Origin of the sequence: Paenibacillus sp. sptzw28, from assembly GCF_019550795.1 — a bacterium.
In the GTDB taxonomy this organism is placed as follows: Bacteria; Bacillota; Bacilli; order Paenibacillales; family Paenibacillaceae; genus Paenibacillus_Z.
Genome location: NZ_CP080545.1, coordinates 822,501 through 878,224, shown reverse-complemented (window position 1 = coordinate 878,224; position 55,724 = coordinate 822,501). Strand labels below are relative to the sequence as shown.

The window sequence follows — 55,724 nt, the reverse complement described above, 5'->3', positions numbered from 1 at the left end:
CCGTAAATCTCCATCATCTTATCTCGAGTTTCGTAGGTTTCCTTAAAGTGAAAATCCGTATCCAAATAAAACACGTCCGTTTTCGGGCTGATCTTTTGAAGCATGTCGACAATAACGACATCTTCAGCTCCAAAGCTGCACGCAAACGTAATGTTCGGGAACGTTTCAACCGCATATTGCAAAATTGCTTCCGGCGTTGCATTCTCAAGCTCTTCTGCTTTTTGGGTTACGAGTGCTTCTTTTTCGAATAAATTCATGATAATGTCCTCCGTTCACAAATCCAAGTAAATTCATCTACATTAAATTATAAGGCCATTCAATATATTGTTCAATGACCTAAATGAGCCAAAATGATGAAAAATACCTCCTCTGACACGCAGAGGAGGTACATAACGTCGAATAGATTAGCGTTTCGAGAACTGAGGTGCGCGGCGTGCCGCTTTAAGACCGTATTTCTTACGTTCCTTCATACGAGGGTCACGCGTCAGGAAGCCTGCACGTTTCAACGCTGGGCGGAACTCCGGATCTGCTTTAAGCAGAGCGCGGGAAATACCGTGACGGATTGCGCCGGCTTGGCCGGAAATACCGCCGCCGTGAGCGATAACAAGCACATCGTACTTGCTGGTCGTTTCGGTAAGCGAAAGCGGTTGTTTTACGATCAGTTTGAGTGTTTCGAGACCGAAATATTCGTTCAGGTCGCGTTTATTAATAATGATTCGTCCTTCACCCGGCACAAGGCGTACACGTGCAACGGAGTGTTTCCGACGACCGGTTCCATAGTATTGAACTTGAGCCATGAAACTGTCCTCCCTCTAATTATCCGCGAAGTTCGTAAACTTCCGGGTTTTGTGCTTGATGTGGGTGTTCCGAGCCGGCATACACTTTGAGTTTCATCTTCATTTTGTCGCCAAGACGATTTTTCGGCAGCATACCGTAAATCGCTTGCTCCAATACGCGTATTGGTTTGTTCTTGATCATGTCCTGTGCGGAGGTTACTTTCAGTCCGCCTGGATACATGGAGTGACGGTAGTACATTTTATTTTGAAGCTTCTTACCCGTCAAAACAATTTTCTCAGCGTTGATTACAACAACGAAGTCGCCAGTATCAACGTGCGGGGTAAACTCCGGTTTATGTTTGCCGCGAATGAGGCTTGCCGCTTCGCTCGCAAGACGACCGAGCGTTTTGCCTTCCGCATCAATAACGTACCATTTGCGTTCTACTTCATTTGGCTTGGCCATATAGGTGGTGCGCATGGATGATCCTCCTTCTTCATTAAAACAACCGTTCTCATGTATGAAGAAACGTTGCCGTTTCATCGGTTCATTAGCGTGTTTATATTCATCATTGGATGGCCATCTTAGTCGGGGCTGTGGGAGAGCCACTAAGAAAGCACAAGTTATATTCTACTATAAATAATATATATGTGCAAGCGAAACATTTGGGCTTTTGCCCCCACTAATAGTTGTCATTCGGGGTAATCAACGCGCCATAGAATGAGCCCCCGCGCTACTGCAGTCGGTCCTGCCGCGGAGCGGTCCCGCGCTGCCAGAATGCGGGTAATATCTCCCGGATTCAGCTTGCCTTCTCCTACCCATAATAGTGTTCCGGTAATGACTCGGACCATATTATAGAGAAATCCATTTCCAGTTACATATACATCGAGCTTTCCGTCATACTCATCTATCCGAGCTTCATAAAGTGTACGTACATGACTGGTTTTCGTCGAACGTCTGGAAGCGAAGGAGCTAAAATCGTGTTCACCCACAAGCCTTGCGAGCCCATCCTTCATCTCGGGTACGCGAAGAGGTGTAGGGTGATGAAAACGGAATGAACGATCAAATACATCCGGAAACCGGTTCATATCGATTGAGTAGCGGTAAGTTTTTCGTTTTGCCGAGTAACTGGCGTGAAAGTCCTGTGATACTTCATCCGCTTGAAGAATGACGATGTCATCCGGCAGTCGAGTATTAAGCGCAATTGCCCACCTCTCTACCGGTATAGTGGAGTTCGTATGAAAATTAAAGACTTGTCCGCGCGCATGCACACCGGAATCGGTGCGGCCAGAACCTATGATCAGAACCGTTTCGCCCGTCAATGCTTTAATGGTGGCCTGAATAATATCCTGTATCGTATTTCCGCCCGGCTGTGTCTGAAAGCCGTAGTAACGCGTTCCATCATAGCTGACAATCATCCTGAGGTTCCTCATCCCACACCTCCTCCCACCGACATCGATTCGCCCAATCGCTAGCTTTCGCCTTCACACAACTATCCTCTGTTACAGCTCGTTAATACTTCAAGAGATTAATTGTTTTCATTCAATTCTTATTATCCCTTATCTTTTATCTTTGCTGCCTTCAAAGGCCCGTTAAGAGAGCGAACAGCGCCGCACACCAGACCCTTGTTGCCTTCCCCTCAGACCTTGCCCACACGTTTTTATTGTTATCACGCCAGTGCGGCGCCGGAGCAGGAGGGGAGAGCATGGATTGGCCGGAGAGTTTACGACCTGCTTTCTCCGTGTGTGATTACCTTGTAATCGCAGACCCAGGCAAAGTCCAATGCTCGCATCGAAGGCGAACCACCGCCGCACCGCGTATCCGGGCAACAAAAAAAAGGTGGCCGCAAGGTCCACCCTTTCGTTTGTTTACGCGCGGTCTACCAGTTCCAAGTATACCATAGGTGCCGAGTCACCGCGGCGAGGACCCAGTTTCAAAATACGCGTATATCCGCCTGGACGCTCCGAATAACGGGTAGCCAGTTCGGAGAACAATTTTTGAATCGCATCTTGCTCGCCATCGATTGATTCGCGACGAACGAAAGCTGCAACTTGACGACGAGCGTGAAGATCGTTGCGTTTTGCCAGCGTGATCAGCTTCTCTGCGATCGGGCGAAGTTCTTTCGCTTTCGCTTCAGTCGTTTGAATGCGCTCATACAGGAACAAGTCAGTGACGAGATCGCGGAACAGTGCTTTACGCGAGCTTGCGTCACGGCTCAATTTTGAATATGCCATCGATTTTCCCCTCCTTTATTCTTCCATACGGAGGCCAAGACCGAGTTCTTCAAGCTTTTCTTGCACTTCCTCCAAAGACTTACGTCCAAGGTTGCGGACCTTCATCATGTCTTCTTCGGTTTTAGTGATCAGCTCTTGAACGGTATTGATGCCTGCACGTTTGAGACAATTGTAAGAACGTACGGAGAGATCGAGTTCTTCGATCGTCATCTCGAGTACTTTCTCTTTTTTGTCTTCTTCTTTCTCCACCATGATTTCGGCATCCTTCGCTTCGTCGGTCAAACCAACGAACAAATCGAGATGCTCGGTCAAAATTTTGGCGCCAAGGCTTACAGCCTCTTCCGGTCTGATACTGCCGTCGGTCCATACTTCTAAAGTTAGTTTGTCATAGTTGGTTACTTGACCGACACGGGTGTTTTCAACGCTATAGTTGACGCGGGTAATCGGCGTGTAGATGGAATCAACAGGAATAACGCCGATCGGTTGATCTTCGCGTTTATTACGATCCGCTTGCACGTAACCGCGGCCGCGGTTGGCGAATACCCGCATATGGAGCCGCGCACCGGACGCCAAGGTTGCGACATGAAGATCAGGGTTTAATATCTCGACATCGCTATCCGCGCGAATATCGCCGGCCGTAACGCTGCCATCGCCTTCCGCATCGATTTCCAAAACCTTCTCTTCGTCGGAATGGATTTTCAACGAGAGGCCTTTCAGGTTCAGGATGATTTCGGTAACGTCCTCAATCACACCAGGAACCGTAGAGAACTCGTGAAGCACACCGTCGATTTGAACAGAGGTCACAGCTGCTCCCGGCAGTGACGACAACAGGATTCGGCGCAGCGAGTTCCCCAGTGTCGTGCCATATCCGCGTTCCAACGGTTCGACTACGAATCGTCCGTAAGTGCCTTCCTCGTTAAGCTCTACGGTTTCGATTTTCGGCTTTTCGATCTCAATCACTAATAGTACCCTCCTTCAAAACGTCGCTCCGTTACCATGATCGCAATTGAAGTCAAATCATGTAGTATGGCAAACCTTCACAACCATTATTCACAAGTTGGAGATATTTGATACCACACTGCGGCCTGACTATACGCGACGACGTTTCGGCGGACGGCATCCGTTATGCGGAACTGGCGTTACGTCTTTAATAAGGTTAACTTCAAGACCTGCAGCTTGCAGCGAACGGATTGCCGCTTCACGGCCTGCGCCAGGACCTTTAACCATTACTTCGACAGCCTTCATTCCGTGTTCCATAGCCGCTTTAGCTGCGGATTCTGCAGCCATTTGAGCTGCGAACGGCGTGCTTTTGCGGGAACCTTTGAAACCGAGGTTACCCGAGCTTGCCCAGGAAATCGCATTGCCGTGCGGATCGGTGATCGTGACAATCGTGTTATTGAAAGTCGAGCGAATGTGCGCTACGCCCGATTCGATATTTTTACGGTCACGACGTTTAGTACGAACCACTTTTTTCGGTTTAGCCATTTAGGTTATCCCCCCTTATTATTTCTTCTTGTTCGCTACAGTCCGGCGAGGACCTTTACGCGTACGAGCATTTGTTTTCGTTCTTTGACCGCGAACCGGAAGACCGCGACGGTGACGAACACCGCGATAGCAGCCAATCTCAATCAGACGTTTGATATTAAGCGAAATTTCGCGACGCAGGTCGCCTTCTACTTTTACTGTTTTATCGATCGTCTCGCGAAGGCGGCTAACTTCGTCTTCTGTCAGGTCACGAACGCGCGTATTTTCGTTAATACCGGTCGTGCTCAAGATTTTCTGGGACGTAGTTGTGCCGATACCGAAAATGTAAGTCAAAGCGATAGCCACGCGCTTATCGCGCGGCAAGTCTACACCTGCAATACGTGCCATGTACCGTTATCCCTCCTTTATCCTTGTTTTTGTTTGTGTTTCGGATTTTCACAAATCACCATTACATTGCCTTTGCGACGAATGACTTTGCATTTTTCGCATATTGGCTTGACCGAAGGTCTGACCTTCATTGTGATTACCTCCCGAATTCTTTCGTCCGCGGACCGTTGCCGGCCTACTTCCGATAGGTAATGCGTCCTCTAGATAAATCATAAGGCGATAACTGTACGACCACTTTATCTCCCGTCAGAATGCGGATGAAATGCATTCTGAGCTTGCCCGAAACGTGGGCGAGAATTTGGTGTCCGTTTTCCAGTTCCACCTTGAACATGGCATTGGGCAGCGGCTCTACGACCGTACCTTCGACTTCAATGACGTCTTCTTTGGCCACAGTCAATCTCCTTTCCCTTGCACAGCCTTCTGAATCGCAAATCGCAGCTTGGCGTTTGTTACACGACCGGTTTCCCGCATGCTGTCCGTCACTTCATGACTGACGACCGGTTGCATCAGAAGATGCAGTACGTTCTTCTTCTTCGGTTGATCGAAGCGCCGTTTGTCACCATCCGCGATAAGGACAAACCGTTCATCGACTATGCCGATGATGACGGCATAACTGCCCTCTTCTTTACCTCGCAATATTTGTACAATACGGCCGATTTCAGGCATATATTCCAATGCGCTCAACCTGCCTGCTCCCTAGGTAGGGTTAATATTTCACAGCCATCCGGGGTAACGGCCACAGTATGCTCGAAATGCGCGCACCATGAGCCGTCTTCGGTAACGACCGTCCAATTATCCTCCAACGTACGAACATATCGTTCACCGATGTTAACCATCGGCTCAATCGCCAGTACCATGCCTGGTTTCAGACGCGGTCCGCGATCCGGTACGCCATAGTTCGGAATTTGCGGTTCTTCATGTAGGCTTGCGCCTATGCCATGGCCCACGTACTCACGAACGACGGAAAAGCCTGCTGCTTCGATCACTTGTTGAATCGCATGAGAGATGGTGAACAACCGGACGTCCGGTTTCACGAGCGCGAGCCCGGCATAAAGCGACTGTTCAGTCACTTCAAGCAATCGGTTCGTCTCTTCACTGATCTGGCCCACGCCGTAAGTCCAAGCTGAATCGCCATGGTAGCCCTCATACTGCGCGCCGATATCAATGCTGATGATGTCACCATCATTCAATTTGCGGGATCCCGGAATTCCGTGTACCAGCTCTTCGTTTACAGAAGCGCAAATACTGGCAGGAAATTGATTGTAGCCTTTGAAAGAAGGCGTAGCGCCCTGACTGCGAATGTATGTCTCCGCAATTTCATCCAATTCCTTTGTCGTTATACCGGGACGAATGGATTGTTTCAGCAAACGATGCGTTTCCGCCACGATACGGCCAGCTTCCTTCATATATCGCAATTCCGCTTCGGATTTGCAAATAATCATTCGGCTGAACCTCGCAGACAGGATACGATCTCATCAGTTACTTCATTAATTTCCTTCTCGCCGTCCACTTCACGAAGAATTCCTTGCGCCGAATAGTACTCGAGCAGAGGAGCCGTCTTGGAAATGTACTCATCGAGACGCGTTCCAACTTTCGCTTCCGTATCGTCTGACCGTTGATACAGCTCGCCGCCGCATTTATCGCAAACACCGTCTTGTTTAGGCGGGTTGAACATAACATGGTAGGTCGCGCCACAAGATTTGCAAATGCGACGACCGGTCAGACGCGCAAGCAGCAGACCGCGGTCAACCTTCAAGTTAACGACATGATCGATGCTTCGGCCCATGTCTGCCAGCATTCCGTCGAGTGCCTCTGCTTGCTGCAGCGTACGCGGAAAACCGTCGAGCAAAAAGCCTTTATTGCAATCCTCAAGCTGCAGACGTTCACGAACGATACCGTTCGTAATTTCATCGGGAACAAGTAGACCTTGATCAACGTATTCCTTTGCCTTCTGCCCCAAAGGCGTGCCTTGTTTCATTGCAAGCCGAAACGCATCCCCTGTCGAAATGTGCGGCACTGCAAAAGTTTCGACAATTCGTTCGGCCTGCGTGCCTTTACCGGCACCTGGAGGGCCCATGAATAAAATGTTCATTAGCGTGTTCCTCGCTTTAAGCACAATAGGCTCTAAGCGGGTTCCGTCACATGATAGATGCGCGGAAGCCCGGTTTTGAACCTATCGTTATTTATTGATAAACCCTTTGTAGTGGCGCTTGATCAATTGGGTCTCGATTTGTTTCATCGTATCAAGAGCAACACCGATAACGATAAGCAGCGAGGTACCACCCAGTTGCACATCACGAGGCAAATTCGCGAGTGAGCCCAATAGTACCGGCAATATCGAAATTACCGATAAGAATATCGCTCCGCTCAGCGTGATCCGTGACATGACGCGTGTGATGTAAGACGACGTCGGCTTGCCCGGACGAATGCCCGGAATATATCCGCCGTTTTTCTTCATCTGATCGGCCATCTGCACCGGATTGATTTGCACAAACGTGTAGAAAAACGTGAAAGCGATGATCAGCAATACGTACAAGACCATGCCTAGCGGCTTGTCATAGTACATATGATTCTGAATCCACGTCGCCCAGCTATGGGTCGACCAAAATTGCGCTATCGTAATAGGGAACATTAGTAGCGATACCGCGAAAATTACCGGGATAACGCCTGCTCCGTTTACTTTTAACGGAATGTGGGTCGATTGTCCGCCGTACATTTTCCGGCCGACAACGCGCTTGGCGTATTGTACCGGGATTTTCCGGATGCCCTGCTGAACAAAAATAACGCCTACGATGATCGCTACAACAACAATTACGAGAACGACCACCTTGACAATGCTAAGGAACAATGCATCCCCGGCATCTACAAATTGCTGCGTATAAAGGGAACGGATGTGGCGCGGCATCGCAGCCACGATACCGGCAAAGATCAGTATCGAAATCCCGTTGCCGATGCCTTTCTCGGTAATTTGCTCACCGAGCCACATGAGGAAGGCTGTACCAGCCGTTAGGACAATCGCAATCATAAGATAGTCCGTAAACGTTGCACCGGGAATCATTTCGTACTGATATTGGCGGTTAAAGCCGATAGCTGTACCAAAGCCTTGGATTAAACCGAGAACGATGGTGCCGTAACGCGTTATTTGTGCGAGCTTGCGTTTACCATTCTCGCCTTCCTTCGCCCATTCTGCAAGTTTAGGAATGACGTCCATCGACAGTAATTGTACGATGATTGATGAGGTGATGTACGGCATAATCCCAATTGCGAATATAGAGAACTGGAACAATGCGCCCCCGGAAAACGTATTAAGCAAGCCGAACAAATCAGCACCGGATTGATCGACACTCTTGAAAACATCCTTATTGACGCCTGGCACCGGAATAAAGGAACCGATCCGATAAACGAGCAAGATGAACAGTGTGAACAAAATCCGCTTGCGAAGATCTTCCACTTTCCAAATGTTGGACACGGTCTTGAACAATTAGATCACCTCGGTTTTACCGCCGGCAGCCTGGATTTTCTCTACCGCAGATTGAGAGAACTTGTTTGCTTTTACCGTAAGCTGTACTGTGATTTCGCCGTTACCCAGAACTTTAATGCCGCTCTGTGGGTTTTTGACAATCCCTTGCTCCATCAGCAACTCAGGCGTAACTTCTGTGCCAGCTGCGAAGCTGTTCAGCTCATCGATGTTCACAATCGCATACTCTTTACGGAACGGGTTGTTGAAGCCGCGTTTTGGCAAACGACGGTACAATGGGTTTTGTCCGCCTTCAAAGCCTGGACGAACACCGCCGCCGGAACGGGCGTTCTGACCTTTGTGACCGCGACCGGACGTTTTACCATTGCCGCTACCGATACCACGGCCAACGCGGAATCCTTCTTTACGAGAACCCGGTGCTGGTTTGAGCTCGTGCAATTTCATCGTTGGTTGCACCTCCTTAAAGTTTTTGCGAAACTTCCTTCGGGTCTGCTATGAAAGCAAAAACTCACTTCGGAAGCATACGCTTAGTTTTTGCGCCGCTTCCTCCGGATTTGCTACGAAAGCAAAAGCCGGATCCTGAAGCATAGGCTGTAATTTCAGACGCCTCTACAGGCGATTTATCCTTGTACTTCTTCAACTTTAACCAAATGGCTAACATGGTTTACCATGCCGCGGATGGCCGGGTTGTCATTATGGACAACCGACTGATGAAGTTTGCGCAGACCGAGCGTATTGACCGTCGCGCGCTGCTTCTCGTTACGACCGATCAGACTGCGAACGAGGGTGATTTGCAATTTCGCCATCGTATTCCCCTCCTTAACCTAAAAGCTCTTGTACGGTTTTTCCGCGCAATTTGGCAACGTCCTCAGCGCGTTTCAGGCGGGACAGCCCTTCCAGCGTAGCGTTGACCATGTTCATGGAATTGGAAGAACCAAGCGATTTGGTCAGAATATCGCCTACTCCAGCAAGCTCAAGAACCGCACGAACAGGACCGCCAGCAATCACTCCGGTACCTTCCGATGCCGGTTTGAGAAGCACGCGTCCTGCGCCGAAATGTCCAAGCACTTGATGCGGAATCGTTGTTTTCACGAGTGGAACGTGGATCAGGTTTTTCTTGGCATCTTCGATGCCTTTACGGATGGCATCCGGCACTTCGCCGGCTTTACCGATCCCTGCGCCGACGTATCCTTTGCCGTCACCGACAACTACAAGCGCGCTAAAGCTGAAACGGCGTCCGCCTTTTACAACTTTTGCAACGCGGTTGATTTGGACTACTTTTTCAGTCAGTTCTAACGTATTCGGATCTATACGCAAGTCGTCTTACCTCCTTAATAAGTAATGTCGATTTAAAATTGGAGACCAGCTTCGCGAGCTGCGTCCGCAAGTGCTTGAATTCTGCCATGGTACAAGTAGCCGCCGCGGTCGAACACGACGTGCTCAACGCCTTTTGCTTTTGCGCGGGAAGCGATGAGCTCACCGATTTTGCGAGCAGCTTCAACGTTTCCGCCGTTGCCAACTTGCTCAACGACTTCTTTGTCCAGCGTAGAAGCGGAAGCGATCGTTACGCCTTGAACATCATCGATCAGTTGTGCATAGATGTGTTTGGAGGAACGGAATACAGCAAGACGCGGACGCTGCACAGTTCCGTTGATTTTCTTACGCACACGCAGGTGGCGTTTCAAACGCGCTTTGTTTTTATCGCCTTTTGTAATCATTCGTGTTACACTCCTTTCCTTCGTCCTTTATGAAGCTATCCGTTTAAGCGGGCCTCGGGCCTGCTTATTTCTTCTTACCAGCTTTACCTTCTTTACGAAGAATGCGCTCACCTTCGTACTTGATACCTTTGCCTTTATACGGCTCCGGTTCACGTACGGAACGGATTTTTGCAGCGGTTGCGCCAACGAGTTCTTTGTCGATTCCTCTTACGATAATTTTCGTGTTAGAAGGAACCTCGAACTCAATGCCATTGTCCGGCGTAATTTCAACCGGGTGTGAGTAACCGACGTTCAGTACGATTTTCTCACCGGTTTTATTTGCACGGTAACCAACGCCTACGAGCTCCAAAGATTTTGCAAAGCCTTCGGTTACTCCGCTCACCATGTTTGCGATAACGCTGCGCGTTGTGCCATGCAGGGAACGGTGCAGTTTATTGTCGGAAGGACGCTCTACCGTGATTACGCTATCCTCAACGACTACTTTCATGTCCTTGTGGAGCTCGCGGCTCAGCGAACCTTTTGGTCCTTTTACAGTAATCATGCTGTTGTCCAAGTCGATGTTTACGCCACCTGGTACTTGGATCGGTTTACGGCCAATACGAGACATTGTTACACCTCCAATCGTTGTGACAGTTTCTTACCAAATGTAGCAGACGACTTCGCCGCCGGATTTCACTTGGCGCGCTTCTTTATCGGTCATAATCCCTTGGGACGTTGAAATGATTGCCATTCCAAGGCCGCCCAATACGCGAGGGACTTCAGTGCTTTTCGTGTATACGCGCAGTCCCGGTTTGCTGATTCGTTTCAGCCCGGTGATGACACGCTCTTGGTTAGGGCCGTATTTGAGGAAAATACGGATAATCCCTTGTTTGTTATCTTCGATAAACTCGGCATCGCGGATAAAGCCCTCGCGTTTCAAAATTTCAGCGATTTGCTTCTTTACTTTCGAAGCAGGCATTTCCACAGTCTCATGACGCACAACGTTTGCGTTTCGAATGCGCGTGAGCATATCTGCAATCGGATCAGACATAACCATTGTGTAAACCTCCTTCCCGAACTAGGCTGATTACCAGCTTGCTTTTTTAACGCCAGGAATCTGGCCTTTGTATGCTAATTCACGGAAACAAATCCGGCAAATTTTAAACTTTTGCAAAACGGAGTGCGGACGGCCGCAACGCTCGCAGCGCGTATAAGCGCGCACTTGGAACTTAGGAGTGCGTTGCTGCTTGATCTTCATCGAAGTTTTTGCCACTTGGTATACACCTCCTGTGGATTACTTCGTAAACGGCATGCCCATTTGGGTCAGCAGTTCACGAGCTTCTTCGTCCGTTTTTGCCGTCGTGACGATGACGACGTCCATCCCGCGCACTTTGTCAACTTTATCATACTCGATCTCTGGGAAGATTAGCTGCTCTTTCAAGCCGAGCGTATAGTTGCCACGACCGTCGAACGCTTTGTTCGATACGCCGCGGAAATCGCGAACGCGCGGAAGTGTTACGTTGAATAGTTTATCGAGGAAGTAGTACATGCGCTCGCCGCGCAGCGTTACTTTAACCCCAATTGGCATGTTCTCGCGGAGTTTAAAACCGGCGATCGATTTCTTAGCGCGAGTAACAACGGGCTTCTGACCGGAAATCAAGCGAAGATCTTCAACGGCCGTATCAAGCACTTTGGAATTGGAAACCGCTTCGCCAACACCCATGTTGATAACGACTTTCTCCACTTTCGGTACTTGCATAACCGTCGTATAGTTAAACTTCTGCATCAGAGCAGGTGTGATTTCATTCAGAAAACGATCTTTCATTCTTGCTGCCATGTAACATGGACCTCCTTCCCGTATCGGTCAATTAATCAATTACCTCACCGGATTTTTTAGCGATCCGGACTTTTTTTCCGTTGTCGAGCACTTTGTATCCGATGCGCGTTACTTTACCGCTCTTCGGGTCAAGGTGCATGACGTTTGACGCGTGAATCGGCGCTTCCTGCTCGAGAATACCACCCTGCGGATTTTGCTGGGAAGGACGAGTATGCTTCTTCACCATGTTGACGCCTTCGACGAGAACGCGGTTTTCACGAGGATACGCAGCAATGACGCGGCCTTTCTTGCCTTTGTCTTTACCGGTGATCACGAGTACCGTGTCGTCTTTTTTCACGTGCAATTTATTGTTATGAGACTCTAACACTTTTTTCAACCGTGGCATGAGTTACACCTCCTGCATTCTTGCGTGATATCGCAAGGTATTTTCGGGGCCCCGTAAGAGTAGGCTTTACTTACCAAGCTTGCTCTCTCTTGAGGGCTGTTTATTAAATAACTTCCGGTGCGAGCGATACGATTTTCATGAAGTCGCGATCGCGGAGTTCACGAGCAACCGGTCCGAAAATACGAGTGCCGCGCGGGCTTTTGTCTTCTTTTACGATAACTGCCGCATTCTCATCGAATGCGATATATGAACCGTCTTTACGGCGAACTGCACGTTTCGTACGTACGATAACCGCTTTTACCACATCACCCTTTTTGACAACGCCACCGGGTGTTGCTTGTTTAACGGAGCAGACGATAAGATCGCCGATGTGACCAACGCGACGTCCCGTACCACCCAACACACGAATGCACATCAGTTCCTTCGCGCCGGAGTTGTCAGCGACGGCCAAACGCGTAAATGGTTGAATCATTTCAACGTCCTCCTTTCGGGAAAATGCCTATGAAGTTAGCATTTTCTACAAGATAACAGCTGCTTCAACGATTTCGACAAGGCGGAACCGTTTGTCTTTAGAAATCGGACGAGTCTCCATCACTTTGACGACGTCGCCAATTTTCGCTTCGTTGTTCTCGTCATGCGCCTTGAACTTTTTCGTGTATTTGATGCGTTTATGGTACAGATCGTGTTTTTTGTATGTTTCAACGGCAACAACGATCGTTTTTTCCATTTTGTCGCTCACGACTTTACCGACTTGAACTTTGCGGGCATTGCGTTCGCTCATGTTCTTCCTCCTTCCCTACGATAGAGCTTTTTGGCTATCGTTCACGGTTATTTACAGCTTAGATGCTTATTCCCAATTCTCTTTCACGGAGAATGGTTTTGGCACGAGCTATATCCTTCCGTACATCACGAATCCGTGTCGGGTTTTCCAGTTGGCCGGTGGCCAATTGAAAACGAAGATTGAAAAGCTCCTCTTTAAACCCATTAACTTTTTGTTCAAGCTCAGCAGAGGTCAGGTTGCGAAAATCATTAGCTTTCATTTGCTTCACCACCCACTTCTTCACGTTTCACGAACTTCGTTTTGATCGGGAGTTTGTGAGCCGCAAGACGCATTGCTTCGCGTGCGATTTCTTCAGAAACACCTGCAAGCTCGAACAATACTTTGCCTGGCTTAACAACGGCAACCCACTTCTCCACGTTACCTTTACCGCTACCCATCCGTACTTCAAGCGGCTTTTGTGTAATCGGTTTGGCAGGGAATATTTTGATCCAAACTTTACCGCCACGGCGAATGTAACGAGTCATCGCGATACGGGCAGCTTCGATTTGGCGGTTTGTAATCCACGCCGGTTCTAACGCCTGGAGGCCGAATTCACCGAAGTGAACTTCCGTGCCGCCTTTAGCGCGACCTTTCATATGACCGCGTTGTTGTTTGCGGTGTTTGACGCGTTTTGGTACCAACATGATTAGTTGCCTCCTTCCTGGGGAGCAGCTTTCTTCTTCGTCGGAAGGATTTCGCCGCGGTAGATCCATACTTTTACGCCGATTCGGCCATAAGTCGTATGTGCTTCAGCTGTACCGTAATCAATATCGGCACGAAGTGTATGAAGCGGAACTGTACCTTCGCTGTAACCTTCCGTACGAGCAATCTCTGCACCGCCCAAACGTCCGCTGACCGATGTTTTAATACCTTTTGCTCCGGAACGAATTGTGCGTTGAATCGATTGTTTCATTGCACGACGGAACGAAATGCGCCGCTCAAGCTGCTGCGCGATGCTTTCAGCAACTAAAATCGCGTCAAGCTCCGGATTTTTAATTTCAGAGATGTTAATGTGTACCTTTTTGCCCTTGGAAATTTTCGCAATTTCCGAACGCAAGTTTTCAACCTCGGAACCGCCTTTACCAATTACCATTCCGGGCTTTGCTGTATAAATTGTAACGTTAACGCGGTTTGCTGCGCGCTCGATTTCAAAGCGGGATACAGCCGCGTCTTTCAATTTGTTCTTGAGGTACTCACGGATTCTAACGTCTTCCATGAGCAAATCGCCGAAGTCCTTGCCTGCGTACCATTTGGATTCCCAATCACGGATAATACCGATACGTAGACCAACCGGATTTACCTTTTGTCCCACACGTTGTCCCTCCTTATTTTTCAGTTACCACCAAAGTGATGTGGCTCGTTCTTTTATTGATCCGGCTAGCGCGGCCCATTGCGCGCGGACGGAAACGCTTCATTGTTGGTCCTTGGTTTACGAAAACCTGAGAAACAACCAGCTTGTTCACATCAAGCTGATAGTTATGTTCCGCATTTGCGATAGCGGAATTAAGCAGCTTTTCCACAATCGGGGAAGCGGATTTCGGCGTGTGACGCAGAATCGCAATTGCTTCGCCAACTTGCTTACCGCGAATCAAATCCACAACCAGCTGCGCTTTGCGAGGTGCAATGCGGACGTGGTTAGCGCTCGCTTTAGCTTCTTGCATGGATGAACCTCCTCTCGTTCATTTGAGACTATGTTTGCCGATTAACGACGGCCTGTTTTCTTGTCGTCATCACCGTGACCTTTGTAAGAACGCGTCGGTGCGAATTCACCGAGCTTGTGGCCAACCATATCTTCCGTTACATAAACCGGTACGTGTTTGCGACCGTCATAAACAGCGAACGTGTGACCGATGAATTGCGGGAAAATTGTTGAACGGCGAGACCAGGTTTTTACAACCACTTTTTTGTTCGACTCGTTGAGAACTTCAACTTTTTTCAGTAGGTAGCCGTCAATAAACGGACCCTTCTTCAAACTGCGACCCATGGATGATCCTCCCTTCACGCTAGCATTGCGTGACGCTGTGCGTCACGCGGCGGCGCTCATGCACCTATTACTTCGTACGACGACGAATAATGTATTGGCTCGATGCTTTTTTCTTCTTGCGGGTTTTGAAACCAAGTGTCGGCTTACCCCATGGCGACATCGGCGATTTACGTCCGATTGGCGCGCGGCCTTCACCACCACCGTGCGGGTGATCGTTCGGGTTCATAACGACGCCGCGAACTTCAGGACGTTTGCCAAGCCAGCGGGAACGGCCGGCTTTTCCGATTTTCACGAGCTCGTGATCCTCGTTGCCAACAGAACCGATTGTAGCGCGGCAAGTTTTCAGAATGCGGCGAACTTCGCCGGACGACAAGCGGATTACCGCATAGTTGTCTTCCTTACCGAGAAGCTGAGCTTCAGTGCCTGCTGCGCGAACCAACTGTCCGCCTTTTCCGGGTTTCATCTCGATGTTGTGGATAACTGTACCTACCGGAATGTTCTCAAGCGGCAAAGAGTTGCCGATTTTAATGTCTGCACCGACGCCTGATACGATTTGCGCGCCAACTTTCAGACCTTTTGGAGCAATAATGTACCGTTTCTCGCCGTCCACATAGTGGATAAGTGCGATGTTCGACGTACGGTTCGGATCATACTCGATCGTTGCTACATTACCAACGATTCCATCCTTGTTCCGTTTAAAGTCGATAATCCGGTATTTACGTTTATGGCCGCCACCGTGATGACGAACCGTAATTTTGCCTTGATTATTGCGACCGGCTTTTTTGAAAAGCGGCGCAAGAAGCGATTTCTCTGGTTGGTTTGTCGTGATTTCTTCGAATGTCGATACGGACATACCACGACGAGCCGGAGATGTCGGTTTATACTTCTTGACTGGCACTTCGATTCCCTCCTTAACCTTTATCTGACGGTTTTATTGGCAGTTAGAGTGTTTAAACCCTCGCTGTCTTAAACCGTTTCGAAAAATTCAAGTTCATTACTGTCGGCGCTCAACTGTACGATCGCCTTTTTCCACTCGGAAGTGTAACCGCTGTGACGGCCGTAACGTTTCGGTTTGGCCGGCATACGCAGCGTATTGACGCTCGTCACCTTCACTTTGAAGATTTGCTGAATAGCGTCCTTGATTTCCGTTTTATTCGCACGAATATCAACTTCAAAAACATAACGTTTGTTAGCCATGAAGTCGCTAGTTTGTTCCGTAATGATCGGGCGCTTGATAATATCGCGTGGATTTTTCATTACGCAAGCACCTCCTGTACTTTCTCAACCGCTTCTTTGGTTATAATAAGCTTGTCATGTACCATGACGTCCAGAACATTAATGCCGTCAGCTGCGACAAACTTGATTCCCGGGATATTACGTGCGGACAACGCAACGTTATCTTCATAATTCGCCGTTACAACAAGTGCTTTGCGAGCAACCTTCAGGTTATTAAGGATGGCCGTGAATTCTTTGGTCTTCGGCTGCGCGAACGCCAATTGATCCAGAACGATAATATCGTTGTCGATCACTTTCGAAGACAATGCCGATTTAATCGCCAGACGGCGAACTTTCTTCGGCAGTTTGAAGCCGTAGCTGCGAGGTGTCGGCCCAAAGACCGTACCGCCGCCAACCCATTGCGGGGAGCGGATGCTACCTTGACGTGCACGACCCGTTCCTTTTTGTTTCCAAGGCTTACGACCGCCGCCGCGTACTTCGGAGCGACCTTTTGTTTTATGCGTACCTCTGCGTTCTGCAGCTTGCTGCAGAAGAACCGCGCTGTGCAATACATGAACGTTAGGTTGAATTCCGAAGATCGTCTCTGACAATTCAACTTCACCTACTTGCGAGCCGTTCACGCTAAAAAGTGCTACTTTAGGCATTTCGTGTTCCTCCTTTCTTTAACGATTATTTCTTCACCGTTGTTTTAACTTTAACGAAGCTATTTTTAGGACCTGGAATAGAGCCTTTAACGAGCAATACGTTACGCTCTGCATCGACACGTACGATTTCAAGATTCTGAATCGTGATCGTTTCGTTACCCATGTGGCCTGGAAGACGTTTGCCCTTCGGAACTCGGTTCGCTTGGATAGAACCCATCGAACCTGGTCCGCGATGATAACGGGAACCGTGCGCCATCGGACCGCGGCTTTGACCCCAACGTTTAATAACGCCTTGGAAGCCTTTACCTTTGGAAATGCCCGTTACGTCAACAAATTCGCCTTCTGCGAACAAGTCAGCTTTCAATTGCTGGCCAACTTCATATTCGCCGATGTTAATACCGCGAAATTCACGAACGTAGCGCTTAGGAGCCGTATCGGCTTTTTTTGCATGGCCGATTTCTGGCTTCGTTGCTCTTTTTTCTTTCTTATCGGAAAAACCAATCTGGACTGCTTCGTAGCCGTCGTTAGCTTGGTCTTTCTTCTGCAGAACAACACAAGGGCCTGCTTCGATGACCGTAACCGGTACAACGTTACCTTCAGCAGTAAACACTTGAGTCATTCCAAGTTTTTTACCTAAGATACCTTTCATGTTGACACCTCTTTTCCTTTCATGTTTCCGTTATGCTTGATTACAATTTGATTTCAATATCGACACCGGATGGCAGATCTAAGCGCATCAATGCATCGACCGTTTGCGGCGTTGGGTTTACAATATCGATCAGACGCTTATGAGTGCGCATTTCGAATTGCTCCCTGGAATCCTTGTACTTGTGTACCGCACGCAGAATGGTGATGATTTGCTTCTCTGTAGGAAGCGGAATCGGCCCAGAAACGCCTGCACCGGAACGTTTCGCAGTCTCCACGATTTTCTCTGCGGACTGGTCAAGAATTCTGTGATCGTACGCTTTCAAGCGTATACGAATCTTTTGCTTTGCCATATAAGTCCCTCCTTCTATCGCCCAATTTAGTATCGGACATACTCCACAAGAAAACCCGACACGCTCCTCATGGCAAAGGAGCCGGGTGTGTCGGCAACCTCTCGCATCATCGCAACGTCACAGACCAACGTTCACTATTATAGCGGAATGGGCAAATGAATGCAAGAAAAATATTAGGTTCGCTTTAAGATTGTTAAATGTGCAGAATGAGGGCCGCTTCGCGACGCAATAAATGGCCTGCGGCCGCTGCCCGGAATCATGTTGCTTCATATATACATAATTCATTGTGGCAACACGATTCCAAAGGCGGCACGTAAACTCTCCGGCTCATTTGTTGCTCTGCTACGCTTTCACATTCTAGTTACAACACCATCTTAAAGCTCACTCCTGGAGAAGAGATAGAAGCGATGCTATAAGCCGGACAGCTTTCAGTTACTTAACAATATTAATTTAGTTAGTCGAAGGCTTACTTAAAACGTGCTAGCCAGTGCATACCTTTTTCAAATTAAGAATTGTAAACTCGTTATTGGTTTAACTTCCCTATTCAACAAAAACCCCTCACCGGAGTGAGGGGTTATTCGTATATCAGCGCGGCTATTGCCGCACTGCATTATTTTTGGATCGTTGCAACGGCGCCAGCGCCTACAGTACGTCCGCCTTCGCGGATAGAGAAGCGAGTGCCTTCTTCGATTGCGATTGGAGCGATCAGCTCAACCGTAACTGTGATGTTGTCGCCAGGCATAACCATTTCCGTACCTTCTGGCAGGTTGATGATGCCAGTTACGTCCGTTGTACGGAAGTAGAACTGCGGGCGGTATCCTGTGAAGAAAGGCTTGTGACGTCCGCCCTCTTCTTTAGTCAGTACGTAGATTTGAGCGGTGAAGTTCGTGTGCGGTTTAACCGAACCCGGCTTCGCCAGAACTTGCCCACGCTCGATGTCTTTACGCTCAACACCGCGAAGCAGTGCGCCGATGTTGTCGCCGGCTTGAGCGGAATCAAGCAATTTGCGGAACATCTCAACGCCTGTTACTACGCATTTACGGTTTTCTTCAGCAAGACCGATGATTTCGACCTCGTCGGATACTTTAACAACGCCACGCTCTACACGGCCGGTAGCAACTGTACCGCGGCCAGTGATCGTGAACACGTCCTCAACCGGCATAAGGAACGGTTTCGAAACGTCACGCTCAGGAGTAGGGATATACGTGTCAACTTGATCGAACAGTTCGATAATCTTGTCAGCCCAAGGGCCGTCCGGATTTGCAAGAGCTTCACGAGCTGCGCCGCGGATGATTGGAGTATCATCGCCTGGGAACTCATATTCGTTGAGCAGGTCGCGAACTTCCATTTCAACGAGTTCAAGCAATTCTTCGTCTTCAACCATATCGCATTTGTTCAGGAATACGACAATGTAAGGTACGCCTACTTGGCGGGAGAGCAGGATGTGCTCGCGCGTTTGCGGCATAGGGCCGTCAGAAGCGGAAACGACGAGGATTGCGCCGTCCATTTGAGCTGCACCCGTGATCATGTTCTTAACATAGTCGGCGTGACCTGGGCAGTCAACGTGAGCGTAGTGACGGTTAGGCGTCTCATACTCAACGTGAGCTGTCGAGATCGTAATACCGCGCTCGCGCTCTTCCGGAGCTTTGTCGATCTGGTCGAATGCAACTGCTGCACCGCCATATTTTTTGGAAAGAACCGTCGTGATGGCTGCTGTCAACGTTGTTTTACCATGGTCGACGTGACCGATTGTACCGATATTAACGTGCGGTTTATTACGTTCAAATTTAGCCTTAGCCATTGAACTCTTCCTCCTTAATATAAGAAAATTTATATGTGATCGGCCGATATGAACTAGCCGCTTTGGCTAGCAGTCATTCGGCCAAAGTACAACTTATAACACTTAAGTTGTGTGAAGCGCGATTACTAGGATGCGCCTTTGGACTTGGAGATGATCTCTTCCGAGATCGACTTCGGTACTTCTTCATAGTGCGAGAGCTCCATGGAGAAGACACCGCGGCCTTGTGTACCGGAACGAAGCGTCGTGGAGTATCCGAACATCTCAGCCAGAGGCACCTTCGCACGGATGATCAACGCGCCGTGGCGTGTATCCGAAGCTTCGATGCGGCCCCGACGGGAGCTGAGCATACCCATTACGTCTCCCATGTACTCCTCAGGAACGCTTACTTCAACTTTCATGATTGGCTCAAGCAGAACAGGGTTACATTTGTCCTTGGCTGCTTTAAGCGCCATCGAGCCAGCGATTTTGAACGCCATCTCCGAGGAGTCGACATCATGGTACGATCCGTCTACAACGGTTGCTTTGATATCAACAAGCGGGAAACCCGCCAAAACGCCGTTCTTCATCGATTCTTCGATACCAGCCTGTATTGGACCGATGTATTCACGCGGAATCGCACCGCCGACGACTTTGTTCTCGAAGGTAAAGCCGACGCCTGCTTCTTGAGGTGCAAACTCAACCCAACAATGACCGTATTGACCGCGACCGCCGGATTGGCGAACGAACTTGCCTTCGACCTTTGCAGGAGTACGGAACGTCTCGCGATAAGCAACTTGCGGCTTACCGACGTTGGTTTCGACCTTGAACTCGCGAAGCATACGGTCTACGAGGATCTCCAAGTGAAGCTCACCCATACCCGCAATGATGGTTTGGCCGGTCTCTTCGTCCGTGTGCGCACGGAACGTCGGATCTTCCTCAGACAGTTTTTGAAGCGCGATACCCATCTTGTCTTGGTCCGCTTTCGTTTTCGGTTCAACAGCAAGCTGTATAACCGGCTCCGGGAAGTTCATCGACTCAAGGATAACCGGATGTTTCTCGTCACAGAGCGTATCCCCGGTCGTCGTGTCTTTCAGACCTACGGCAGCTGCAATATCACCAGCATAAACTTCACTGATCTCTTGACGGCTGTTTGCATGCATCTGAAGGATACGGCCGATCCGTTCACGTTTGCCTTTGGTTGCATTTACAACGTAAGATCCGGAGTTAAGAATACCGGAGTATACGCGGAAGAATGTCAGCTTACCGACAAACGGGTCCGTCATGATTTTGAACGCAAGCGCTGCAAACGGCTGATCGTCGGACGATTTGCGCGTCGTTTCCGAACCGTCTTCAAGTGTACCCTTAATATCTGGTACATCGATTGGCGCAGGCAGGTAATCGACAACTGCATCAAGCATCAGCTGAACGCCTTTATTGCGATAAGAAGAACCGCATATGACCGGATAGATTTTAACTTCGCAAACACCTTTGCGCAGTGCCGCTTTCAGTTCCGGAATTGTGATTTCTTCACCTTCCAGATACTTCATGGTCAGCTCTTCGTCCAGCTCAGCGACTTTCTCAACCAATTCCAGACGCAGCTCTTCAACCTGGTCTTTGTATTCAGCCGGAATATCAACTTTTTCCGGTTCTTTGCCGAGATCGTCTTTGTACTTGTATGCGACTCGTTCAACAATGTCGATAACGCCTACAAAATCGTTCTCTGCTCCGATCGGCAGTTGAATTGCTACAGCATTGGCTTGAAGACGTTCGCGCATGTCTTTGACAACATTCAGGAAGTCCGCGCCGATGATATCCATTTTGTTAACGTATGCGATCCGCGGAACGCCGTAACGGTCTGCTTGACGCCATACCGTCTCGGATTGCGGCTCTACGCCTTCTTTAGCACTGAAAACCCCAACGGCCCCGTCCAATACGCGCAGGGAGCGTTCGACTTCAACTGTGAAGTCAACGTGACCCGGGGTGTCGATAATATTGATGCGGTGACCATTCCATTGAGCAGTGGTTGCTGCGGAAGTAATCGTAATTCCGCGCTCTTGTTCTTGCTCCATCCAGTCCATCGTCGCAGCACCTTCGTGCACCTCGCCGATTTTGTGGGTACGGCCTGTATAGAACAGAATCCGCTCCGTAGTGGTTGTTTTACCTGCGTCAATATGCGCCATAATCCCGATATTACGCGTATTTTTCAAGGAGAACTCTCTTGCCATGATTTCGTCTCCTTTCGATTATGCGAATCCTACCAACGGTAGTGAGCGAATGCTTTGTTCGCTTCTGCCATTTTGTGCGTGTCTTCGCGCTTCTTCACAGATGCACCGGTGTTGTTGGATGCATCGATGATTTCAGCAGCCAGACGCTCTTCCATCGTCTTTTCACCGCGGTTACGCGAGTAGTTCACGAGCCAACGGAGACCAAGCGATGTGCGGCGCTCTGGTTTCACTTCTACCGGCACTTGATAGTTTGAACCACCGACACGGCGGGCTTTAACTTCAAGAACTGGCATGATATTTTTGATAGCTGCTTCGAACACTTCCATCGGTTCTTTACCCGTACGGTCGTTGATAAGGGTGAATGCATCATACAGAATTGTTTGAGCAACACCTCGTTTACCATCTTGCATAATACGGTTGATCAGACGTGTTACGAGTTTGCTGTTGTACAGCGGATCCGGCAGTACGTCGCGCTTGGCGACAGGACCTTTGCGTGGCATGAGGAGATCCCCCTTTCTTCAAGTATTCACATGGGTTAGCGGAATGATAACCTTATGCGGTTATGCTTATTTTTTCACTTTTGCGCGCTTCGTTCCGTATTTGGAACGAGCTTGTTTACGGTTGTTCACGCCTGCAGTATCAAGCGCACCGCGAACGATGTGGTAACGTACGCCCGGTAGATCTTTAACCCGACCGCCACGAACCAATACAACGCTGTGCTCCTGCAGATTGTGACCGATACCGCCGATGTATGCAGTAACCTCTACGCGGTTAGTCAAACGTACACGCGCATATTTCCGCAATGCGGAGTTCGGTTTCTTCGGCGTCATAGTACCTACACGTGTGCAAACCCCGCGTTTTTGAGGCGCGCTTTGGTTTGTTTCTTCACGTTTCAGTGCATTGAATCCTCTTTGCAGCGCCGGCGATTTCGATTTAACGACTTTCGCTTCACGGCCCTTACGAACTAGCTGATTAATTGTTGGCATGCTGCCACCCCCTTCCCCTAATTAATGACATAAAGAAAATCGTGACGCGGCTCATTCTAAGCCCACAGATCCAGGCGGTTCATAAAGAAACAAACGAAAGTTTCTGCCCGTGTCTTCCTTAGGCAAAAACGATATTTCCTTATTTGGTTTCCTGTACTACCGCCGCCATTGCAGCGCCGACTTCAATGCCGCAGGTTTCCCCGAGGCCTTGCATCGTATCTACCCAGGTGATTGGCACTCCCGCTGATGTACAAAGTCGAACAATGTTGTCTTTCATACGCGGATCTGTATCTTGAGCAACATAGACTCGGATGGCTTTGCCCAGCTCCACCATTTTTGTCGTCTGTTTACTGCCGATAATAAATTGCATGTAATCCCATCCTTTCAAGCCAAACGAAAACTCTATCTTATGAAGAGATATTAAGTTCTGTTTGGTTCAAATGCAGGGTTATGCAAGTAGGCACACTTCGATATAGTAGCACTTTGCTAAGCGTTGTGTCAAGCAATTAGAAGTATAGTTTTATTAAGTTTTAATTTATAAAATTTCAAATGCATGACAGAGCAAAGAGCGAAGGGTTGAGCCGTATTTCTCATTAATACGGCCATGCCACAATTCGCTCTTCGCTGCATGCAGGTATGAAGTTACTGACGCTGCCCTAAATTATGACTCAACAGGGACAGTCTCAACTTCAAGCTGTTCTTCGATCGTTTCCACTTCATCCTCATAGCCTTTCAGGCGGATGCCGCGATAGCGCTGCATTCCCGTGCCGGCTGGGATTAGCTTACCGATAATAACGTTCTCTTTCAAGCCGAGAAGCTGATCGACTTTCCCTTTGATCGCCGCATCCGTGAGAACGCGTGTCGTTTCTTGGAAAGACGCCGCCGACAAGAAGGAGTCGGTTTCGAGCGATGCTTTTGTAATTCCGAGCAGAACCGGTTTAGCAACAGCCGGCTCTTTACCTGCAAGGAGCGCCTCGCGGTTAGCTGCTTCGTATTCGTGGATATCAACGAACGCACCCGGCAGCAGCGCCGTCTCTCCGGCATCAACGATGCGGATTTTACGCAGCATCTGTTTAATCATTACTTCAACGTGCTTATCGTTGATTTCTACGCCCTGGTTCCGGTAAACGCGCTGAACTTCTTGCAAAATGTAGTTCTGCACGCCGCGGATTCCTTTGATGCGCAGCATATCCTTAGGATCGATTGAACCGTCCGTCAGTTCATCGCCCGCTTCAATCTGCTGACCCTTCGCTACACGGATACGAGAACCGTAGGTAACGGCATATACTTTCGATTCTGCCTCGCCCTGGACTTCGATTTCACGGCGATCCTTCGTTTCCCGGATGTCTTTGATGACACCGTCGAGTTCGGAGATGATCGCTTGCCCTTTCGGGTTACGCGCTTCGAAGAGCTCTTGAATACGCGGCAAACCTTGTGTAATGTCATCACCGGCAACACCGCCGGTATGGAACGTACGCATGGTAAGCTGCGTTCCAGGCTCACCAATGGATTGTGCGGCGATAATACCGACCGCTTCGCCGATCTCAACGAATTTACCGGTCGCCAAATTACGGCCGTAACAAATTTTACATACCCCGTGGCGAGCGCGACAGCTCAGTACCGAACGAATTTGCAGCTTCTCAACGCCTGCGTTCAGAATTTCCTCCGCTTTGTTGGAATCAATCAATTCGTTGCGATGCAGAATAATCTCACCTGTGGATGGGTTTCGAACGGTCTCGAACGAGTAACGTCCTTCGATACGATCGTACAGATCCTCAATAACTTCTTTACCATCTTGAATCTTGCTGACGGTAAATCCTTTATCGGTACCGCAATCGTCCTCACGCACTATGACATCCTGCGCTACGTCGACCAAACGACGGGTCAGGTAACCGGAGTCAGCGGTACGGAGCGCCGTATCGGCAAGACCTTTCCGCGCTCCGTGAGTCGAGATAAAGTACTCAAGGACAGTCAGACCCTCACGGAAGTTCGATTTAATCGGCAACTCGATAATACGGCCGGATGGGTTGGCCATCAGACCGCGCATTCCGCCCAGTTGGGTGATCTGCGATTTATTACCCCTTGCTTTGGAATCGACCATGAGCATGATGGAGTTATAACGGTCCATCGATTTCATGAGAATATCGGTAATTTGATCTTTGGTTTTACTCCAAATCTCGATAACCCGGTCATAACGTTCTTCGTTTGTAATCAGACCGCGGCGGTACTGATTGGAAACGACTTTGACCTTCTCTTCCGATTCCCTTAAGATTTCCTTCTTCTCATCCGGTACGATAACGTCGGATACCGCGATCGTAATACCGGCGCGGGTCGAGTACGTAAAGCCGAGCTGCTTGATACGGTCAAGCGTAACGGATGTTTTGGTCGTGTGGTATTGACGGAAGCACTCGGCGATAATCAATCCGAGATATTCCTTACCTACAGCGCCCATTTGCGGTACTTCATGCATGAATTTCTGCAGGTCCGTACCTTTCTCATATACGAAATATTTGTCGGGAGTTCCTTGCAGTAAATTAACCTTAGTAGGTTCATTAATGTAAGGGAACGTTTCCGGGAAAATTTCGTTAAAGATAACTTTACCGACAGTCGTTGCTATAAGCGACTTTTGCTGCGCCTCGGTAAAGATCGTTTTGTTCAACACTTTAACCGGAATAAAGATACGCGCGTGCAGCGATACGATTTCACGTTGATAGGCGGAAATCGCCTCATTCACGGAAGCGAATACCGAACCGCTTCCTTTCGCTTCTTTATTATCCATAGTTAAATAGTAACTGCCCAAAACCATATCCTGCGAAGGCGTAACAACCGGCTTGCCGTCTTTAGGGTTCAAAATGTTACCCGATGCAAGCATCAGCAACCGAGCTTCAGCCTGCGCTTCGGCGGACAAAGGTACGTGTACGGCCATTTGGTCACCGTCGAAGTCCGCGTTATAAGCGGTACATACGAGCGGATGCAGTTTGATGGCGCGGCCTTCAACAAGAATTGGCTCGAAGGCTTGAATGCCAAGCCGGTGAAGCGTTGGCGCACGGTTGAGAAGAACCGGGTGTTCCTTAATAACCTCTTCGAGAACATCCCACACTTCCGGGCTAACCCGTTCAACTTTGCGCTTAGCGCTCTTAATGTTATGCGCAAGCCCTTTATTGACGAGTTCTTTCATAACGAAAGGTTTAAACAGCTCGAGAGCCATTTCCTTAGGCAATCCGCATTGGAACATCTTCAGACTAGGCCCGACTACGATAACGGAACGGCCGGAGTAGTCAACACGTTTTCCGAGCAAGTTTTGACGGAAACGTCCCTGCTTACCTTTGAGCATATGGCTGAGCGATTTAAGCGGACGGTTACCGGGTCCGGTTACCGGACGGCCGCGGCGGCCGTTATCAATAAGCGCATCAACCGCTTCCTGGAGCATCCGCTTCTCGTTCTGAACGATAATATCGGGTGCGCCCAAGTCAAGAAGCCGCTTCAAACGGTTGTTTCTGTTAATGACACGACGGTACAGATCGTTAAGGTCAGACGTCGCAAAACGTCCGCCGTCCAGCTGAACCATAGGGCGAAGCTCCGGCGGAATGACCGGAAGCACATCAAGAATCATCCATTCCGGCATATTACCGGAGTTACGGAACGCTTCAATGACCTCAAGTCGTTTAATAGCGCGATTCCGGCGCTGCCCTTGGGCAGTACGCAGATCCTCTTTCAACGTCTCTAGCTCACGGTCCACATCGATATCCTGAAGCAGCTTCTTAACCGCTTCGGCACCCATGCCTGCATGAAATCCGTAGCCGTATTTCTCGCGGTAACTGCGGTACTCCTTCTCGGACAACAGCTGCTTTTTCTCAAGCGGCGTATCGCCTGGGTCGGTAACGACATACGATGCAAAATAAATGATTTCCTCGAGTGATCGAGGCGACATATCAAGGGCAAGCCCCATTCGGCTTGGAATTCCTTTAAAATACCAAATATGCGAAACAGGAGCAGCCAGTTCAATATGGCCCATCCGCTCACGGCGAACTTTAGCACGTGTTACTTCAACGCCGCAGCGGTCACAAACAACGCCTTTGTAACGAACGCGTTTATATTTACCGCAATGGCACTCCCAATCCTTCGTCGGCCCGAAGATCTTTTCGCAGAACAGCCCTTCTTTTTCCGGTTTAAGCGTCCTGTAATTGATCGTTTCCGGCTTTTTAACTTCTCCGCGGGACCACGAGCGGATTTTATCCGGAGATGCCAATCCAATCTTCATATACTCGAAGTTGTTCACGTCCAACAAGGAGCAACCCTCCTTCGTCATGGTTCACTTGTATCTTGCAGTTTCAATGGGCCGTTGCAAGCCCGGTTGTCGTCTTGTACGGCAACCGGAGCTTGTTCCGTCACTCAAGACGGTGCGGCATGCAAATACAGTAGTGGGATTACGGTGCTTTGACGTTATTCGACGCCTACCTCGGCGCCTTCCAGGTTCAGGTTCAGCTTATCACTGGCGCCGTCATCCTCATCATCGATTTCTTTCATTTCGATTTCTTCTTCGTTCTCGGTCAGGATCTTAACGTCCATACCCAAGCTCTGCAGTTCTTTGATCAAGACCTTAAACGATTCCGGTACGCCCGGCTCGGGAACATTCTCCCCTTTGACGATCGACTCATAAGTTTTAACACGGCCGACGACATCATCGGATTTGACTGTCAGGATCTCTTGCAGCGTATATGCTGCACCATAAGCCTCGAGTGCCCAAACCTCCATCTCCCCGAAGCGCTGACCGCCAAACTGCGCTTTACCACCCAGCGGCTGCTGGGTAACGAGCGAGTAAGGACCGGTAGAACGGGCATGGATTTTGTCGTCAACCATGTGGGCAAGTTTTATCATATACATGACGCCCACGGTAACTTCGCGTTCAAACGATTCACCTGTGCGGCCGTCATACAGAATCGTCTTACCGTTACGCTGCATACCGGCTTCTTCCATGGTATTGAACACATCATCCTCACGGGCACCGTCAAATACCGGCGTCGACGCATGGATGCCAAGACGCTTACAGGCCATGCCAAGATGAACTTCAAGCACCTGCCCGATGTTCATCCGCGACGGAACACCCAGTGGATTAAGAACAACCTCTACCGGGGTACCATCCGGAAGGAACGGCATATCTTCCTCAGGCAAAATACGGGCGATAACACCTTTGTTACCATGTCGTCCAGCCATTTTGTCCCCTTCGGAAATTTTCCGTTTCTGGGCAATATAAGCGCGAACAAGCTGATTAACGCCTGGCGGCAGTTCATCACCGTTTTCCCGGGTAAATACTTTAACGTCAACCACGATACCGTCTGTACCGTGAGGCACTCTCAAGCTGGTATCACGAACTTCTCGAGCTTTCTCGCCGAAGATTGCATGCAGCAATCTTTCTTCTGCGGTCAATTCCGTAACGCCTTTCGGCGTTACTTTACCGACCAGGATATCGCCAGCGCTAATTTCAGCGCCGACCCGGATAATTCCACGCTCATCAAGGTTGCGAAGCGCTTCTTCCCCGACATTCGGAATGTCGCGGGTGATTTCCTCCGGACCAAGCTTCGTATCGCGCGCTTCCGACTCGTATTCCTCAATGTGTATCGAGGTGTACACGTCTTCTTTCACAAGCTTCTCGCTGAGGAGGATTGCATCCTCGTAGTTATAGCCCTCCCACGTCATAAACGCGACAACTACGTTACGTCCGAGGGCCAATTCGCCCATTTCGGTGGATGGTCCGTCCGCCAGGATATCACCCTTCTTAACTTGATCCCCTTTACGGCAAAGCGGCCGTTGGTTAATGCAAGTCCCCTGGTTGGAACGCATGAATTTATGCAGCTTCTGCTTGACAAGGTCACCGGTTACCGGCTTACCGTCAATCATTTCCACCCGGCGCAGCCAAATCTCGTTAGCCGAGACACGCTCAATGACACCGTCGTATTTTGCTACGATACACACACCAGAATCTTTAGCCGATTTGTGCTCCATCCCTGTACCGACCAGCGGTGATTTCGGGATAAGAAGCGGAACGGCCTGCCGCTGCATGTTCGAGCCCATAAGAGCACGGTTAGAGTCATCGTTCTCGAGGAACGGTATGAGCGCAGTCGCTACAGAAACGACCTGCTTCGGCGAAACGTCCATGTAATCAACGCGCTCGCTTGGCATGGTGAGAATGTTGTCAGCCTGCTTGTTATAACGAACGATAACCGAATCCTCTGCGAATTTACCCTCATCGGATAACTTTGCATTCGCTTGCGCAATGACATAATTGTCTTCTTCATCAGCGGTCAAATACGCGATCTGCTCAGTAACGATTGCCGTCTTTGGATCGACCCACCGGTACGGAGCTTCAATAAATCCGTATTCGTTAATCCGTGCGAAGCTGGACAGTGAGTTGATCAACCCGATATTCGGTCCCTCAGGAGTCTCAATTGGACACATCCGGCCATAGTGTGAATTATGGACGTCGCGAACTTCAAAGCCCGCGCGCTCACGTGTCAAACCGCCGGGTCCGAGTGCAGACAAACGGCGTTTATGCGTTAGTTCCGCGAGCGGATTTGTCTGGTCCATAAACTGGGAAAGCTGAGATGAACCGAAAAACTCCTTAATCGATGCAATTACCGGCCGGATATTGATTAGCGCCTGAGGCGTAATCGCATTGGCATCCTGAATCGACATTCTTTCACGAACGACACGCTCCATCCGCGATAGACCGATCCGGAATTGGTTTTGCAGCAGTTCACCGACCGAACGCAAACGGCGGTTGCCGAGATGGTCGATGTCATCTGTGCTTCCTACACCATGCAGCAGATCAATAAAGTAGTTGATGGAGGCGATGATATCTGCAGGTGTAATATGTTTTACAGCTTTATCGATCAAACCATTGGCGATAACCTTGATAACTTTTCCATCGTCAAGCGGAGAGAATACGCTGATAGTCTGTAGTGGAATACTATCGGCATCCAGAACGCCATTAGCCACATGATAAGTCTTGAAGCCAACATTCTTCTCCAGATGCGGGATCAACTCATCAAGCAAACGGCGGTCAATCATTTGACCCGTTTCCGCAAGAATTTCTCCGGTAGTCGGGTCAACCAGCGTTTCGGCCAAGCGTTGATTGAAAAGACGGTTTTTAATATGAAGTTTCTTGTTGATTTTGTAGCGGCCCACATTCGCGAGATCATAACGCTTTGGATCGAAGAAACGCGCTACCAGCAAGCTCTTTGCATTATCGAGAGTAGGCGGCTCGCCCGGACGAAGACGTTCATAAATTTCGATGAGCGCTTTCTCGGTCGAATCGGTATTGTCTTTATCAAGCGTATTGCGAATATATTCGTCATGACCGAGCAAATCCAAGATTTCCGCGTCAGTGCCGAAGCCTAGTGCGCGAAGAAGTACCGTCACCGGTATTTTTCGAGTGCGGTCGATGCGCACATAAATAATGTCCTTCGCATCGGTTTCAAGCTCCAGCCAAGCACCGCGGTTCGGAATCACCGTAGCCGTAAAAGTTTTCTTGCCGTTCTTATCCACTTTCGTACTAAAGTAGACGCTAGGTGAGCGAACCAATTGACTGACGATAACCCGTTCCGCGCCGTTGATAATGAATGTGCCTGTGTCGGTCATCAGCGGAAAATCGCCCATGAACACTTCTTGCTCTTTCACTTCGCCGGTTTCCTTGTTGATGAGCCGAACTTTAACTCGCAGCGGAGCTGCGTAGGTTACGTCGCGTTCTTTCGATTCGTCGACGGAATATTTCGGCTCGCCGAGCGAATAATCGATGAACTCTAGCATCAAATTACCTGTAAAATCCTGAATCGGCGAGATATCCTGGAAAAGCTCAAGCAAATCTTTCTCCAGAAATTTCTCGTACGATTTTTGTTGGATTTCAATCAGGTTCGGAACTTCAAGCACTTCACGGATACGAGCATAGCTTCTGCGAGTGCGACGACCATACTGAACAAGTTGTCCTGCCAACTTAACCTCACCCCTCATGTCTGCTTCACAGAAAGTGAACGTTTATAACATCGTCAATACCAGAATGCACTTTGGGCTAGTTCTGGTCGAACCAATATAAACGAATCGCCACATTCTTCGAAGGCGATCCTTTTATAGTTCAATTCATCTTTGAAAGAAGGAATTTTCTCAATCTTTCACGAATGAATAAAGAAAAGCCCTTATCGATAATTCGAAAAAAGAGCATGTTTCCGTCAGCTGCTTTTTGGGCACAAAGCCAAAAAGTCCCATACCAAGTAATTTTGCCCAAAATGTAAACATTATACGTCAATTGCGCCGTTTTTATTCATCAAAATAGCGCTTGACATTTTAGTTGACTAAAGAGATTTAGCCCATTTTAATACTGACATTTTATAATGATATCACATCGACGAAGTCGAGTCAATAAAATGTTCAACATTTTTTATTCATGCTTAACAGCGTGGAAAATGCGGTAACCTTTATCTTTTGTTACTTCTGCTACCTGACCGTACACTTCTTCCAGCTTTGCTTCCGCGGATGGTGCCCCTTGCTTTTTTTGAATGACTACCCACATCGAGCCCCCTGGTTCAAGCAGCTTCACGCCTTCTTCAAAAATGCGATGAACTATCGCTTTCCCCGCCCTTATCGGAGGGTTAGTAATAATGGCATCGAACTTCTGACCATCCACTTGATCGTACAAATCACTTTGTACAACGGTTATATTTGATACATTATTAAGCTTTGCATTCTCTTGGGCCAATTGCACGGCCCGCTCATTAATGTCGATCATGGTTACGTGACCATTCAGGGCCAATTTAGCCGCCGAGATTCCAATGGGACCATAACCGCAGCCAACATCCAGCACACGCGCATCCACCTTTAATTCCAGCGATTCGATAAGAATGCGGCTGCCAAAATCGATGCCGGATTTTGAAAATACACCGGCATCCGTCATAAAACGCAGCTTAAACCCACGAAGTGTCGTCTCATGAATTTGACGGTTATGCTTGACGTCAGGGGTTCGTGTAAAGTAGTGATCCGACATTATGTCCCTCCTAAAGTTTTCTGCGTCTTCCAGGACATGCTTCGTTGATTAGCAGAAAACTGCTTCGGAAGCATACTCTTAGTTTTCTGCGTCTTCCAGGACATGCTTCGTTGATTAGCAGAAAACTGCTTCGGAAGCATACTCTTAGTTTTCTGCGTCTTCCTGGACATGCTTCGTTGATTAGCAGAAAACTGCTTCGGAAGCATACTCTTAGTTTTCTGCGACTTCTTGGATATGCTTCTTCCAGCTATCATCAATAAAGCGAACCCCTTGAAGCAAAAGCTTCAAGGGGTTCGCTACTATGCAAATGAGGCTAAATTACTTCACTTCTACTGCAGCGCCTGCTTCTTCAAGCTTAGCTTTGACAGCTTCGGCTTCTTCTTTAGCCACTTTCTCTTTGACTGCCTTCGGTGCGCTGTCAACAAGATCTTTCGCTTCTTTCAGGCCAAGACCCGTGATTTCACGAACGACTTTAATAACGTTGATTTTCGATGCGCCAGCGTTATTAAGGATAACGTCGAATTCAGTTTGCTCTTCAACTTCAGCTGCGGCAGCGCCGCCGCCCATTGCTACAGGAGCAGCAGCGGTTACGCCGAATTCTTCTTCGATTGCTTTCACGAGATCGTTCAGTTCAAGAACGTTCATGCCTTTAATGGCTTCCAAGATTTGTTCTTTACTCATGGTTGAACCTCCAAAATTAGTTTTAGTTTTTTTGTTGTAGCTGTTCGGCTTAGCCGATACGGGTATTACGCTTCTTGCTTTTCCGCAACGGCTTTAACCGCAAGTGCGAAGTTGCGCATAGGAGCTTGAAGAACGCTGAGGAGCATGGAGAGCAAGCCTTCGCGCGACGGAAGATCCGCGATCGCTTTGATTTGATCCGCATTCATTACTTGGCCTTCAACGATGCCGCCTTTCAACTTGAGCGCATCATTCTTCTTAGCGAAGTCGCTCAATAGTTTAGCAGGAGCTACTGCATCCTCTTTGCTGAATGCGATTGCGGTAGGACCGGTCAAAGCCGCATCCAATTCCGTCAGCTCCGCACCTGCAGTGGCACGACGTACAAGTGAATTTTTCAACACTGTAAATTCGATACCCGCTTCGCGAAGTTGTTTACGAAGTTCTGTAACTTGCTTCACGTTTAGTCCGCGATAGTCTGCTACAACAGTGCAAGAGCATTCGCGAAGCTTCGACGTAATCTCATCAACCGCTTGTTGTTTGCTTTGGATAATTTTTGCGTTTGCCAAACTGTACACCTCCCGTTTAAGTTCTAGGACATCCCGTTTGCTGGCGACGGAACCTTCCTCCCCGGTGCATGAGAAAGGCCCTCGCAGACATTGCGAAGGCCATGATGGTCCGTTAATCACTTTGGCCGCAAGGGCCATAAGCGCACAAACACGTTTATCATAACACCTCGGTAGGAAATTAAGCCACGCGGCACCTACTGTCTACGGTATGCATATTCGATTATCAGCGTCGTTTCTCTTAACGGTAAGCTGCAACGTTAACACGTGCGCCAGGACCCATTGTCGAAGAAACGGCAATGTTTCGCAGGTAAATGCCTTTAGCCGCAGCCGGTTTAGCACGGTTGAGTGCTTCGATAAGCGTACGTAGGTTCTCGTTCAGCTTCTCTGAGTCGAACGACACTTTACCGATTGGCGCATGGATTTGACCTGCTCTGTCAAGACGGTACTCGATCTTACCGGCTTTAATCTCTTGGACTGCCTTCGAAACGTCAAACGTTACGGTGCCCGCTTTCGGGTTCGGCATGAGACCTTTACCACCGAGTATACGACCGAGCTTACCAACTTCAGCCATCATATCCGGAGTAGCGACGCAAACGTCGAATTCGAACCAGCCTTGTTGGATTTTGTTAATGATGTCAGCATCGCCGACATAATCCGCGCCTGCCGCTTCCGCTTCTTTGGCTTTGTCGCCCTTCGCGAAAACGAGAACACGCTTGGTTTTGCCAGTGCCGTGCGGAAGAACAACAACGCCGCGCACCGCTTGGTCTTGTTTCTTCGGATCAACGCCGAGACGGACGGCAACTTCAACGGATTCGTCGAACTTGGCAGTCGCCGCTTTCTTTACAAGCTCAATAGCTTCCAGTGAATCATACGTCGCTTCGCTGTCAATAAGCTTGGCAGCTTCTTGATATTTCTTGCCGTGCTTAGCCATTAAAATTCTCCTCCTTGTGTGGTATTAACGGAAAACCTTCCATAGCGGAGATCCTCCCACTCAGGCGGAAACCAGGTTCCGCCAATCAGACAACGCTCTCTGGCGTGTCATCAAGCACAGCTTTAATCGAATTAGTCCTCGATTACAACGCCCATGCTGCGCGCTGTACCTTCAACCATGAGCATAGCCGCTTCGACCGAAGCCGCGTTGAGGTCAGGCATTTTTTGCTCCGCGATTTCACGAACTTTCGAACGCTTCACGGTAGCGACTTTCTTCTTGTTCGGTTCACCTGATCCCTTGTCGATCCCCGCTGCAACGCGAAGTAAAACCGCTGCCGGTGGAGTCTTCGTGATGAACGTGAACGAACGGTCTTCAAATACGGAAATTTCTACCGGAATAATCAAACCGGCTTGGTCGGCTGTACGAGCGTTAAACTCTTTACAGAACGCCATGATATTTACGCCTGCTTGACCGAGTGCCGGACCGATAGGCGGAGCCGGATTCGCTTTGCCTGCAGGAACTTGCAGTTTCACCATCTTGATGACCTTTTTTGCCATGTTGCACACCTCCTTGCCCAAATAATCCATTCAGCCGTGTCAACTCAAAAATTGCACACGACCAATTTGCCACCCTGGGGGCGGCTCCGGAAACCGGATTATATCTTCTCCACCTGAGTATAATCGAGCTCGAGCGGGGTTTCCCTGCCAAACATGTTCACATGCACCTTCAGCTTGCTCTTATCCAGCAGAATCTCTTCTACCGTACCGACAAAATCAGCAAAAGGACCGACTTTGACGCGCACCGTTTCCTTCAAATCGAATTCGATCTTCGGCTTCGGCTCATCAATGCCCATATGACGCAAAATTTGTTCTACTTCGTCCGGCAGCAGCGCTGTCGGCTTCGAACCGGAACCGGTGGACCCGACAAAGCCAGTCACACCAGGCGTATTGCGCACAACATACCAGGAGTCGTCGGTTTGAACCATTTCCACAAGAACGTATCCGGGGTAAACTTTACGCATGACGGTTTTCTTCTTGCCGTCCTTGTTTACCACTTCTTCTTCCATCGGAACCAGCACACGGAAGATTTTGTCCTCCATGCCCATCGATTCAACACGCTTCTCCAGGTTTGCTTTTACTTTGTTCTCATACCCTGAATAAGTATGAACAACATACCATCTTTTTTCCATTTCCATAACAAGCCACCCTTGGCCCCTTCTTAAACGATCAGTTCGACCAATGCGGAAATGCCGATGTCAAGTACCCAGAAATAAATTGTTACAGCTATAATCGTCACTACGACAACAAGAGTATAGCTTGTCAACTCTTTACGGCTTGGCCAACGGACTTTCTTCAGTTCTGCGAAGCTGTCGGAGAAAAAGGAAAACGTCGACCCGAAGCTTTGCTTCATCTTAGCTAAAAATGTCACTTCCACACCTCCATATTGACCTATCTCGTCTCGCGATGAGGAGTATGCTCGTTACAAAACTTGCAGAACTTCTTCATCTCGATGCGGTCGGGGTGATTCCGTTTGTTCTTGCTGGAAGCATAGTTTCTTTGTTTGCAGTTTGTGCAAGCCAACGTAATAATTACCCGCATTGCCGTACACCTCCCGAACTAACCATAAATAAAAAAATTGAACCCTGTATGTGGAACCGGATTGATTCAGAACCCATCATAAAAAAGACCTATTTAGGGCTACCTGAAACACTTTATCACAAGCAATAGGGTGTGTCAACAAAAAACTGAGTAAATAGCCTTATATTACGCGCTTACTCATTCCCGCAATGCATCCCTAAGTTCGCAGCACAAAAAAACGAAATACCGATCCGCACCACCCATTATCAACCAAATGAATGCCTTTTAAACCCGCATTTTGCAATCCATAAAAAAAGAGCCTTGAGAGGCTCCTTGTAAATAATGAAACTCAGTTGCTTATATTTCGCACTTCCAAATATCTCTCAAGCTTTCGTTTCACCCGCTGAAGAGCATTGTCAATCGATTTAACATGCCGATCCAAATCTACCGCTATTTCCTGGTAGGAGCGTCCGTCGAGATAAAGCATCAGGACCTTTCGTTCCAAATCACTTAGTATCTCGGACATTTTATCCTCGAGACCGACGAATTCTTCCTGGTTGATGATAAGTTCTTCCGGATCCGAAACTCTCGTACCGCATATGACGTCAAGCAATGTCCGATCGGAATCCTCGTCATAGATAGGCTTGTCCAAAGAAACATACGAATTAAGGGGGATGTGCTTTTGACGGGTCGCCGTCTTGATGGCGGTAATAATCTGCCGTGTTATACAAAGCTCCGCAAACGCCTTGAAAGACGCAAGCTTGTCGCCTTTGAAATCACGAATCGATTTGTAAAGCCCTATCATGCCTTCTTGAACGATGTCCTCACGGTCTGCCCCGATCAAAAAATAGGAACGCGCTTTGGCACGGACAAAGTTTTTGTACTTGTTGATCAAATGCTCCAGCGCTTCGCCGTCACCTTCACGAACCGCTTCTACAACGTCTTCGTCCGTTCTGCAGTCATAGTTCAGCGTTTTCCACTCTTTGAGGTCGATGCTCACGAACAATCCCTCCGGCTCGAAAGGCATGCATTACGCAAATAAATCAGAATGCATTCGTTTTTCGATATAAACTTGAATCTAGCATATTCCGCAAAATACCATTTCCCGTTCTGAAACATAGACCCAGTATACATTATGTAACCTTGGGACGTCAAATAAACTTCGGGTTAAATGTTCGTTTATTAGTGCTGAAACCGGGGTCCGTCGATGAATCGATACGAGGTCTTGTGAACTTATATAACATATACTTATCATCAATATACCATTCATTTATGATAAAGCGCAACGGTCAAGACTGCCCCCTGCGCCAACGTTCAAGCTTTGTCCTTACATCCAAGCTGATATTATTATCAAGTTCATTTCTTTGATTGGTGGTACTCTTCAAAGTCCGTTCGATGGTTTTACGGTTCTGCTCAATATCGATTAAAAGTTCCCGTGCCGAAAGACGAAGCGCACCCTTCCCGAAAGCCACATGCTGCTCGACCAGATCGGATGTGGCGACGTATAAGTGGCGGCTTCGCATCGCCAATTCCGATGTGAGCCGCTCGATACATGCATCAGCGGTTTCCTTTTCCCTCGTATACACGACGGTTACACGATTTTGATTGTACTTTGATCCGACTCCCGAAACCTGATGCGCATCGAACACAACGATGATAGATAAACCCGTGAAGCCCTGATAATCAGCGAGCATTTCAAGCAGTTTATCGCGCGCATCCTCCAAACCGGTATCTCTCAATACTGACAGCATCGGCCAAGCGCCAATCATATTGTAACCGTCAACAAGCAATATATCATCACGCCGTTGCATACTAGCGGCTCCGACGCTGCCGCACCACTTCATACATAAGTACGCCCGCCGCTACAGATGCGTTGAGCGAATTAAGCTGTCCAATCATCGGCAATTTCACGAGAAAATCGCACTTCTCGCGGATAAGACGACCGATCCCTTTACTCTCGTTGCCGATGACGACCGCGAGCGGGAGATCGAAATTTGTTCCGGATTCGTAAACGTCCTGCCGCGCCCCAACATCGGCACCTGCAATCCAGATTCCTTCATCTTTGAGTTTATCGATCGTTTGCGCCAAGTTGGTGACGCGTGCGACGGGGACATACTCCACTGCTCCCGCGGAGGTTTTGGATACCGTTGCCGTCAAAGAAGCGGATCGGCGCTTCGGAATAACGACCCCATGCACTCCAGTACATTCGGCCGTTCTTAAAATCGAACCTAGATTATGCGGATCTTCTATCTCGTCAAGCAGCAGCAGGAATGGGGTTTGTCCGCCCTCCCGGGCTTTCTCGATCAGCTCGTCCAATTCAAAATATCGATAAGCGGCTGCTTGAGCGACCACTCCTTGATGAGGCACGCCTTCAGCCATTTGATCAAGCTTGCGCTTATCCGCAAATTGCACAATGATGCCGGCTTTCTTAGCTTCAGCAATGATCGGCGCAGCGTTTTTTTGCGATTGCTCTGCGATCCATATTTTATTAATTTCCCGTCCTGAGCGCAAAGCTTCCATGACAGGATGCTTGCCGGCAATTATTTCTTGGCTTTCCTGCTCATTCATTTGTTGTCCTCCTAAGGCGTTTTCGTGAGAAAACGCAGCATCGTAAGCATAAACCAGGCGTTTTCGTGAGAAAACGCAGCATCGTAAGCAACTGTTAACTTATTCAGAATTTTGCCCCTCAAAAGCTACCGCCATTAGTTCATACAGCCTGTCGAGCCGCTTTTCGTAATATAAATAGCCCACCAGGCATTCGAGGGCCGTAGCCTGCCGATAATCGGCCGGGTCCGCATTCTTCGGCGGCGTTCCCGATTTGGCGTTGCGGCCCCGGCGGACGATCTCCGCTTCCTTCTCTGTCAATAGCGGCTGCCACTTCTCCAGCAATGCACACTGTGCTTTGGCAGATACGAACTGCGTTGCCTGACGATGCAGATGATGGGACTTATGATTCTCCTGCCCGACCAGATATTGCCGGACAAGCATCTCAAAAACCGCATCACCCATATAAGCGAGTACAACCGGATTAATTAAATTCGTTGGCTTGGTCGGCGGATGAAACCATATTCCCTGTTCCATCATTTGCGCCGCCATCGAATGCCCTGAGGCGTATCCTCCAGAACAATGCCCTGTGCGGCCAGCATGTCGCGGATTTCATCGGCGCGTGCCCAGTTTTTGTTCGTGCGGGCTTCCGTGCGCTGGGCGATGAGCTCATCGATCTCCGAATCAACCAAACCCGTTTCCTGAGGCTGCGGGAGCAGCCCTAGTACTCGGTCCATCGACTCGACAGCGTCGATCAGCAGCTGTACGCCTTCTGACGAAACGACAGGCCGCTGCAGATATTGGTTGGCTTCGCTCACCAGCTCAAAGAGTGCCGTAATTGCATCAGGCGTATTGAAGTCGTCGTCCATTTTCGCATGAAATTGAGCTTCTATCTCCTGAACCCGGTTGGTGAGCAGCGCAGTTCCTTCAGGATCGGCACTTATCGCCACCGCCAGACGGTGCTGCAGATTACCGTAGCAATTGGAAATCCGCTCTACACTATTCTCTGCCTGAGCGATCGTTTCATCATTAAAATTCAACGGACTCCGGTAATGGGTGGACAGCATGAAATAACGAATGGCAGCCGGTTTCACCCGCTTCAGCAGTTCGTTCACGGTAATTCCGTTTCCGAGCGATTTGGACATCTTCTCATTGTTTATGTGTATATATCCATTATGCATCCAGTAGCGCGACAGCGGTTTACCGGTAAACGCCTCCGATTGCGCCACTTCACATTCATGGTGTGGGAATTGCAAATCGTGGCCGCCTCCGTGAATATCGAGGGTGTCGCCGAGATATTTGCGGGCCATGGCCGAGCATTCGATATGCCATCCCGGACGTCCCGCTCCCCATGGGCTATCCCAGAAGATTTCCCCTGGCTTGGCCGCCTTCCATAGGACGAAGTCTTGACCGTTTTCTTTACGCTCATCCACCTCAATGCGAATTCCGAGCTGAAGCTCCTGCATATTTTGATGCGACAGTTTGCCATAGTCCTTAAACTTGTTCGTGCGAAAATAAACGTCCCCGCCGCTTTCATATGCATATTCGGTATCCACTAAGCCTTCGATAAAAGCAATGATCTCCGGGATATGATCGGTCACTCGCGGATTGATCGTTGCCCGGTGAACGCCCAGCCCTTCAATATTGCTGTTGAATGCGTCAATGAATTTCTCGGCCACTTCCGGCACAGTCGTGCCAAGCTGTTCCGCCTTGCGAATCAGCTTGTCGTCAACATCCGTAAAGTTTACGATGTAATTCACCTCATATCCACCCGATTCCAGGTAACGGCGCACTACGTCGAAAAAAATGACGGGGCGCGCATTTCCGATATGGATATAATCGTAGACTGTCGGTCCGCAAACATACATCTTCACTTTGCCCGGTTCAAGCGGCTTAAATTCTTCTTTGCTACGCGACATTGTATTATAAATGTGCAAACTCATTTTCTCGCATCTCCTCCAGCAATAGCTTCCTTTTGCCGTGCATGCTCCAGCTCAGATCTAAGATCCTCGATTTCCTTCTGCATCACTCGCAGCATCTCCACGACGGGATCGGGCAGCTGCGTATGATCCAGCCGGTCGCCGATACGTTCACCGTTACGCTTAACGACTCTTCCGGGGATTCCGACGACCGTGCTGTTCGGAGGCACCTCGCGAAGCACAACGGAGTTGGCGCCTATATTTACATTGTCCCCGACTGTAAAGGATCCCAGTATTTTTGCGCCCGAAGCGATAACGACGTTGTTGCCAATCGTCGGATGGCGCTTTCCTTTCTCCTTGCCGGTTCCGCCAAGCGTAACGCCTTGATAAATGACGACGTTGTTGCCGATTTCGCATGTTTCGCCAATGACGATTCCCATACCATGATCGATAAACAGACGGTCCCCGATCTTCGCGCCCGGATGTATCTCGATTCCCGTAAAAAAGCGGCTCATCTGCGAAATCATGCGCGCGATCGTATATAACCGCTTTTTATAAAAGCGATGCGCAATGCGATGTGCCCAAATGGCATGCAGCCCCGAATAGGTGAAGACAATCTCAAATTTGCTGCGGGCCGCGGGATCATTATCGAGCACGGTCTCAATATCGGACTTAATATGGCGAAACATAGACAAGACTCCTCTCCAACTTCCTCTATCCGCTCGCATATTAATGCAGAGAACAACGGTAAGAGCTGCAGGCTCACCTGATGAACCGGCACAAATACAGAAAAGCCTCTGCAGCACTATGGCTGCAGAGGCGTGCGGACGCGGTTCCACTCTGCTTGGGAGCGTCGAAAGCGTTCGACAAGACTCCCGTCTCTTAAGTCCTTAACGCGGACCCATTCGTCGCATCCTACCCCGCAATCATGCCAGATGGCCTATGCGGATCGGATGTGCGGCTCCCAGGTGCAATGCTGCATTTCACGGAATGAGCGACTCGCACCCAATCGTGCGGACAACCGGCGTGCACAAGAGCATACGCGGCTCCGTTTGAAAGGTCGCCTTCTCTGAAACATTCCTTAAGAAATGAACGGTCCTGATCTAAGCCTTATGACCGATATCTAATAAAACAGGTACTTCAAGTATAGCTGACTGTCGAAAAACTGACAAGTATGAACATTAACCCAATCTGAGGCGTATCCGCTGCTCAACTTTAGACTTGCCAAGCAGAGCGATCGTCCGATTAAGGTCCGGCCCGTGCGTCTGTCCCGTCAATGCTGCACGGATCGGCATGAACAGCTGTTTCCCTTTGAAACCGGTAGATTGCTGCACGGACTTAATAGCAGCTTTGATACCTTCCTCTTCGAGCTCGCCAATCGCCGCTACCTGCTGTGCGAAAGCTTCCAGAACAGCAGGAACCTGTTCTTCTGCAAGTACGGCTTTCGCTTCTTCCTCATCCGATACTTCCGTGTGGAAAAACAATTCAGTGAGCGGAACTATTTCGGCAGCGTAGCGCAGCTTATCCTGATAAAGGGCAATCAGATCGGCTGCCCATGCCCGCTCGCTCTCGTCAAGAACCTCCGCTAAACGTCCCGCTTTCTGCAGATGCGGTACGCACAGATCGACAAGCCGTATAAGATCGACTTTTTTCAAATATTCATTGTTCATCCAGCTCAGCTTGTTCGTATCGAATACAGCGGGACTCTTGCTCAGACGGGATGGATCAAAAACCTGAATGAGTTCGTCACGCGTGAAAATTTCCTGTTCGCCTTCGGGCGACCAGCCAAGCAGCGTAATAAAATTAAACAACGCTTCCGGCAAGTATCCGAGCGCATCGTATTGTTCGATAAACTGCACGACCGACTCATCCCGTTTGCTTAGTTTCTTGCGGTTTTCGTTCACGATTAACGTCATATGACCGAATTTTGGAGGTTCCCAGCCGAATGCCTCGTAAATCATCAGCTGGCGCGGCGTATTGGAAATATGGTCTTCTCCCCGTAATACATGGCTAATTGCCATAAGGTGATCGTCCAGTGCAACTGCAAAGTTGTAGGTCGGAATGCCATCCTTCTTGACGATAACGAAGTCGCCGATTCCATCCGACTCAAAGCTTATTTCACCTTTCACGATATCCTCAAATGTATACGTCCTGCCCTCGGGCACGCGGAAACGAATGCTTGGAATACGTCCTTCAGCTTCGAAAGCACTGCACTGCTCCTCGGTCAAGTTGCGGTGCTTGCCAGAGTAGCGCGGCATCTCGCCGCGGGCCGTTTGCTCCTCCCGCTCCTGCTCAAGCTCCTCTTCGGTACAGTAACACCGGTATGCCAGCCCGCGATCGACAAGGTCCTGCCAGTATTCCCGATAAATGTCCAGCCGCTCCGTTTGTCGATACGGCCCATAACCGCCGCCTACGTCGATGCTTTCGTCCCACTCGATACCAAGCCATTTCAGATAGGTAAACTGATTCTCCTCGCCGCCTGCAACGTTGCGTTTAACGTCGGTGTCTTCGATTCGTATTATAAATTTGCCCCCGCGGCTGCGTGCAAACAAGTAATTGAATAAGGCCGTTCTCGCGTTGCCGATATGCAGGTGCCCTGTTGGTGAAGGCGCATAGCGGACCCTTATTTCTGACATGTTACCCAAACTCCTTCCGACTTTACGTGTTCAACCGATCATAGCACAACCTTCACGAGACAGACAACCGATTGCGCGGCAATTCCCTCGCCCCGTCCGGTAAAGCCCAGCTGCTCCGTCGTCGTTGCTTTGACATTTACCTGCGAGAGCTCCTCCGCCTCAAGCGCATCTGCAATAATTTCAACCATTTGCCCTATGTATGGCGCCATCTTGGGCCGCTGCGCGATAATCGTTGAATCGACGTTACTGAGCTTATAGCCGCGTTCTTTCACCAGTTTCCAGATATGCTTCAGAAGCTTCAAGCTGTCGGCATCCTTGAACGCCGGATCCGTATCGGGAAAATGTTTACCGATATCGCCGAGTCCGAGCGCCCCAAGGACGGCATCGCTTATCGCGTGAAGCAGTACATCCGCATCGGAATGTCCTATCAGTCCTTTCTCATAGGGAATCGTAACTCCGCCGATAATGCACGGACGTCCCTCCACCAACTGGTGGACATCAAAGCCTTGTCCGACTCGAAACATATGTCTCAGCTCCTCTCACGGCTGGCAAGTAAAAATTCGGCCCAAGGCAAATCCTCGGGGGTTGTGATTTTAATGTTCGTATAATCTCCCTCAGCGACCGTTACCGGGACACCCAGACGTTCTACGGCCATCGCATCGTCAGTTCCGACGAAGCCTTCCGCCGCTGCCTTCTCATGCGCTTCGAGCAGCAAGGAACGACGAAAAGCTTGCGGCGTTTGAATCGCCCACAAGCTTCGACGGTCCGGCGTGGCCACAATAACGCCGGCTTCATTCACTTGCTTGATCGTATCCTTCACCGGTACGGCAAGCACTGCCGCACCCGTGTTCAGTGCGGCATTCATGCAAGCTCTTACGGCTTGCTGCGTCACCAATGGGCGAACGCCGTCGTGCACCATGACCCACTCGTACTGCAGTGAACGCAAGCCTGCGCGGACGGAATGTTGGCGCTCGCTGCCTCCGGCCAGTACCGCTATCACCTTTCGGCCCAGCCCGTATTGCCGCACAAGCGCTTCACAACGCGCAACATCGTCATTGCCGACAACAAGCGCTATCCCAGCCACTTCATCCATCGCATTAAACAGTTCAAGCGTGTGAATAACGACCGGCTTGTCCCGTAAAAGCAAATACTGCTTGCTCTCCGCGGTCCCCATTCGAGTTCCCCGACCCGCCGCCACGACGACGACGCCCCATTCGGCCTTTGCTGCATACATGCCCTCTACCGCCTCGCTGTAAACTTCGACGCTACGCGCACCTGCGCGAGCGTCATCCGATTACTATCATACCGTGTTACAGCGCTTTTTCCAATAATTTCGGTTTGGCAAAAATCATTCGGCCTGCGGAAGTTTGGAGAACGCTCGTCACAAGCACCTCCATGGTCGAGCCTATATAGTCGCGGCCGCCTTCAACAACAATCATGGTTCCGTCGTCGAGATATGCGACGCCCTGCCCGTGCTCTTTACCGTCCTTGATGACCTGTACGACGATTTCTTCGCCCGGCAGCACAACCGGCTTGACCGCGTTGGCAAGATCGTTGATGTTCAACACCGAGACTCCCTGCAGCTCGCACACTTTGTTAAGATTGAAATCATTCGTGACGACTTTGCCATGGAGCGCCTTAGCGAGCTTGACGAGCTTGCTGTCGACTTCGCCTTCCTCCATTTCGCCTTCGTAAATAAGCACTCTCACATCAAGCTCTTTTTGAATTTTGTTCAAAATATCAAGCCCGCGCCGGCCACGATTGCGTTTAAGCAGATCTGAGGAATCGGCAATATGCTGAAGTTCCTCTAACACAAACTCCGGGATTACAAGTGTGCCTTCAATAAATCCGGTCTTGCAAATATCGGCGATTCGGCCGTCAATTATGACGCTTGTATCCAATATTTTGTGCTCCTCGTAGCTGCTGTCTTCTGACGCGAGTGACGATTTAGCCCGGGTCTGGGCAAGAGATGCCAGACTCTCCGTTAACTCCGTTCTCTTACTGAGACCTATCCGCATGCCGGAATAGCCGCAAAATAAGGTCAGGACGATCGGAACAATTGCACCGGCACCAGGTAAACCCGAGGCTGCCGGATACAGAAGTGCAGAGAAAGCCAGTCCTACCATCAGACCGCCGGCTCCCGATAATAATTCTCCTGTCGGCGCAGCCGATACCCGATCGGCAGCATACTGCATCCAGCGCATAAGCGGGGCCGCCAATACGGACGCGGCCACGAGTCCGCATATAGCTCCGATGCCGACATTCATGTAGTAACTTCCGGATTGCTGAAGCGATCCATAAGCCGAATCGTTCCATAACATACCCGCATTCATCCAATCGCGCACTTGTGCGCCAAATACGCCGCCAAAGACTAAACCAATCGTTTGAATTATTCGTTTCATCACATAAATCCACCTCCATTACAATTATGTTCCAATTTTTCACTGGTTAATCGTAGAGGACGAGGAAAGCATTAGAATTTATTAACGAAGGGAGTAAAGTGGACAATTCAGGAAAATCGGTTTTGAAATACGGGGCGGCGAAGCTTATAATAAGGATAGCACTGCCATTCCAGAAATGAGGTGGAATTGATGAGCGCCCCAACGTTGGAGCAATTTCAGCAGCAAGTATCCGAACTGCTGCTGCGTCATCGCAGCTTGCTTGATGTTTTGTCGAAATATGGCCAGTCCGGCGCTTCCGTTAATCGCGCCGTTGCCAAATCCGTTACGGAATGCGGTTGTATCGAACTAAATGCCCGAAAACAGGAATTTACAGACGAGATTAATCTTGAACAGGCGAAAATCGCGCTTCACCATCACATCAATGGTCATCTCTGCGAGCTTTGCAGAGACGCCATTAAAAACGAGCTCGGACGTAACCTCTTTTACATGTCCGCGATGTGCAACCTGCTCGATATTCAGCTCGATGATGTCGTCGCGCACGAGTCCGGTAAATGTAATACCCTTGGCTTATTTAACCTAACCTAGCGCCGCTTATTCGTTTTACGGTAGAGATATAGAACAATCAAAGTAACAGTGATAATAATTCAAAAAAACCGCCCGGCTTATCCCTTATCGGATAGACCGTGCGGTTTTTCATTTTTATTCCTTAGGCACTGTGTTCAGAAGGAATCGGTTCTTCATTCAACAGTGCTTCTTTACGCCGCTTGCGCTTCCGTCCTGAAAAAGGGAGACGCCTATCAACGTTTTTTTTTAGGCCGTAAAGTGCGTACAGTACAAGCGGGATGAAGATGATTTTAGACAAATGGTGGGGAAACAGAATGCCCAAGACAACTGCTACAGCTACAATAATGGGAACAACCCAGACTGCATTTCTGGGAATGCCTAGCTTCTTGAAATTCGGGTACTTAATGGTGCTTACCATTAGAAAGGAAAGAACAAGCGTGCTGGCCATCAATACAGGTATGACGATTTCATTATGAAAGAGCGCCAACGTCGCCAGTACGCCCCCGGCAGCTGGAATCGGCAGCCCGATGAAATATCCCGGCATGCCAGAAATAACATTGAACCGGGCAAGCCGAAGCGCCCCGCATATCGGAAACAGCGCCGTTATAATCCAGGCAACTGCCGCATTAAGCTCTTGGAATGCTACGCTATACATAATAAAAGCCGGTGCGACTCCGAACGAGATAACGTCGGAAAGTGAATCCAGCTCTTTCCCGAACTCGCTTTGCGCATTCAGCGCGCGAGCTACACGGCCATCCACCCCATCCATCAGCATCGCGATAATTACCATCATCGCGGCTATTTCCGGTTTTGCGTTGTCAGGAAACACGAGAATGATGGCGACAATACCTAAAAATAGATTCGCCACCGTAAAAAGACTCGGTATCGACTTTGTAATCATTTTTGCTCCACCTCATCTTTACTATGCCCCAAAACCACTTATTGCAGTAATAACGGCAAACGGCAAGAAAACGGCCTGCACCCTTAACGCAATCGTTAACGGTGAACCATGCGCCCAAGTTCTGTGCCGTCTTTGCGACGGTGAAAGATTCTTCCAATCACTGTACGAAAGAACCGAGCGAATGTCCGCATTCTCACATTGTATGGGATTTAAATATGTCTGTCAATGAACATCTGTTCTTGAATCCTCTTGAGTCCCTCTTTTATGGCCCGGGCGCGGACCTCGCCGATTCCGTCTACGGAATCCAATTCTTCGATCGTCGCCATTAATATGTGCGGTAAATTTTCAAACCGGTCCACCAAATTATTCATGATCACGGCAGGCAAACGCGGAATTCGGCTGAGAAGTCTGTACCCCCTTGGGGCTACCATTTCTTCGGAAGCGATGCTCATGCCGGTATAACCCAGATGCTTAATTATTTGTGTGAGATCAAGCAGTTCGTCGGAGCTGAGTTTGCGAATTCCGGCGCGAATATCACGGATTTTCTCCTCCTGCGCTTCCTTGGCATAGTCCTTGATGAGAAACCAAGCTTCCTCTTCAACGCCGCCGACGAGCTCCTCCATCTGCATGCTGATGAGCCTGCCTTCCGTTCCAAGCTCGTTTACGTAGCGTTTAATTTCCATTTTTACCCTGATTACCATTTCCACCCGTTTGATAACATGGGCCACCTCATGCAAAGTGACGAGTTCTTCAAACTCGAGAGCGGAGAGATTGGTGAACGACTGGTTAAGAACCGCTTTATACTTTTCCAGCGTTTGAATCGCCTGATTCGCCTTGGTTAATATTACGCCCATTTCCTTGAGCGAATAACGCAGCTGCCCCTGATATAATGTAATGACGTTGCGTCGCTGAGAAATGGATACTACAAGCTTGCCGGTCTGCTTGGCCACGCGCTCAGCGGTCCGGTGACGAATGCCCGTCTCAATCGATGAAATGGAACTGTCCGGGATAAGCTGAGTATTGGCATACAAAATGCGCTTGCGATCTTCGCTCAAAATAATGGCGCCGTCCATCTTTGCAAGCTCGTACAAATAATTGGGGGAAAAATCGCAATTGATGGAAAATCCGCCGTCCACCACTTCCATCACTTCCGGACTGTAGCCTACGACGATCAGGGCTCCGGTCTTGGCCCGGAGTACATTATCCAGTCCTTCCCGAAAAGCCGTGCCAGGCGCAACCATTTGCAGCAGCTGGTTCATAATTTCTAATTGATTCGGCTCCTTCATCATCTGCCCCCTCTATCCGAAAGCTGCCGAGAGGGCTTCTGAGACCGTCTCGACTCCGATAATTTCAATGCCGGAAGGCGGGCTCCAGCCCTTTAAGCTCTTCTCCGGCATAATTACCCGTTTAAATCCAAGCTTATGCGCTTCCTTTACCCTTTGCTCCGCTCGTGAAACGGCACGTACTTCGCCGGTCAAACCGATTTCTCCGAATACGACGTCGAACGGCCTGGTTGGCGCATCCCGAAAGCTTGATGCAATGCTGACCGCAGCCGCCAGATCGACAGCCGGTTCATCCAGCTTCACACCGCCAGCCACATTTAAATATGCGTCCTGCGTCTGCAGGAACATTCCCATCCTTTTCTCCAGTACCGCAATGATGAGCGCCATTCGATTATGATCGAAACCCGTCGACATCCGGCGCGGGGATGGGAAATTCGTAGTTGCCACAAGGGCCTGAAGCTCTACCAAGACAGGCCGCGTTCCCTCCATGCTCGCGACAACGGTTGACCCCGAGACGCCGAGCGGCCGTTCGGATAAGAATAGCTCCGAAGGATTGCTTACTTCCCGCAATCCGAGCTCACCCATTTCGAAGATTCCGATTTCGTTGGTTGAGCCAAACCGGTTCTTCACCGCCCGCAGGAGCCTGTAAGAATGATGCCGTTCTCCTTCAAAATAGAGAACACAATCTACCATATGCTCCAGCAGCCTCGGCCCTGCTATTGCCCCTTCCTTGGTAACGTGCCCTACAAGCACGGTTGCGATGCCTTTAATCTTGGCCACCCTCATGAAGTGCGCCGTACATTCCCTCACTTGAGAGACGCTCCCGGGAGCGGAAGGCACGTTCGGATCGTAAACGGTCTGGATAGAGTCTATCACGAGAAAATCCGGCTGTACGGATTCGATTGCATCATTGATTTGTTCCATGTTGGTTTCGCACAGCACGTATAACGATTCAGTGAGCGCACCCAGCCTGTCTGCCCGCAGCCGCGTTTGCCGTACCGATTCCTCGCCGGAAATATAGAGCACAGTCAGCGCCATGGATGCGAGTGCATGCGACGTTTGCAACAGCAGCGTCGATTTGCCGATTCCCGGATCGCCCCCTACGAGGATCAGCGACCCCGGAACGACGCCTCCGCCAAGGACACGGTTAAGCTCCTGAAGCGTTGTCTCGATGCGCTGCTCCTGACCGTTATCTATATGTATGATTGAACGCGGCTTTTCTTTCATCTGAATAAGCGGCGAACTCATACCTGCGGTCTTCACCACCGTTTCCTTTTCCTCGACCATCGTATTCCAGGATCCACAGCCCGGACATTTTCCGAGCCATTTTGGCGATTCATTTCCGCACTCGGTACATGCGAACTTTATTTTAAGTTTTGCCATGAAGGGCTCCTTATAACAAATATGGGTTCAATGAAAGTTTACCATTTATACCGGGCGGGATAAACCCTCTATGCATTTACCGACCTACCCGGTTTCCTGTCTAAAAGCAAAAAACCCTTGCATAATCTCCCTCGATTCCGCTTTACAGCGTTCAGGGGGAGTTTATGCAAGGGAAAAACTATACATCTATTACTTTGTTGCAGGTTCTCCGGCAACCGGCTGGGTGTGCGTAACCGTCAACCCGCCGTCTTTCTCATCAATCGTGAGCGTATCTCCTTTGGAGATGTTACCAAGCAGCAGATCCTCGGACAAACGGTCTTCGATGTGCTTCTGAATCGCCCGGCGAAGAGGTCTTGCACCGTACTGCGGATCGAACCCTTCCTTAGCCAGAAACGCTTTGGCGGAGTCTGTGAGTGAGAAGTCGACTTCCTGCTCGCGCAGCCGTTTACGAAGCTCGTCGGACATAAGCGTCACAATTTGCGCGATATGCTCCTGTTCGAGCGAATGGAATACGATTGTCTCATCAATCCGGTTCAAGAACTCCGGACGGAAGCTTTTCTTGAGTTCAGCCAATACCTTATCTTTCATGATATTGAAGTCGCGTCCGGCATCCTGCGCCGCTGTAAAGCCAAGCGACGTATTGCGTTTGATTTGGTCTGCCCCGACGTTGGATGTCATGATGATGAGCGTATTGCGGAAATCAACCACACGGCCCTTGGAGTCCGTCAAACGGCCATCCTCAAGCACCTGGAGCAAGATGTTGAACACTTCGGGATGGGCCTTCTCGATTTCGTCAAGCAGGACGACCGAATACGGCTTGCGGCGTACTTTCTCGGTCAACTGCCCGCCTTCCTCATAACCGACATACCCGGGAGGAGCGCCGACAAGTCGCGACGTCGAATGCTTCTCCATATACTCCGACATATCGATGCGAATAACTGCATTCTCATCGCCAAACATCGCTTCAGCCAGCGCACGTGCGAGCTCCGTCTTCCCGACACCGGTCGGCCCGAGGAAGATGAACGAGCCCATCGGCCGCTTCGGATCCTTCAGCCCGGCGCGAGCCCGGCGAATAGCGCGGGATACTGCCTTAACCGCCTCGTCCTGACCGATTACCCGGTCATGAAGAATGTCCTCCATCTTAAGCAGACGCTGCGTTTCTTCCTCCGCCAGCTTGCTCACAGGAATTCCAGTCCAGCTTGCGACCACCTGCGCAATATCTTCCGGAGTTACTTCGGAATCGGTGCGCCCCTGTTTTTCTTTCCATTGATTCTTCGTTACATCGAGCTCTTCGCGAATTTTTTGCTCGGTATCGCGAAGCGCTGCCGCTTTCTCAAACTCTTGGCTCTGAACTGCCGAGTCCTTCTCCTTACGGATATCCTCAAGGCGGTTTTCCAACTGCTTAAGATTAGGCGGTACCGTGTATGATTTGAGGCGTACTTTCGAGCTGGCCTCATCAATCAAATCGATCGCTTTGTCGGGCAGGAAACGATCCGTGATGTAACGGTCGGACAGCTTCACCGCTTGCTCGATCGCTTCGTCTGTAATTTTGACTCGGTGATGCGCTTCATATCGATCGCGCAGCCCGTGCAGAATTTGGATCGCTTCTTCAGGCGTCGGCTGATCGACCGTAATCGGCTGGAAACGACGCTCCAAAGCGGCATCCTTCTCAATATATTTACGGTATTCATCAAGCGTCGTCGCACCAATACATTGCAGTTCGCCGCGTGCAAGGGCCGGCTTCAAGATATTCGATGCATCGATTGCGCCTTCGGCTCCGCCTGCCCCGATGAGCGTATGCAGCTCGTCGATGAACAGAACAATGTTCCCGGCCTGCCGAATCTCGTCCATGATTTTTTTCAAGCGGTCTTCAAATTCACCGCGGTACTTGGTGCCCGCAACGACAGAACCCATATCGAGCGTCATAACGCGTTTATCGCGAAGCGTCTCAGGAATTTCGCCGGCAATGATTTTCTGCGCCAAGCCCTCGGCAATAGCGGTCTTACCGACGCCAGGCTCACCGATAAGCACCGGATTATTCTTAGTCCGGCGGCTGAGCACTTGAATGACGCGTTCAATTTCTTTGCTCCGTCCGATTACCGGGTCGAGGTTGCCTTCTTTAGCGTAAGAAGTCAAATCCCGTGCGAGCCCATCAAGCGTTGGTGTACTCACATTCGCCGGAGCGCCGTGGCTGCTCGACACCGCTTCGCTGCTGCCAAGCAGCTGTAGCACCTGCTGACGAGCTTTATTCAGACTGATTCCAAGATTGTTGAGCACACGGGCCGCAACGCCTTCCCCTTCGCGGATGAGGCCGAGCAGGATATGTTCGGTACCTACATACGTGTGTCCCAGTTTGCGCGCTTCATCCATTGACAATTCGATCACTTTCTTCGCGCGCGGCGTATAGGCAATATTCGTCGGCTGCTCTTGACCGCGGCCAATCAAAGTTTCGACTTCATCCTGAATCTTCTCAAGGCTAAGGCCCAGCCCGATCAGCGCTTTCGCCGCGATGCCTTCCCCTTCACGGTTTAACCCGAGTAAAATATGCTCTGTGCCGATATTATTGTGACCAAGACGAACAGCTTCTTCCTGTGCCAATGCAAGCACTTTCTGTGCACGTTCCGTGAATCTTCCAAACATCATGTTCACACACCCCCATGATCGGATTTACTTTGTAACTGCTGTCGTATAAGTTCCGCACGCCTGATATCTCTCTGTTCAGGGCTCATTTTTTCATTGAACACCTGTTGGAGGAAACCGGGCTGCGTCAATACCATCATTTCATTCATCACTTGCGGAGACACACCTTCGATTAACCCTAAATCCACGCCAAGACGGACATCTGAGAGCCGCTGTGCCGCTTCCTTAGTATCCATAATAGTCGCATGCGACAAAATCCCATAGGAGCGAAATACCCGGTCCTCAAGCCGCACCTGCGACTCTTCCAGCATACGCTGCCTTGCCGCCCGCTCGTGTTCGATGATTTGTTTGGCGACGCTGTGCAAATTTTCGATAATTTCAGACTCGGATTGGCCGAGCGTAATCTGGTTCGATATTTGAAACAGATTCCCCAGCGCTTCGCTGCCTTCTCCGTAAATTCCCCTAACCGCCAGCCCTACCTGCGTAATAGCCGACAATATCCGATTAATCTGCTGAGTCAGCACAAGGCCAGGCAGATGCATCATGACCGAAGAACGAATGCCCGTACCGACATTGGTCGGACAACTTGTCAAATAACCTCGCCGTTCGTCAAAAGCATAATCGGTCACTTCTTCAAAGCTATCGTCAATGCGGCTTGCCAATTCCCAAGCTTCTTTAATTTGAAAGCCCGGATAGAGGCATTGAATCCGCAAATGATCCTCTTCATTAACCATAATGCTGACTGATTCGTTCTCACTCAGGATAACCGCCCCGCACCGCGATTCATTCGCAAGGTTGGGACTGATTAAATGCTTCTCGACCAGAACTCTTCGTTCGAGCTCATTTAAGTCAGCTAGCTCGATCGTCTCGAAACGGCCGATTTCATCTAGTTTACCTGAAGCAGCGACAGATGTCAGCTTATCCATTACATCCCGCGCCTGTTGATTGGTAGCGAGAAGCGGGAAAGGATTGCTGCGGAGATTGCGGGCGATGCGGATCCGACTGCTAATAACGATATCCGAATCGGGACCGGTACCTTTCATCCACTCGCTTAATGCTTCTTCTACAAAAGATCGCTTCGACAAAACCGACTCCTCCTTCCATTGGCGCGGCTTAGGCATCTGCGACTTTTTGCTCCAACTCGCGAATCCGGTCGCGTATTTGCGCCGCGTTCTCGAACTCTTCGTGTTCGATTCGATTTTGCAATTCCCGCCTTAGCTCCTCGATCTCACGCTTAAGTTGGATTTGTCCGCCGGTGCGTTTCGGAATTTTTCCGATATGCATGGAATTGCCATGCACGCGTTTGAGTATAGGGTCAAGCTTACTGCCAAACTGCGTATAACAATTACTGCAGCCGAACCGCCCCATCTTACTGAACTGGGTGTAGGTAAGGCCGCATTTCTCACAACGCAACTGCTGCGGCTTTGCGCCAAAGCTGTTTACACCGCTGCCAGGCTCAAAGTCGAGGAGTCCGGATAATAAACTGTGGATCGAAAAACCATTGGCAGTACCCGGAATTCCTTCTCCTCTTTCTCGTGCGCATGATTCGCAAATGTGAAACTCCGTTTTCTCTCCATTCACAATTTTCGTAAAATGAAGTGTAGACGGCTTCTTGCCGCATTCCTGACAAAGCATTCCGTACTATCCCTCCTCTTACAAAGGCCACAACTCGCGCAGCTTCACTTGACGAGCAGCGTTATAAGCATCGCTTTCAGAAGCCTCGCTCGGATTTCATCACGGAGGGGAAGCTTCACAGCAATCGATTCACGGGATATCGCGGCACGAAGCAGCTTTGCCTCCCGTTTCGATATAAGCTGCGATTCCTCCAGTTGATAAATAAGCCCTTCCGCAGCACACTGATCCACCTGGTCGCCGATTGTCTGAGCAATGTGTCCCTGAATTGCAGTTAACGTAGGGAGTTCGACGCGTTGAATTCTAATATATCCGCCGCCGCCTCGTTTACTCTCGACAAAATAGCCTTTTTCCAACGTAAACCGGGTGCTGATTACGTAATTGATTTGCGATGGAACGCAAGAGAACCGGTCCGCCAAGTCATTCCGCTGCAATTCAACCGCGCCATCGGGGCTTTCCTGTAGCATATGCTTCAAGTACTGCTCAATGAGATCGGAAATGTTGCGCATTTCGCCAACCTCCCTAAGTTGCCAAACAACAACGGCTAATAAGCCGTAAAATCAAAATGTCAAAGTATTTAGTCAAATTGACTTTGACTTTCTTTGACTTTAATTTTATTATACGCAATTTTCCCAAAAGGTCAAGCGGATAGCTGATTACTCCTTTATTAGCTTTGGCGGATATGGCTCATTTATACCTGATAAATAAACCGAAGTTTATGACTCCGGTTTTCCAGGTAAGACCGCCCTTGTCGGTCATATAGTTAATTACCTTAATATTATATATACCGAAACATTTTACTTGATGTGCAAGGTGACTGAACCTCAAACTGAAACAACAAAAAACCGACTGCAAAATGCAGTCGGTTTCTCGTGCTTGGCAGCGTCCTACTCTCCCAGGACCCTGCGGTCCAAGTACCATCGGCGCTGGAGGGCTTAACGGTCGTGTTCGGGATGGGAACGCGTGGTTCCCCTCCGCCATCGCCACCAAACAGGATTTTTGGTTGCGTCAAAAATCAGTTCAAAGCGGTTGCGCCTTGAAAACTGGATACGAACAGTTGTGAAACCCCTTTAGTCTTACGTTAACCTGGAGCAGCGTGCGAAGTGAACGTTCAGGTGAACGTTCGTAGGATAAGCCCTCGACCGATTAGTATTCGTCAGCTGCACGCATTGCTGCGCTTCCACCTCGAACCTATCAACCTGGTCGTCTACCAGGGGTCTTACGAATTGGGAAATCTCATCTTGAGGGGGGCTTCACGCTTAGATGCTTTCAGCGCTTATCCCGTCCGTACTTGGCTACCCAGCGGTGCTCCTGGCGGAACAACTGGTACACCAGCGGTACGTCCATCCCGGTCCTCTCGTACTAAGGACAGCTCCTCTCAAATTTCCTACGCCCGCGACAGATAGGGACCGAACTGTCTCACGACGTTCTGAACCCAGCTCGCGTACCGCTTTAATGGGCGAACAGCCCAACCCTTGGGACCTACTTCAGCCCCAGGATGCGATGAGCCGACATCGAGGTGCCAAACCTCCCCGTCGATGTGGACTCTTGGGGGAGATAAGCCTGTTATCCCCAGGGTAGCTTTTATCCGTTGAGCGATGGCCCTTCCATGCGGTACCACCGGATCACTAAGCCCGACTTTCGTCCCTGCTCGACTTGTAGGTCTCGCAGTCAAGCTCCCTTATGCCTTTGCACGCTACGAATGATTTCCAACCATTCTGAGGGAACCTTTGGGCGCCTCCGTTACATTTTAGGAGGCGACCGCCCCAGTCAAACTGCCCACCTGACACGGTCCCTGTACCGGATGACGGTACCAGGTTAGAACTCCGATACGATCAGGGTGGTATCCCAACGATGCCTCCACCGAAGCTGGCGCTCCGGCTTCCAAGGCTCCCACCTATCCTGTACAGATCGTACCAAAGTCCAATATCAAGCTGCAGTAAAGCTCCATGGGGTCTTTCCGTCTTGTCGCGGGTAACCTGCATCTTCACAGGTATTAAAATTTCACCGGATCTCTCGTTGAGACAGCGCCCAAGTCGTTACGCCATTCGTGCGGGTCAGAATTTACCTGACAAGGAATTTCG

68 protein-coding genes, 2 rRNA genes and 1 other annotated feature (2 of these 71 cut by a window edge) are annotated in these 55,724 nt (G+C 49.6%); of the genes, 1 reads left to right on the top strand and 69 read right to left on the bottom strand.

Annotated elements, in window-relative coordinates; all coding sequences use genetic code 11:
* The 60 genes from KZ483_RS04105 to KZ483_RS03810 all read right to left on the bottom strand — a co-directional run.
* On the bottom strand, nt 1–257 hold the start of the coding sequence (locus KZ483_RS04105; protein ID WP_220351484.1) for a phosphoadenylyl-sulfate reductase. Its footprint begins 436 nt before the window's first position; 257 of the gene's 693 nt are visible here — the first part of the coding sequence; its start codon is at nt 255–257; its stop codon lies beyond the left edge, outside the window.
* Nucleotides 258–404: 147 nt separating this feature from the next.
* Nucleotides 405–797, bottom strand: a complete 393-nt coding sequence (gene rpsI / locus KZ483_RS04100; RefSeq protein WP_220351483.1) for a 30S ribosomal protein S9 — start codon at nt 795–797, stop codon at nt 405–407.
* Nucleotides 798–816: 19 nt separating this feature from the next.
* Complete coding sequence (gene rplM, locus KZ483_RS04095) at nt 817–1,254, bottom strand: 50S ribosomal protein L13 (RefSeq protein ID WP_220351482.1); 438 nt, start codon at nt 1,252–1,254, stop codon at nt 817–819.
* A gap of 212 nt (nt 1,255–1,466) precedes the next feature.
* On the bottom strand, nt 1,467–2,207 hold the full coding sequence (gene truA, locus KZ483_RS04090) for a tRNA pseudouridine(38-40) synthase TruA (RefSeq protein WP_220351481.1): 741 nt from the start codon (nt 2,205–2,207) through the stop codon (nt 1,467–1,469).
* Nucleotides 2,208–2,642: 435 nt separating this feature from the next.
* Nucleotides 2,643–3,008, bottom strand: coding sequence for a 50S ribosomal protein L17 (gene rplQ / locus KZ483_RS04085; RefSeq protein WP_220351480.1), 366 nt, complete (start codon nt 3,006–3,008; stop codon nt 2,643–2,645).
* Nucleotides 3,009–3,023: 15 nt separating this feature from the next.
* Nucleotides 3,024–3,968 (bottom strand): DNA-directed RNA polymerase subunit alpha, encoded by a 945-nt coding sequence (locus KZ483_RS04080; protein WP_220351479.1) that lies wholly within the window; start codon nt 3,966–3,968, stop codon nt 3,024–3,026.
* Between the two features lie 129 nt (nt 3,969–4,097).
* On the bottom strand, nt 4,098–4,493 hold the full coding sequence (gene rpsK / locus KZ483_RS04075; RefSeq protein ID WP_148933645.1) for a 30S ribosomal protein S11: 396 nt from the start codon (nt 4,491–4,493) through the stop codon (nt 4,098–4,100).
* Nucleotides 4,494–4,511: 18 nt separating this feature from the next.
* Nucleotides 4,512–4,880: a 30S ribosomal protein S13 gene (gene rpsM, locus KZ483_RS04070; RefSeq protein WP_220351478.1), complete on the bottom strand. Its 369-nt coding sequence runs from the start codon at nt 4,878–4,880 to the stop codon at nt 4,512–4,514.
* A gap of 17 nt (nt 4,881–4,897) precedes the next feature.
* Nucleotides 4,898–5,011 carry a 50S ribosomal protein L36 gene (gene rpmJ / locus KZ483_RS04065; protein ID WP_003333770.1) on the bottom strand — a complete coding sequence of 38 codons (114 nt, stop codon included), beginning with the start codon at nt 5,009–5,011 and terminating at the stop codon, nt 4,898–4,900.
* Between the two features lie 44 nt (nt 5,012–5,055).
* Nucleotides 5,056–5,271, bottom strand: coding sequence for a translation initiation factor IF-1 (gene infA / locus KZ483_RS04060; RefSeq protein ID WP_219874756.1), 216 nt, complete (start codon nt 5,269–5,271; stop codon nt 5,056–5,058).
* Between the two features lie 2 nt (nt 5,272–5,273).
* On the bottom strand, nt 5,274–5,546 hold the full coding sequence (locus KZ483_RS04055; RefSeq protein ID WP_220353251.1) for a KOW domain-containing RNA-binding protein: 273 nt from the start codon (nt 5,544–5,546) through the stop codon (nt 5,274–5,276).
* A 14-nt stretch (nt 5,547–5,560) separates the two neighbouring features.
* Nucleotides 5,561–6,322 carry a type I methionyl aminopeptidase gene (gene map, locus KZ483_RS04050; protein ID WP_220351477.1) on the bottom strand — a complete coding sequence of 254 codons (762 nt, stop codon included), beginning with the start codon at nt 6,320–6,322 and terminating at the stop codon, nt 5,561–5,563.
* Nucleotides 6,319–6,972 carry an adenylate kinase gene (locus KZ483_RS04045; RefSeq protein WP_220351476.1) on the bottom strand — a complete coding sequence of 218 codons (654 nt, stop codon included), beginning with the start codon at nt 6,970–6,972 and terminating at the stop codon, nt 6,319–6,321. Before KZ483_RS04045 ends, map begins: the two co-directional genes overlap by 4 nt.
* A gap of 87 nt (nt 6,973–7,059) precedes the next feature.
* The gene (gene secY, locus KZ483_RS04040) at nt 7,060–8,361 is read right to left on the bottom strand and encodes a preprotein translocase subunit SecY (protein WP_220351475.1); all 1,302 of its coding nucleotides are present in this window, start codon (nt 8,359–8,361) and stop codon (nt 7,060–7,062) included.
* Nucleotides 8,362–8,802, bottom strand: coding sequence for a 50S ribosomal protein L15 (rplO, locus tag KZ483_RS04035; protein WP_220351474.1), 441 nt, complete (start codon nt 8,800–8,802; stop codon nt 8,362–8,364).
* A gap of 176 nt (nt 8,803–8,978) precedes the next feature.
* Nucleotides 8,979–9,164 carry a 50S ribosomal protein L30 gene (gene rpmD, locus KZ483_RS04030; RefSeq protein ID WP_220351473.1) on the bottom strand — a complete coding sequence of 62 codons (186 nt, stop codon included), beginning with the start codon at nt 9,162–9,164 and terminating at the stop codon, nt 8,979–8,981.
* A 13-nt stretch (nt 9,165–9,177) separates the two neighbouring features.
* Nucleotides 9,178–9,675, bottom strand: coding sequence for a 30S ribosomal protein S5 (gene rpsE / locus KZ483_RS04025; RefSeq protein WP_220351472.1), 498 nt, complete (start codon nt 9,673–9,675; stop codon nt 9,178–9,180).
* 32 nt (nt 9,676–9,707) lie between these two features.
* The gene (rplR, locus tag KZ483_RS04020) at nt 9,708–10,076 is read right to left on the bottom strand and encodes a 50S ribosomal protein L18 (protein ID WP_220351471.1); all 369 of its coding nucleotides are present in this window, start codon (nt 10,074–10,076) and stop codon (nt 9,708–9,710) included.
* 64 nt (nt 10,077–10,140) lie between these two features.
* On the bottom strand, nt 10,141–10,683 hold the full coding sequence (gene rplF, locus KZ483_RS04015; protein WP_220351470.1) for a 50S ribosomal protein L6: 543 nt from the start codon (nt 10,681–10,683) through the stop codon (nt 10,141–10,143).
* A gap of 30 nt (nt 10,684–10,713) precedes the next feature.
* Entirely contained in the window at nt 10,714–11,112 is a 399-nt protein-coding gene (gene rpsH, locus KZ483_RS04010) for a 30S ribosomal protein S8 (protein WP_220351469.1), read from the bottom strand.
* A gap of 30 nt (nt 11,113–11,142) precedes the next feature.
* Nucleotides 11,143–11,328, bottom strand: a complete 186-nt coding sequence (locus tag KZ483_RS04005; protein ID WP_220351468.1) for a type Z 30S ribosomal protein S14 — start codon at nt 11,326–11,328, stop codon at nt 11,143–11,145.
* A gap of 21 nt (nt 11,329–11,349) precedes the next feature.
* Nucleotides 11,350–11,892 carry a 50S ribosomal protein L5 gene (gene rplE / locus KZ483_RS04000; RefSeq protein WP_220351467.1) on the bottom strand — a complete coding sequence of 181 codons (543 nt, stop codon included), beginning with the start codon at nt 11,890–11,892 and terminating at the stop codon, nt 11,350–11,352.
* Between the two features lie 31 nt (nt 11,893–11,923).
* Complete coding sequence (gene rplX, locus KZ483_RS03995; RefSeq protein ID WP_220351466.1) at nt 11,924–12,277, bottom strand: 50S ribosomal protein L24; 354 nt, start codon at nt 12,275–12,277, stop codon at nt 11,924–11,926.
* Nucleotides 12,278–12,380: 103 nt separating this feature from the next.
* Entirely contained in the window at nt 12,381–12,749 is a 369-nt protein-coding gene (rplN, locus tag KZ483_RS03990; RefSeq protein ID WP_090583243.1) for a 50S ribosomal protein L14, read from the bottom strand.
* 45 nt (nt 12,750–12,794) lie between these two features.
* Nucleotides 12,795–13,058: a 30S ribosomal protein S17 gene (rpsQ, locus tag KZ483_RS03985; RefSeq protein WP_220351465.1), complete on the bottom strand. Its 264-nt coding sequence runs from the start codon at nt 13,056–13,058 to the stop codon at nt 12,795–12,797.
* Nucleotides 13,059–13,116: 58 nt separating this feature from the next.
* Entirely contained in the window at nt 13,117–13,317 is a 201-nt protein-coding gene (gene rpmC / locus KZ483_RS03980) for a 50S ribosomal protein L29 (protein ID WP_220351464.1), read from the bottom strand.
* Nucleotides 13,307–13,741, bottom strand: coding sequence for a 50S ribosomal protein L16 (rplP, locus tag KZ483_RS03975; protein WP_220351463.1), 435 nt, complete (start codon nt 13,739–13,741; stop codon nt 13,307–13,309). Before rplP ends, rpmC begins: the two co-directional genes overlap by 11 nt.
* A 2-nt stretch (nt 13,742–13,743) precedes the next feature.
* Nucleotides 13,744–14,409: a 30S ribosomal protein S3 gene (gene rpsC, locus KZ483_RS03970; protein WP_220351462.1), complete on the bottom strand. Its 666-nt coding sequence runs from the start codon at nt 14,407–14,409 to the stop codon at nt 13,744–13,746.
* 13 nt (nt 14,410–14,422) lie between these two features.
* Nucleotides 14,423–14,758: a 50S ribosomal protein L22 gene (gene rplV / locus KZ483_RS03965; protein WP_220351461.1), complete on the bottom strand. Its 336-nt coding sequence runs from the start codon at nt 14,756–14,758 to the stop codon at nt 14,423–14,425.
* A 41-nt stretch (nt 14,759–14,799) separates the two neighbouring features.
* On the bottom strand, nt 14,800–15,081 hold the full coding sequence (gene rpsS, locus KZ483_RS03960; RefSeq protein ID WP_204822534.1) for a 30S ribosomal protein S19: 282 nt from the start codon (nt 15,079–15,081) through the stop codon (nt 14,800–14,802).
* Between the two features lie 67 nt (nt 15,082–15,148).
* Nucleotides 15,149–15,979, bottom strand: a complete 831-nt coding sequence (gene rplB / locus KZ483_RS03955; RefSeq protein ID WP_220351460.1) for a 50S ribosomal protein L2 — start codon at nt 15,977–15,979, stop codon at nt 15,149–15,151.
* 68 nt (nt 15,980–16,047) lie between these two features.
* Entirely contained in the window at nt 16,048–16,338 is a 291-nt protein-coding gene (rplW, locus tag KZ483_RS03950) for a 50S ribosomal protein L23 (protein WP_220351459.1), read from the bottom strand.
* Nucleotides 16,338–16,961, bottom strand: a complete 624-nt coding sequence (rplD, locus tag KZ483_RS03945) for a 50S ribosomal protein L4 (RefSeq protein WP_220351458.1) — start codon at nt 16,959–16,961, stop codon at nt 16,338–16,340. The genes rplW and rplD overlap by 1 nt, the downstream gene beginning before the upstream one ends.
* Before the next feature lie 25 nt (nt 16,962–16,986).
* Nucleotides 16,987–17,610, bottom strand: a complete 624-nt coding sequence (gene rplC / locus KZ483_RS03940) for a 50S ribosomal protein L3 (RefSeq protein WP_220351457.1) — start codon at nt 17,608–17,610, stop codon at nt 16,987–16,989.
* Between the two features lie 40 nt (nt 17,611–17,650).
* A complete protein-coding gene (gene rpsJ / locus KZ483_RS03935; RefSeq protein ID WP_005544556.1) occupies nt 17,651–17,959 on the bottom strand; it encodes a 30S ribosomal protein S10 in 309 nt (102 codons plus the stop codon).
* A 610-nt stretch (nt 17,960–18,569) separates the two neighbouring features.
* Complete coding sequence (gene tuf / locus KZ483_RS03930; RefSeq protein WP_220351456.1) at nt 18,570–19,760, bottom strand: elongation factor Tu; 1,191 nt, start codon at nt 19,758–19,760, stop codon at nt 18,570–18,572.
* Nucleotides 19,761–19,885: 125 nt separating this feature from the next.
* A complete protein-coding gene (gene fusA, locus KZ483_RS03925) occupies nt 19,886–21,964 on the bottom strand; it encodes an elongation factor G (protein WP_220351455.1) in 2,079 nt (692 codons plus the stop codon).
* Between the two features lie 29 nt (nt 21,965–21,993).
* The gene (gene rpsG / locus KZ483_RS03920) at nt 21,994–22,464 is read right to left on the bottom strand and encodes a 30S ribosomal protein S7 (RefSeq protein ID WP_220351454.1); all 471 of its coding nucleotides are present in this window, start codon (nt 22,462–22,464) and stop codon (nt 21,994–21,996) included.
* A gap of 66 nt (nt 22,465–22,530) precedes the next feature.
* A complete protein-coding gene (gene rpsL / locus KZ483_RS03915) occupies nt 22,531–22,950 on the bottom strand; it encodes a 30S ribosomal protein S12 (RefSeq protein WP_220351453.1) in 420 nt (139 codons plus the stop codon).
* A gap of 139 nt (nt 22,951–23,089) precedes the next feature.
* Entirely contained in the window at nt 23,090–23,320 is a 231-nt protein-coding gene (locus KZ483_RS03910) for a ribosomal L7Ae/L30e/S12e/Gadd45 family protein (RefSeq protein WP_220351452.1), read from the bottom strand.
* 291 nt (nt 23,321–23,611) lie between these two features.
* Nucleotides 23,612–27,238, bottom strand: a complete 3,627-nt coding sequence (gene rpoC, locus KZ483_RS03905) for a DNA-directed RNA polymerase subunit beta' (protein WP_258881528.1) — start codon at nt 27,236–27,238, stop codon at nt 23,612–23,614.
* Between the two features lie 155 nt (nt 27,239–27,393).
* Nucleotides 27,394–30,957 (bottom strand): DNA-directed RNA polymerase subunit beta, encoded by a 3,564-nt coding sequence (rpoB, locus tag KZ483_RS03900; protein ID WP_220351450.1) that lies wholly within the window; start codon nt 30,955–30,957, stop codon nt 27,394–27,396.
* 424 nt (nt 30,958–31,381) lie between these two features.
* On the bottom strand, nt 31,382–31,984 hold the full coding sequence (locus KZ483_RS03895) for a class I SAM-dependent methyltransferase (RefSeq protein ID WP_220351449.1): 603 nt from the start codon (nt 31,982–31,984) through the stop codon (nt 31,382–31,384).
* A gap of 318 nt (nt 31,985–32,302) precedes the next feature.
* Entirely contained in the window at nt 32,303–32,665 is a 363-nt protein-coding gene (rplL, locus tag KZ483_RS03890) for a 50S ribosomal protein L7/L12 (RefSeq protein WP_220351448.1), read from the bottom strand.
* Nucleotides 32,666–32,730: 65 nt separating this feature from the next.
* Nucleotides 32,731–33,228 (bottom strand): 50S ribosomal protein L10, encoded by a 498-nt coding sequence (rplJ, locus tag KZ483_RS03885; protein WP_258881527.1) that lies wholly within the window; start codon nt 33,226–33,228, stop codon nt 32,731–32,733.
* A gap of 61 nt (nt 33,229–33,289) precedes the next feature.
* Nucleotides 33,290–33,453 (bottom strand) — a sequence feature (ribosomal protein L10 leader region).
* A 13-nt stretch (nt 33,454–33,466) separates the two neighbouring features.
* Nucleotides 33,467–34,159, bottom strand: coding sequence for a 50S ribosomal protein L1 (gene rplA, locus KZ483_RS03880; protein WP_220351446.1), 693 nt, complete (start codon nt 34,157–34,159; stop codon nt 33,467–33,469).
* A 131-nt stretch (nt 34,160–34,290) separates the two neighbouring features.
* Nucleotides 34,291–34,716 (bottom strand): 50S ribosomal protein L11, encoded by a 426-nt coding sequence (gene rplK, locus KZ483_RS03875; RefSeq protein ID WP_189000521.1) that lies wholly within the window; start codon nt 34,714–34,716, stop codon nt 34,291–34,293.
* A gap of 98 nt (nt 34,717–34,814) precedes the next feature.
* The gene (gene nusG, locus KZ483_RS03870) at nt 34,815–35,348 is read right to left on the bottom strand and encodes a transcription termination/antitermination protein NusG (RefSeq protein WP_220353250.1); all 534 of its coding nucleotides are present in this window, start codon (nt 35,346–35,348) and stop codon (nt 34,815–34,817) included.
* Between the two features lie 29 nt (nt 35,349–35,377).
* Complete coding sequence (gene secE / locus KZ483_RS03865) at nt 35,378–35,587, bottom strand: preprotein translocase subunit SecE (protein ID WP_220351445.1); 210 nt, start codon at nt 35,585–35,587, stop codon at nt 35,378–35,380.
* Between the two features lie 20 nt (nt 35,588–35,607).
* Complete coding sequence (rpmG, locus tag KZ483_RS03860; protein WP_183604319.1) at nt 35,608–35,757, bottom strand: 50S ribosomal protein L33; 150 nt, start codon at nt 35,755–35,757, stop codon at nt 35,608–35,610.
* Between the two features lie 328 nt (nt 35,758–36,085).
* The gene (gene sigH / locus KZ483_RS03855) at nt 36,086–36,736 is read right to left on the bottom strand and encodes an RNA polymerase sporulation sigma factor SigH (RefSeq protein WP_220351444.1); all 651 of its coding nucleotides are present in this window, start codon (nt 36,734–36,736) and stop codon (nt 36,086–36,088) included.
* Nucleotides 36,737–37,025: 289 nt separating this feature from the next.
* Nucleotides 37,026–37,547 carry an NYN domain-containing protein gene (locus tag KZ483_RS03850; RefSeq protein WP_220351443.1) on the bottom strand — a complete coding sequence of 174 codons (522 nt, stop codon included), beginning with the start codon at nt 37,545–37,547 and terminating at the stop codon, nt 37,026–37,028.
* A gap of 1 nt (nt 37,548) precedes the next feature.
* Nucleotides 37,549–38,304 carry a 23S rRNA (guanosine(2251)-2'-O)-methyltransferase RlmB gene (rlmB, locus tag KZ483_RS03845; RefSeq protein WP_220351442.1) on the bottom strand — a complete coding sequence of 252 codons (756 nt, stop codon included), beginning with the start codon at nt 38,302–38,304 and terminating at the stop codon, nt 37,549–37,551.
* Nucleotides 38,305–38,403: 99 nt separating this feature from the next.
* Entirely contained in the window at nt 38,404–38,832 is a 429-nt protein-coding gene (locus tag KZ483_RS03840; RefSeq protein WP_220351441.1) for a Mini-ribonuclease 3, read from the bottom strand.
* Nucleotides 38,817–40,223 carry a cysteine--tRNA ligase gene (cysS, locus tag KZ483_RS03835; protein WP_220351440.1) on the bottom strand — a complete coding sequence of 469 codons (1,407 nt, stop codon included), beginning with the start codon at nt 40,221–40,223 and terminating at the stop codon, nt 38,817–38,819. Before cysS ends, KZ483_RS03840 begins: the two co-directional genes overlap by 16 nt.
* Nucleotides 40,220–40,888, bottom strand: a complete 669-nt coding sequence (cysE, locus tag KZ483_RS03830) for a serine O-acetyltransferase (RefSeq protein ID WP_220351439.1) — start codon at nt 40,886–40,888, stop codon at nt 40,220–40,222. Before cysE ends, cysS begins: the two co-directional genes overlap by 4 nt.
* 492 nt (nt 40,889–41,380) lie before the next feature.
* The gene (gltX, locus tag KZ483_RS03825) at nt 41,381–42,835 is read right to left on the bottom strand and encodes a glutamate--tRNA ligase (protein WP_220351438.1); all 1,455 of its coding nucleotides are present in this window, start codon (nt 42,833–42,835) and stop codon (nt 41,381–41,383) included.
* A 38-nt stretch (nt 42,836–42,873) separates the two neighbouring features.
* Entirely contained in the window at nt 42,874–43,359 is a 486-nt protein-coding gene (gene ispF, locus KZ483_RS03820; protein ID WP_220351437.1) for a 2-C-methyl-D-erythritol 2,4-cyclodiphosphate synthase, read from the bottom strand.
* Nucleotides 43,360–43,364: 5 nt separating this feature from the next.
* Nucleotides 43,365–44,069, bottom strand: a complete 705-nt coding sequence (ispD, locus tag KZ483_RS03815) for a 2-C-methyl-D-erythritol 4-phosphate cytidylyltransferase (protein ID WP_220351436.1) — start codon at nt 44,067–44,069, stop codon at nt 43,365–43,367.
* Nucleotides 44,070–44,145: 76 nt separating this feature from the next.
* Entirely contained in the window at nt 44,146–45,237 is a 1,092-nt protein-coding gene (locus tag KZ483_RS03810) for a PIN/TRAM domain-containing protein (protein WP_220353249.1), read from the bottom strand.
* Between the two features lie 189 nt (nt 45,238–45,426).
* Between KZ483_RS03810 and KZ483_RS03805 the strand changes: the two genes are divergently transcribed.
* The gene (locus KZ483_RS03805) at nt 45,427–45,822 is read left to right on the top strand and encodes a nucleoside triphosphate pyrophosphohydrolase family protein (RefSeq protein ID WP_220351435.1); all 396 of its coding nucleotides are present in this window, start codon (nt 45,427–45,429) and stop codon (nt 45,820–45,822) included.
* Nucleotides 45,823–45,943: 121 nt separating this feature from the next.
* Here KZ483_RS03805 and pssA read toward each other — a convergent pair whose 3' ends face one another.
* From pssA to KZ483_RS03760, 9 genes are all read right to left on the bottom strand, one after another.
* Nucleotides 45,944–46,702, bottom strand: coding sequence for a CDP-diacylglycerol--serine O-phosphatidyltransferase (gene pssA / locus KZ483_RS03800; RefSeq protein WP_220351434.1), 759 nt, complete (start codon nt 46,700–46,702; stop codon nt 45,944–45,946).
* A gap of 209 nt (nt 46,703–46,911) precedes the next feature.
* Nucleotides 46,912–47,988: a DNA integrity scanning diadenylate cyclase DisA gene (disA, locus tag KZ483_RS03795; protein WP_220353248.1), complete on the bottom strand. Its 1,077-nt coding sequence runs from the start codon at nt 47,986–47,988 to the stop codon at nt 46,912–46,914.
* A gap of 12 nt (nt 47,989–48,000) precedes the next feature.
* Nucleotides 48,001–49,368, bottom strand: coding sequence for a DNA repair protein RadA (radA, locus tag KZ483_RS03790; protein ID WP_220351433.1), 1,368 nt, complete (start codon nt 49,366–49,368; stop codon nt 48,001–48,003).
* Between the two features lie 189 nt (nt 49,369–49,557).
* Complete coding sequence (locus KZ483_RS03785) at nt 49,558–52,011, bottom strand: ATP-dependent Clp protease ATP-binding subunit (RefSeq protein ID WP_220351432.1); 2,454 nt, start codon at nt 52,009–52,011, stop codon at nt 49,558–49,560.
* Nucleotides 52,012–52,013: 2 nt separating this feature from the next.
* Nucleotides 52,014–53,093: a protein-arginine kinase McsB gene (locus KZ483_RS03780; RefSeq protein WP_258881526.1), complete on the bottom strand. Its 1,080-nt coding sequence runs from the start codon at nt 53,091–53,093 to the stop codon at nt 52,014–52,016.
* A 28-nt stretch (nt 53,094–53,121) separates the two neighbouring features.
* Complete coding sequence (locus KZ483_RS03775; RefSeq protein ID WP_220351430.1) at nt 53,122–53,643, bottom strand: protein-arginine kinase activator protein McsA; 522 nt, start codon at nt 53,641–53,643, stop codon at nt 53,122–53,124.
* A 44-nt stretch (nt 53,644–53,687) separates the two neighbouring features.
* Nucleotides 53,688–54,149: a CtsR family transcriptional regulator gene (locus KZ483_RS03770; RefSeq protein ID WP_220351429.1), complete on the bottom strand. Its 462-nt coding sequence runs from the start codon at nt 54,147–54,149 to the stop codon at nt 53,688–53,690.
* A 365-nt stretch (nt 54,150–54,514) separates the two neighbouring features.
* Nucleotides 54,515–54,631: ribosomal RNA gene (gene rrf / locus KZ483_RS03765) — 5S ribosomal RNA — on the bottom strand.
* A 135-nt stretch (nt 54,632–54,766) separates the two neighbouring features.
* Nucleotides 54,767–55,724, bottom strand: a 23S ribosomal RNA gene (locus KZ483_RS03760); it runs 1,965 nt beyond the window's last position.

Excerpts from the sequence above, each read along its gene's own strand:
- KZ483_RS03850 (WP_220351443.1), bottom strand. The coding sequence starts at position 37,547 with ATGCAACGGCGTGATGATATATTGCTTGTTGACGGTTACAATATGATT.
- rpsM (WP_220351478.1), bottom strand. The coding sequence starts at position 4,880 with ATGGCACGTATTGCAGGTGTAGACTTGCCGCGCGATAAGCGCGTGGCT.
- KZ483_RS03810 (WP_220353249.1), bottom strand. The coding sequence starts at position 45,237 with ATGAAACGAATAATTCAAACGATTGGTTTAGTCTTTGGCGGCGTATTT.
- rplQ (WP_220351480.1), bottom strand. The coding sequence starts at position 3,008 with ATGGCATATTCAAAATTGAGCCGTGACGCAAGCTCGCGTAAAGCACTG.
- rplN (WP_090583243.1), bottom strand. The coding sequence starts at position 12,749 with ATGATTCAACCATTTACGCGTTTGGCCGTCGCTGACAACTCCGGCGCG.
- KZ483_RS04045 (WP_220351476.1), bottom strand. The coding sequence starts at position 6,972 with ATGAACATTTTATTCATGGGCCCTCCAGGTGCCGGTAAAGGCACGCAG.
- rpsG (WP_220351454.1), bottom strand. The coding sequence starts at position 22,464 with ATGCCACGCAAAGGTCCTGTCGCCAAGCGCGACGTACTGCCGGATCCG.
- KZ483_RS03770 (WP_220351429.1), bottom strand. The coding sequence starts at position 54,149 with ATGCGCAACATTTCCGATCTCATTGAGCAGTACTTGAAGCATATGCTA.
- rplC (WP_220351457.1), bottom strand. The coding sequence starts at position 17,610 with ATGAAAGGTATCTTAGGTAAAAAACTTGGAATGACTCAAGTGTTTACT.
- rplM (WP_220351482.1), bottom strand. The coding sequence starts at position 1,254 with ATGCGCACCACCTATATGGCCAAGCCAAATGAAGTAGAACGCAAATGG.
- rplO (WP_220351474.1), bottom strand. The coding sequence starts at position 8,802 with ATGAAATTGCACGAGCTCAAACCAGCACCGGGTTCTCGTAAAGAAGGA.
- rplV (WP_220351461.1), bottom strand. The coding sequence starts at position 14,758 with ATGCAAGAAGCTAAAGCGAGCGCTAACCACGTCCGCATTGCACCTCGC.
- ispF (WP_220351437.1), bottom strand. The coding sequence starts at position 43,359 with ATGTTTCGAGTCGGACAAGGCTTTGATGTCCACCAGTTGGTGGAGGGA.
- rplA (WP_220351446.1), bottom strand. The coding sequence starts at position 34,159 with ATGGCTAAGCACGGCAAGAAATATCAAGAAGCTGCCAAGCTTATTGAC.
- truA (WP_220351481.1), bottom strand. The coding sequence starts at position 2,207 with ATGAGGAACCTCAGGATGATTGTCAGCTATGATGGAACGCGTTACTAC.
- KZ483_RS03895 (WP_220351449.1), bottom strand. The coding sequence starts at position 31,984 with ATGTCGGATCACTACTTTACACGAACCCCTGACGTCAAGCATAACCGT.
- disA (WP_220353248.1), bottom strand. The coding sequence starts at position 47,988 with ATGAAGGAGCCGAATCAATTAGAAATTATGAACCAGCTGCTGCAAATG.
- rpsQ (WP_220351465.1), bottom strand. The coding sequence starts at position 13,058 with ATGAGCGAACGCAATGCCCGCAAAGTTCAAGTCGGTAAAGTCGTGAGC.
- rplR (WP_220351471.1), bottom strand. The coding sequence starts at position 10,076 with ATGATTACAAAAGGCGATAAAAACAAAGCGCGTTTGAAACGCCACCTG.
- rpsJ (WP_005544556.1), bottom strand. The coding sequence starts at position 17,959 with ATGGCAAAGCAAAAGATTCGTATACGCTTGAAAGCGTACGATCACAGA.
- rplF (WP_220351470.1), bottom strand. The coding sequence starts at position 10,683 with ATGTCTCGTATTGGCCGTAAACCGATCCAAGTACCAGGTGGCGTAAAC.
- rplD (WP_220351458.1), bottom strand. The coding sequence starts at position 16,961 with ATGCCTAAAGTAGCACTTTTTAGCGTGAACGGCTCGCAAGTAGGTGAA.
- tuf (WP_220351456.1), bottom strand. The coding sequence starts at position 19,760 with ATGGCTAAGGCTAAATTTGAACGTAATAAACCGCACGTTAATATCGGT.
- KZ483_RS04055 (WP_220353251.1), bottom strand. The coding sequence starts at position 5,546 with ATGCCTGAAATCGGCCGTATTGTACAAATATTGCGAGGTAAAGAAGAG.
- cysE (WP_220351439.1), bottom strand. The coding sequence starts at position 40,888 with ATGTTTCGCCATATTAAGTCCGATATTGAGACCGTGCTCGATAATGAT.
- rpsK (WP_148933645.1), bottom strand. The coding sequence starts at position 4,493 with ATGGCTAAACCGAAAAAAGTGGTTCGTACTAAACGTCGTGACCGTAAA.
- KZ483_RS03775 (WP_220351430.1), bottom strand. The coding sequence starts at position 53,643 with ATGCTTTGTCAGGAATGCGGCAAGAAGCCGTCTACACTTCATTTTACG.
- cysS (WP_220351440.1), bottom strand. The coding sequence starts at position 40,223 with ATGAGTTTGCACATTTATAATACAATGTCGCGTAGCAAAGAAGAATTT.
- gltX (WP_220351438.1), bottom strand. The coding sequence starts at position 42,835 with ATGTCAGAAATAAGGGTCCGCTATGCGCCTTCACCAACAGGGCACCTG.
- rplE (WP_220351467.1), bottom strand. The coding sequence starts at position 11,892 with ATGGCAGCAAGAATGAAAGATCGTTTTCTGAATGAAATCACACCTGCT.
- rpsS (WP_204822534.1), bottom strand. The coding sequence starts at position 15,081 with ATGGGTCGCAGTTTGAAGAAGGGTCCGTTTATTGACGGCTACCTACTG.
- rplX (WP_220351466.1), bottom strand. The coding sequence starts at position 12,277 with ATGCCACGGTTGAAAAAAGTGTTAGAGTCTCATAACAATAAATTGCAC.
- rpmC (WP_220351464.1), bottom strand. The coding sequence starts at position 13,317 with ATGAAAGCTAATGATTTTCGCAACCTGACCTCTGCTGAGCTTGAACAA.
- KZ483_RS03840 (WP_220351441.1), bottom strand. The coding sequence starts at position 38,832 with ATGGCGGCGCAAATGATGGAACAGGGAATATGGTTTCATCCGCCGACC.
- rpsI (WP_220351483.1), bottom strand. The coding sequence starts at position 797 with ATGGCTCAAGTTCAATACTATGGAACCGGTCGTCGGAAACACTCCGTT.
- nusG (WP_220353250.1), bottom strand. The coding sequence starts at position 35,348 with ATGGAAAAAAGATGGTATGTTGTTCATACTTATTCAGGGTATGAGAAC.
- rplL (WP_220351448.1), bottom strand. The coding sequence starts at position 32,665 with ATGAGTAAAGAACAAATCTTGGAAGCCATTAAAGGCATGAACGTTCTT.
- rplW (WP_220351459.1), bottom strand. The coding sequence starts at position 16,338 with ATGAAAAATCCACGCGATATTATCAAGCGCCCGATCATTACGGAACAA.
- KZ483_RS03910 (WP_220351452.1), bottom strand. The coding sequence starts at position 23,320 with ATGCAATTTATTATCGGCAGTAAACAGACGACAAAAATGGTGGAGCTG.
- rplP (WP_220351463.1), bottom strand. The coding sequence starts at position 13,741 with ATGTTGGTACCAAAACGCGTCAAACACCGCAAACAACAACGCGGTCAT.
- rpsL (WP_220351453.1), bottom strand. The coding sequence starts at position 22,950 with ATGCCAACAATTAATCAGCTAGTTCGTAAGGGCCGTGAAGCGAAAGTC.
- radA (WP_220351433.1), bottom strand. The coding sequence starts at position 49,368 with ATGGCAAAACTTAAAATAAAGTTCGCATGTACCGAGTGCGGAAATGAA.
- rplK (WP_189000521.1), bottom strand. The coding sequence starts at position 34,716 with ATGGCAAAAAAGGTCATCAAGATGGTGAAACTGCAAGTTCCTGCAGGC.
- fusA (WP_220351455.1), bottom strand. The coding sequence starts at position 21,964 with ATGGCAAGAGAGTTCTCCTTGAAAAATACGCGTAATATCGGGATTATG.
- map (WP_220351477.1), bottom strand. The coding sequence starts at position 6,322 with ATGATTATTTGCAAATCCGAAGCGGAATTGCGATATATGAAGGAAGCT.
- rlmB (WP_220351442.1), bottom strand. The coding sequence starts at position 38,304 with ATGAATGAGCAGGAAAGCCAAGAAATAATTGCCGGCAAGCATCCTGTC.
- rpoB (WP_220351450.1), bottom strand. The coding sequence starts at position 30,957 with ATGAGGGGTGAGGTTAAGTTGGCAGGACAACTTGTTCAGTATGGTCGT.
- rpmJ (WP_003333770.1), bottom strand. The coding sequence starts at position 5,011 with ATGAAGGTCAGACCTTCGGTCAAGCCAATATGCGAAAAATGCAAAGTC.
- KZ483_RS03785 (WP_220351432.1), bottom strand. The coding sequence starts at position 52,011 with ATGATGTTTGGAAGATTCACGGAACGTGCACAGAAAGTGCTTGCATTG.
- rpmD (WP_220351473.1), bottom strand. The coding sequence starts at position 9,164 with ATGGCGAAATTGCAAATCACCCTCGTTCGCAGTCTGATCGGTCGTAAC.
- KZ483_RS03805 (WP_220351435.1), top strand. The coding sequence starts at position 45,427 with ATGAGCGCCCCAACGTTGGAGCAATTTCAGCAGCAAGTATCCGAACTG.
- rpsH (WP_220351469.1), bottom strand. The coding sequence starts at position 11,112 with ATGGTTATGTCTGATCCGATTGCAGATATGCTCACGCGCATTCGAAAC.
- rpmG (WP_183604319.1), bottom strand. The coding sequence starts at position 35,757 with ATGCGGGTAATTATTACGTTGGCTTGCACAAACTGCAAACAAAGAAAC.
- ispD (WP_220351436.1), bottom strand. The coding sequence starts at position 44,069 with ATGTATGCAGCAAAGGCCGAATGGGGCGTCGTCGTCGTGGCGGCGGGT.
- pssA (WP_220351434.1), bottom strand. The coding sequence starts at position 46,702 with ATGATTACAAAGTCGATACCGAGTCTTTTTACGGTGGCGAATCTATTT.